Consider the following 54,798-nt stretch of genomic DNA (forward strand, 5'->3'; position numbering starts at 1 on the left):
CGGGAGGCGTATGTCGTCCCCGAGGGAGGCAGCAACGCGGCGGCCGTACGAGGATGCGTCGCGCTCGGGGCGGAGCTGCGGGGGCGGGCCGATGTGGTCGCGCTCGCCTGCGGCACCGGCGGCACGCTGGCCGGGCTGGCCGCCGGGCTGGACCCCGGGCAGCGCGCGGTGGGCGTCCCCGTCCTCAAGGGGGGCTTCCTGCTCGACGACGTGCGGGCGCTGCAGGAGCGGGCCTTCGGCGGTCCGCGCGGCGACTGGCTGCTGGACGACCGGTTCCACTTCGGCGGCTACGCGCGCGTGCCCCCCGCGCTCGACGCCTTCGCCGACGACTTCGAAGACCGCCACGGGCTGCCCGTCGAACGTCTCTATGTCGCCAAGATGCTGTACGGACTCCTCACCCTCACCGAGGAGGGCGCGTTCCCGAGGGGCACCACCCTCGCGGCGGTGATCACCGGCCGCCCCTTTCCCGAGTGACGAGCCCGGCCACGACCACCGCGCCTCCGGGCGACTAGGTCGCCTCCCGGTACGCCGCCGCCTCCTCCAGGTCCAGCCGGCGCAGCAGGGCGCGCAGCATCTCGTCGTCGATGTAGCGGCCGTCGCGCAGTTTCACGAAGACCTCGCGCTCGGCGCCGATCATCTCGCCGGACAGCCGCCGGTAGGTGTCGTCGGCGGTCTCGCCGGTGATCGGGTTGACCTGGCCGAGGCGTTCCCACACGGCGTTGCGGCGGCGCTCCAGGACGCTGCGCAGCCGGTCGGCGAGCGGTCCCGGCAGCGCGTTGCGCTCGTCGGCCAACAGATCGTCGAGGCGCCGTTCGGCGGCGCGGGATGCCTGCGCCTGGGCGTTGGCCTCGGCGAGGGTCTCGGCCTGCGCGTCGCGGCCGGGGAACTTCAGCAGCCGGATCAGCGGCGGCAGGGACAGGCCCTGCACCACGAGGGTGCCGATGACCGTGGTGAAGGTCAGGAAGAGGACGAGGTTGCGGTGCGGGAAGGGCTGCTCGCCGTCGTGCAGGTGGAGCGGGATGGAGAAGGCGATGGCCAGCGAGACCACGCCCCGCATCCCGGCCCAGGCGATGACCACGGGGGCGCGCCAGGTCGGGTTCTCCTCGCGGGCGCGGATGCGCGCCGACAGCAGCCGGGGCAGGAAGGTCGCCGGGTACACCCACAGGAAGCGGACCGCGACGACCACGAGGAAGAGGGCGACGGCGTACCAGACGGCGTCGACGCCCTTGTACTCCCCGAGGCCCTGCAGGACGACCGGCAGTTGCAGGCCGATGAGCGCGAACACGGCCGACTCCAGGACGAAGGCGACCATCTTCCACACCGCCTCCTCCTGCAGCCGGGTGGCGAAGTCGACCTCCCAGTTCCGGTGGCCGAGGTAGAGGGCGACGACGACCACGGCGAGCACGCCCGACGCGTGCACCTGCTCGGCCGCCGCGTACGCGACGAACGGGATCAGCAGGGAGAGCGTGTTCTGCAGCAGGGGTTCCTTGAGGTGGGTGCGCAGCCAGTGGATCGGCGCCATCAGGATCAGGCCCACCACCACGCCGCCGACCGCCGCGAGCAGGAACTCGCCGATCCCGCCGGCCCAGGAGGCGCCCTCGCCGACGGCGGCGGCGAGGGCCACCTTGTAGGCGGTGATCGCGGTGGCGTCGTTCAGCAGGGACTCGCCCTGGAGGATGGTCGTGATCCGGGAGGGCAGCCCGACCCGGCGGGCCACCGCCGTCGCGGCCACCGCGTCCGGCGGCGCGACGACCGCGCCGAGCACCAGCGCCGCGGTCAGCGGCAGGCCGGGCACCAGGACGTACGCGGCCCAGCCGACGACGACGGTCGCGAACAGGACGTATCCGACCGACAGCAGCGCCACGGGCCGCATCTGCGCCCTGAGGTCGAGGTAGGAGCTGTCGACGGCGGAGGTGTAGAGCAACGGCGGCAGCAGCAGGGGCAGGACGACGTCGGGGGCGAGCCGGTAGTCGGGGACGCCGGGGACGTACGCCACCGCGAGGCCGACCGCGACCAGCAGCAGTGGCGCCGGCACCGGGGTGCGCCGGGCGGCCGCGGCCACCGCCGCACTCCCCGCCACCAGCAACAGCAGTGGCATCACGTCCATCGTCCTCGCCCACCCTCGTTCTCGGCGCCGCTCGCCGCACGCCCGTCGTAACCTGGCAATCATGAAACAGTGCACGCACGCCGACGCGCTGCCCCGTCCGGAACCGACTCCGCTCAGCGAGACGTGTCCGGAGTGCCTGCGGGACGGCACCCACCCGGTGCAGCTGCGGCTGTGTCTGACGTGCGGCCACGTGGGCTGCTGCGACTCCTCGCCGAACCGGCACGCCACCGGACACCACAAGGAAACCGGTCATCCGGTGATGCGCACCTTCGAACCCGGCGAGGACTGGCGCTGGTGCTTCGTCGACCACGTGCTGGTATGAGCGGTCGGTCACCGGTGGAAGCCGCCGTGAACGGCCCGGTACCGGCGGAAAACGGGCTGCGGGAGGAGACCGGAAGGGACCGTACCGGGTACGGTTCGAGCGTCTGACGCCTGGGTACGTCAATCCGGCGCGCGCTGTTCCCAATTGGACCCGCCCACCCTCTAGCCACGGAGCGTATCCGGAGCTTTACTATGAGTGACGGCAAGGGGTTGGGGTCCCGGGACAGGAAACTTCTGGGCGCGATAGCGTCACCGCAGTACCACACTTCGCGTTGACCCGGGGGGCGACCCTCGGCCCCGAACAGCTCGTACCACCTTGGAGGTGAGGGTGTCCCAGATCGCAGGCGAGCCCGTGGTGAACCAGGACTTCGTGGAGGTCCGGCTGCCGGCTGCGGGTGCCTACCTGTCGGTGCTGCGGACGGCCACGGCCGGTCTCGCGGCCCGTTTGGACTTCACCCTGGACGAGATCGAGGACCTGCGCATCGCCGTGGACGAGGCCTGCGCGATCCTGCTGCAGCAGGCCGTGCCGGGCTCGGTGCTCTCCTGCGTCTTCCGGCTCGTCGACGACTCACTCGAGGTCACCGTCTCGGCGCCGACCACGGACGGGCACGCCCCCTCGCGGGACACGTTCGCCTGGACCGTCCTGTCCGCCCTCGCGGGCAAGGTCTCCTCCGCCGTGGACGAGGACAAGACCGTTTCGATCAGCCTCTACAAACAGCGCGGCGCGGGACCCGGGCCGGCGTGAGGAACGGGGACGGGCCGGTGCGGGACGAAGAGCGCGACACCAGGGAACTGCCGCCCGAGAACGCCCTGGGCGCTCAGGGTGCTTCCCGGCGTACGGCGGACGGCATCGACGGCATCCCCGAGCAGGCCCGGCCGCATCCGGAGGACGAGTCCTCCCGGGCCGGGGCCGTGGACGCCGGTCCGCGGGGCACCGCCGACGGCGGCCCGCGGCAGAGGGAAGGCGCCGGACGGGGCAATCCCCGGGGCCGGCGGAACGGGGGCACCCCTGTCCCAGCGGAAGCCGGGGCTCGGGGCAGGGCAACGGGCGGGACGATGAGCGAGCACGAGCGAGACGCCGAGGAACAGGCGCCGGACGGGCAGGCCGTGCGCGAGGTGCGGGTCACGCCGCACGGCCCGCAGGACCGCAGCGGGGCGCGGGCGATGTTCATCGAGCTGCGCGCGCTGAATCAGGGCAGCCCGGAGTACGCCGAGCTGCGCAACAGGCTGGTCCGGATGCACCTGCCGCTCGTCGAGCACCTCGCGCGCCGCTTCCGCAACCGCGGCGAGCCGCTCGACGACCTCACCCAGGTCGCCACCATCGGGCTGATCAAGTCCGTCGACCGCTTCGATCCGGACCGCGGCGTGGAGTTCTCCACGTATGCGACCCCGACGGTCGTCGGCGAGATCAAGCGGCACTTCCGCGACAAGGGCTGGGCGGTGCGCGTGCCGCGCCGGCTGCAGGAGCTGCGGCTGTCGCTGACGACGGCCACGGCGGAGCTGTCGCAGCTGCACGGCCGCTCGCCCACGGTCCACGAGCTCGCCGAGAAGCTGGCGATCTCGGAGGAGGAGGTCCTGGAGGGCCTGGAGTCGGCCAACGCCTACTCCACGCTGTCGCTCGACGTCCCGGACACCGACGACGAGTCCCCGGCGGTCGCCGACACCCTGGGCGCCGAGGACGAGGCGCTGGAGGGCGTGGAGTACCGGGAGTCGCTCAAACCGCTGCTGGAGGGCCTCCCGCCGCGCGAGAAGCGGATCCTGCTGCTGCGCTTCTTCGGCAACATGACCCAGTCGCAGATCGCGCAGGAGGTCGGCATCTCCCAGATGCATGTGTCCCGGCTCCTGGCGAGGACCCTGGCGCAGCTGCGGGAGAAGCTGCTCGTGGAGGAGTGACGAGCGGTTCGCTGTCGGTGACGGCTCCCGGTGCGGGCGTGAGCGCCCACGGGGGCCGTCGCCGTTACTTCTGCGCGCCCGGTCCCCGGATGCCAAGGGCCCGGGTCGTCTCGCCGTTGACCAGGAGGACCAGCGCGGCGACGGCGACGGCGGTGAGCGCGATGCCCGCCGGGATGGCGGCGCCGTCGGCGTGGATCAGGTTGTAGGCCACCGGCAGCGCGATGATCTGCGTGATGACGGCAGGACCGCGGCTCCAGCTGCGGCGGGCCAGCAGTCCGCGCGCGGCCAGCAGCGGCAGCAGCGCGAGGACGACGATGGTCACCCCGCCGGTCACGGCCTGCTGCCGGTCGTCCGGGGCACCGGTCATCGCGAGGACGAGCATCCACACCCCGCCGACGAGCAGCGCGAGCCCTTCGAGGCCGGCGAGCACCGCGGCGTACGTCAGACGCCGCGGGCGCGGGCCGGCGGTGTCCTGGGTCTGCGTGGGGGTGGGGGTCTGCTCACTGCTCACCCCTGAAGGGTAGCCCTCACCCGACGCACCCCCGGGGCGAGCCTCACCCGCGGGCGGCGCATCGAGGACTGCCCCGCGTGCGGTGCGTCGAGGCGCGCCCCCTCTTACCTGTTCCCTACCTCGCCCTCGTCCGAGTACCGCTCAGTAGGTACGCTGCACGTCATGCGTGCACTTCTCGTGGTCAACCCGGCGGCAACCACTACCAGTGCGCGCACACGTGACGTGCTCATCCACGCACTCGCCAGTGAGATGAAGCTGGAGGCGGTCACCACCCAGTACCGCGGGCACGCGCGCGACCTGGGCCGGCAGGCCGCTGTCGGGGACGACATCGACCTGGTCGTGGCGCTCGGCGGCGACGGCACGGTCAACGAGGTGGTCAACGGTCTGCTGCACGCCGGCCCCGATCCGGCGCGGCTGCCCGGCCTCGCGGTGGTGCCCGGCGGTTCCACGAACGTCTTCGCCCGCGCGCTGGGCCTGCCCAACGACGCCGTCGAGGCGACCGGCGCCCTGCTGGACGCGCTGCGCGAGGGCAGCGAGCGCACGGTCGGCCTCGGTCTGGCCTCGGGAACGCCGGGCACGGAGGACGAGGCGGTGCCGCAGCGCTGGTTCACCTTCAACGCGGGGCTCGGCTTCGACGCGGGTGTGGTCGGCCGGGTGGAGCAGCACCGCGAGCGCGGCAAGAAGTCGACGCACGCGCTGTACGTGCGTCAGGTGGTGCGGCAGCTCCTGGGCGAGCCGAATCGCCGGCACGGTGCGATCACGCTGGAGCGGGAGGGTGAGGAGCCGCTCACGGATCTCGTCCTTTCCATAGTCTCGAACACCTCGCCGTGGACGTTTCTCGGCAACCGCCCGATCTACGCCTCCCCGCAGGCCTCGTTCGACACGGGGCTCGATGTGTTCGGTCTCAGCCGTCTGTCCACGGCCGCGGTTGCCCGGTATGGCACCCAGTTGCTCACTTCGTCCCCGGAGCGCGGACCACGCGGCAAGCACGCCGTCGCACTGCACGATCTGGACCGCTTCACCTTGCATTCGAAGGTGCCGTTGCCCCTCCAGATGGACGGTGACCATCTGGGGCTGCGTACCAGCGTGACGTTCACAGGTGTACGCCGTGCACTGCGTGTGATTGTGTGAGCAGAAGGGGCTAAAGTCCTTTCACTCGAACGTTTAGGCCAGGATCCACCCCATGGAAGTACGGCTGTGACCTAGTCGACACCGAAGAATCAAAAAAAACTTTCCTGAAGGGGTTGTATCCGCCGCTGAGGTTTGCGAGTCTCTACGTGGCGATCGGGACGGCCCGCAAGACCGGCCTCCACTGATCACCAGAACCCCTCTCCAAAACACAGGACCACGCCGGGGAAGACTCGGCGGTCGGCCCTTCACTTGTTGAGGGATTCGTGAAAGCGTTCACATTCACAAGCAACTTGCACAGTCATACCAAGGAGAGGTAGCAGCCATGGACTGGCGTCACAACGCCGTTTGCCGCGAGGAAGACCCCGAGCTCTTCTTCCCCATCGGCAACACCGGTCCTGCGCTGCTGCAGATCGAGGAAGCCAAGGCCGTCTGCCGTCGCTGCCCGGTGATCGAGCAGTGTCTGCAGTGGGCGCTCGAGTCCGGTCAGGACTCCGGCGTCTGGGGTGGTCTCAGCGAGGACGAGCGCCGTGCCATGAAGCGCCGCGCCGCCCGCAACCGGGCCCGTCAGGCCTCCGCCTGACGACCCACCCCTGCTGACAGCCTGAGCTTGGCGGCGCGCACATCGCGTGCGCATCTCCCGCCCCCGAGCCGCAGCGCGCAGTGAACGAAGAAGTCGAGCACTAGCCTCGGACCAATGGCGGTCCGGGGCTTTTTGCTGTCCGCCTTGTGACGCGGCCCTCAACTGCCGGGTGGCGCGGGCCACTGCCCTGCATGATCAGGGCCACTTACTCTCTGTGACGTCGGTCGCTCGCGCCCGTACCGCTGCCGTCCGGTACTACTTCTGCGCCCGCACCGGGATGTCGAGGATCACCTGGGTGCCGCCCTCGGGCGCCGGGACCATGTCGAAGGTGCCGCCCAGCTCGCCCTCGACCAGGGTGCGGACGATCTGCAGCCCGAGGTTTCCGGCGGTGCGCGGATCGAAGCCCTCGGGCAGGCCGATGCCGTCGTCCTGGACCGTGACCAGCAGGCGCGCCTCCTTCGTCGTACCGCCGCGCACCGCCGAGACCTCGACCGTGCCGGTGTCGCCCTGGTGGAAGCCGTGTTCCAGGGCGTTCTGCAGGACCTCGGTGAGCACCATCGACAGGGGCGTGGCGACCTCGGCGTCCAGGATGCCGAAGCGGCCGGTGCGCCGGCCGGTGACCTTGCCCGGGGAGATCTCCGCGACCATGGCCAGCACGCGGTCGGCGATCTCGTCGAACTCCACCCGCTCGTCCAGGTTCTGGGACAGCGTCTCGTGCACGATGGCGATGGAGCCGACCCGGCGGACCGCCTCCTCCAGCGCCTCCCTGCCCCGATCGGAGTCGATGCGCCGGGCCTGCAGCCGCAGCAGGGCCGCGACCGTCTGGAGGTTGTTCTTCACCCGGTGGTGGATCTCCCGGATGGTGGCGTCCTTGGTGATCAACTCACGCTCGCGGCGCCGCAGTTCCGTCACGTCCCGCAGCAGCACCAGCGACCCGATGCGCGTGCCCTTCGGCTTGAGCGGGATCGCCCGGAACTGGATGACCCCGTCGCTGGCCTCGATCTCGAACTCGCGCGGGGCCCAGCCGCTGGCGACCTTGGCGAGCGCCTCGTCCACCGGCCCCCGGGTCGGGGCGAGTTCCGCGGTGGTCAGGCCCAGGTGCTGGCCGACGAGGTCGGAGGCGAGGCCCATGCGGTGGTAGGCGGAGAGCGCGTTCGGGGAGGCGTACTGGACGATGCCGTCCGCGTCGAGCCGGATCAGGCCGTCGCCGACGCGGGGCGAGGCGTCCATGTCGACCTGCTGGTTCGGGAACGGGAAGGAGCCGGCCGCGATCATCTGCGCGAGGTCGGAGGCGCTCTGCAGATAGGTCAGCTCCAGCCGGCTCGGGGTGCGCACGGTGAGCAGATTGGTGTTGCGGGCGATCACGCCGAGGACGCGGCCCTCCCGCCGTACGGGGATCGACTCGACCCGGACGGGGACCTCCTCGCGCCACTCCGGGTCGCCCTCGCGCACGATCCGGCCCTCGTCGAGCGCCGCGTCCAGCAGGGGCCGGCGGCCACGCGGGACGAGGTGGCCGACCATGTCGTCCTGGTAGGAGGTGGGGCCGGTGTTGGGCCGCATCTGGGCGACCGAGACGTACCGCGTGCCGTCGCGGGTGGGCACCCACAGGACCAGGTCGGCGAAGGAGAGATCGGAGAGCAGCTGCCACTCCGACACCAGCAGATGCAGCCACTCGAGGTCGGAGTCGTCGAGGGCGGTGTGCTGGCGGACCAGTTCGTTCATGGAGGGCACGGGTGCGAGCGTACCTGGCGGTTTGTACGGCCCTGAAATGTACGGCGCGGACCTGCGGCCGTGGGACGGGCGGGCCCGGGAACACCCGCGGGCCGCGGCGCCTGGGAGGGACCCTCAACCCTCCCGGCACCGCAGCCCGGAGCAATATCGGCCGTGGGGTGTGCGGTCCCGGTCGGCCGAAGGTGAGGAGCCGGGGCAGTCAGGGCAGAGAGCTCCGGTTCCTCGATCCGTCTTCCTGTGCGGGGAAGACGGAGGCTGTGATCGCTGCGCTCGGTCGTGCTCGCGCCGTCCTGACGCATTCTGGACTAGACCACTAGGCCTGTCCATGCGCCGGGGCGAATCGTTCGCGCAGCCTGTGTGAAGTTGATGCACCGCAGCCTAGCCCGCCCTGGTCAGCAACGGGGCCACACGGTCATGGCAAATTCCGCGAGCGCTTCCAGTTCCTCCCGGCTCGCCCCGTCCCGTGCCTGCTGCGACATGCCCTGGAACACGGCGGCGGCATGGCGCGCGAGGACGCCCGCCTCGGTGTCCGGCGGCAGCCGGCCGGCGGCGACATCGGCCCGGATGCGGTCCTCGATGGCGACCACATTGGCCTCGCGCTGCCGGCGCAGGGCCTCCTCGACCTCGGGGGTCGAGCAGTTGGTGGCCGCGTGGATGACGAGGCAGCCGTGCGGGTGGCCCGGGCCGGTGAACTCGGCCGCGGCCTCGCGCAGCAGCCGCGCCACGGCCGCCTCGGCGGTCGGCTCATCCTCCAGCGCGCGCCGCGCGAAGGAGCCGTGCGTGGCGCCGTAGACCTGCACGACCTCCTCGAAGAGCGCGCGCTTGTCGCCGAAGGCGGCGTACAGGCTGGGGGCACCGATGCCCATCACCCGGGTCAGGTCGGCGACCGAGGTCGCCTCGTAGCCCCGCTCCCAGAAGGCCATGACCGCCTTCTCCAGTGCGGTCGCGCGGTCGAAGGCGCGCGGGCGGCCGCGGGGACGGGGGGTGCGGGCCGCGGTACCGCTGCTGCCGGAGCTCGCCTTGTCTGTTCGCTGGTCACCCATGGGTGGGATTTTATAGCGGGCACTAGAGAAATGTCAGCGGACCGGTGTACCGTCTTTTTTGTATCGACCGCTAGACAAATGCGGCGACAGAGCGAAGGGGGCGCCGGCATGGGCGTACTGGCAGGCAGGACGGCTCTGGTGACGGGGGCCGGCAGGGGCATCGGACGCGGGGTCGCGGAGCGGCTGGCGCGCGACGGGGCACGGGTGGCGGTGCACTACGGCAGCAACGAGACGGCGGCCGAGGATGCGGTCGCCGCGATCGAGGCGGCGGGCGGCTCGGCCTTCGCCATCCGGGCGGAGCTGGGGGTGCCGGGGGACGCCGAGCGCTTGTGGGCCGAATTCGACCGGCATGCGGACGGGGTGGACATCCTGGTGAACAACGCCGGGATCGGGACCTCCCGCCCGTTCGAGGAGATCGACGAAGAGGAGTACGACCGTCTCTTCGCGGTGAACGTGAAGGCGCCGCACTTCATCACCCGGCTCGGGCTGCCCCGGCTCAGGGACGGCGGGCGGGTGATCAACATATCCTCGGGCCTCGCCCGGACCGCCGCGATGCCGCAGCTGATGGCCTACTCGATGACGAAGGGCGCCCTCGACGTCTTCACCCGGGACCTGTCCAAGGTGCTCGGCGCGCGCGGGATCACGGTCAATTCGGTCGCCCCTGGCATCGTCGACACCGACGTCAACGCCGCGTGGCTGCGGACGAGCGACGAGGCGTGGCAGGGCGCCGCCGCCTACTCGGCGCTCGGCCGGGTGGGCACGCCGGCGGACATCGCCGACGCGGTGGCCTTCCTGGCCTCGGACGACGGCCGCTGGGTGACGGGCCACTGGCTCGACGCGACGGGAGGCTCCCTGACCTGACGTGACCTGACCGGCACCCGAGCCTCGGAGCCCCGGGCCCCGAGGGCGCGTCTCGGAAGGGCGGCGAGGGTGCGCGCGGGGGTCGCGCGACGGGCGGGCGTGCCCCGTACAGCCGGGCGGTGGCGGACAGGGAATGGTGCGGAGACCCTGGGAGAGGGGTGCCCGCCTCTGTTAGATTGGTCTAAACCACATTGCCCGATTCCGGGCACCGGGCCCCCGGCGGGTCACCCAGTGCCTCCCCGATGCCGGCCACCCCGGTCCCTCCCCGAGTCCCCTCTTCGAAACGGCAGGCCAGCGTGGAAGTTGTCATCGTTCCGGACGCCGAGGCGGGCGGCGAGCTCATAGCCGAGGCCATGGCACAGCTGCTGCGGCGCAAGCCCGACGCCCTGCTGGGCGTCGCCACGGGCTCGACCCCGCTGCCCATCTACCGGGCGCTGGAGGCCAAGGTGCGCTCCGGTGCCGTGGACACCGGCCGGGCCCGGGTCGCCCAGCTCGACGAGTATGTGGGACTGCCCGCAGAGCACCCCGAGTCCTACCGCTCGGTGCTGCGCCGTGAGGTGCTGGAGCCGCTCGGGATCGGCATGGAGCGGTTCCTCGGCCCGGACGGCACCGCCGAGGACGTGCAGGCGGCGTGCGAGGCGTACGACAGGGCGCTGCCCGAGGCCGGCGGGGTGGACCTCCAGCTCCTCGGGATCGGCACCGACGGGCACATCGGGTTCAACGAGCCGTGCTCCTCGCTCGCCTCCCGTACGCGGATCAAGACGCTGACCGAGCAGACCCGGGTGGACAACGCCCGCTTCTTCGACGGTGACATCGACCAGGTACCTCACCACGTGATCACGCAGGGCATCGGCACCATCCTGGAGGCCCGCCACCTGGTCCTGCTGGCCACGGGCGAGGGCAAGGCGGACGCGGTGGCCGCGACCGTCGAGGGCCCGGTCGCGGCCATCTGCCCGGCCTCGGCGTTGCAGCTGCACCCGCACGCGACGGTGGTCGTGGACGAGGCGGCGGCGTCCAAGCTGAAGCTGGCGGACTACTTCCGGCACACCTACGCGAACAAGCCGGAGTGGCAGGGCATCTGAAAGGAGCGGGCGCACGAGCGTCCTCGCTGGACTAGACCAGCGAGGGTGTCAACGGTATACAGAGGAGATCACGGAGCGTGCGGAGGCGCCCACCGAGGTCACACCGCACGAAGCCGTGCCACGATGTGAGCCCGCGGCCGATGGCGAGTCGGCCGCTTCGGCACCGGAGCCGGGAAGGCAGAGCATGAGCACCGACGTCAGCAGTGCGGAGAACGACAGTGGCGCCACCGTCCGTACCGCGCGCGTGCCCAAGTACTACCGCCTGAAGAAGCACCTGCTCGACATGACCGAGACGATGCCGCCCGGCACCCCGGTCCCGCCGGAGCGGACGCTGGCGGCGGAGTTCGACACCTCGCGCACGACCGTCCGCCAGGCGCTGCAGGAGCTGGTGGTCGAGGGCCGGCTGGAGCGCATCCAGGGCAAGGGCACGTTCGTCGCCAAGCCGAAGGTCTCGCAGGCGCTGCAGCTGACGTCGTACACCGAGGACATGCGCGCCCAGGGCCTGGAGCCCACCTCCCAGCTGCTGGACATCGGCTACATCACCGCCGACGACCATCTCGCCGGCCTGCTCGACATCACCGCCGGCGGCCGGGTGCTGCGCATCGAGCGGCTGCGCATGGCCAACGGCGAACCGATGGCCATAGAGACCACCCACCTCTCGGCCAAGCGCTTCCCGGCCCTGCGCCGTTCCCTGGTGAAGTACACGTCCCTGTACACCGCGCTGGCCGAGGTCTACGACGTCCATCTCGCCGAGGCCGAGGAGACCATCGAGACCTCGCTGGCCACCCCTCGCGAGGCCGGTCTGCTCGGCACCGACGTCGGCCTGCCGATGCTGATGCTCTCGCGGCACTCCTTCGACCGGCAGGGCGAGCCGGTGGAGTGGGTGCGGTCGGTCTACCGCGGGGACCGCTACAAGTTCGTGGCGCGCCTGAAGCGGCCGTAAAAGGCTCCGTCACATTCCGCCGGAGTCGCGGTCGGATAACGGTCCAGACCGTCAACGCCCGTTATGCGGACGAGGGGTTCCGTTCCTGCTGCACCTGACCTAGATTTCCTGCGCATTGCACAGGTGATCAGTGAGGGGACGGAACCGCGCGATGACGAATGCGCCAGATGTGTCCAGACCGGCGACGGTGACGCCCGTGCGCGTCGTCATCGCCCTCTGCCTTGTCGCGCCCTTCGTGGCGATGCTGTGGGTCGGAAGTTACGCGAAGGTGGACCCGGCGTTCATCGGGATCCCCTTCTTCTACTGGTACCAGATGCTGTGGGTGATCATCTCCACGGCGCTGACGGTGATCGCCTACCAGCTGTGGCGGCGTGACCAGCGCGCCCGTGCTTCCCAGAAGGGCGGTGCGGACAAGTGAATGACGGCGTGAACGGCGTCGCACTCGGCGTCTTCATCTTCTTCTTCCTGCTCGTCACCGTGCTCGGTTTCCTGGCCGCGCGCTGGCGCAAGGCCGAGAACGAGCACAGTCTCGACGAATGGGGCCTGGGCGGGCGGTCGTTCGGCACCTGGATCACCTGGTTCCTGCTCGGCGGTGACCTGTACACGGCGTACACGTTCGTCGCCGTGCCCGCGGCGATCTACGCGGCGGGCGCGTCCGGCTTCTTCGCGGTGCCGTACACGATCCTCGTCTACCCGCTGATCTTCACGTTCCTGCCCCGGCTGTGGTCGGTGTCGCACAAGCACGGGTACGTGACGACCTCGGACTTCGTGCGCGGCCGCTTCGGCTCCAAGGGGCTGTCGCTGGCGGTGGCGCTGACCGGCATCCTCGCGACGATGCCGTACATCGCGCTCCAGCTCGTCGGCATCCAGGCCGTGCTGGACGTGCTGGGTGTCGGCGGCGGCGAGAACACCAACTGGTTCGTCAAGGACCTGCCGTTGCTGATCGCGTTCGGCGTGCTGGCGGCGTACACCTACTCGTCGGGTCTGCGCGCCCCCGCGCTGATCGCGTTCGTGAAGGACGCGCTGATCTACATCGTCATCGCCGTGGCGATCATCTACATCCCGATCAAACTCGGCGGGTTCGACGACATCTTCGCCAAGGCGGCCCACGCGTTCAGCCAGGTCAACCCGAAGACCGGCAAGCCGCGCGGCGCGCTGGTGTCGGGTGAGGCTCAGCAGTGGACGTACGCCACCCTGGCTCTGGGCTCCGCGCTCGCGCTGTTCATGTACCCGCACTCGATCACCGCGACGCTGTCGTCCAAGAGCCGTGAGGTGATCCGGCGCAACACCACGATCCTGCCGCTGTACTCCCTGATGCTGGGCCTGCTCGCGCTGCTCGGTTTCATGGCGATCGCGGCCGGCATCAAGGTGCAGAACGGCCAGCTGGCCATCCCGCAGCTGTTCGAGGACATGTTCCCGGACTGGTTCACGGGCATCGCGTTCGCGGCGATCGGCATCGGCGCGCTGGTCCCGGCGGCCATCATGTCCATCGCGGCGGCGAACCTGTTCACGCGCAACATCTACAAGGACTTCATCAAGCCGGACGCCACGCCGAAGCAGGAGGCACAGGTCTCCAAGATCGTCTCCCTGCTGGTGAAGGTGGGCGCGCTGGTCTTCGTCCTCACGATGGACAAGACGGTCGCCATCAACTTCCAGCTGCTGGGCGGCATCTGGATCCTGCAGACCTTCCCGGCCCTGGTCGGCGGCCTGTTCACGCGCTGGTTCCACCGCTGGGCTCTGCTGGCGGGCTGGGCGGTCGGCATGGTCTACGGCACCCTCGTCGCCTACGGGGTACCGTCGCCCACCAACCCGGGCCAGAAGCACTTCGGCGGCTCCGCGAAGGAGATCCCCGGCATCGGCGAGATCGGCTACATCGGCCTCACGGCGTTCGTGCTGAACGTGGTGGTGACCGTGGTCCTCACCTTCGTCCTGAAGGCCGTGAAGGCCCCCGAGGGCGTCGACGAGACCAGCCCGGAGGACTACACGGCGGACGCCGGCGACCCGGGCGTCCAGACCGAACTCCCCCCGGCCACGGCGGGCGCCGCAGGTCACTGAGAGCGGCATCGACGACGGGCCGCCGGAGAAATCCGGCGGCCCGCCGTCGTACCCGTGGGGCACACTCGCCGTCATGGACATCGTGATCCGGCCCGTCGCACCCCGCGAACACGCCGCCCTCGGTGAGATCACCGCCCAGGCCTATCTCCAGGACGGACTCCTGGACTTCGCCGCGAGCGACCCCTACCTCGGCGAGCTGCGCGACGTCGCCAAGCGCGCCGCCGCGGCCGAGGTCCTGGTCGCCACGGCGGACGACACCGTCCTCGGCGGCGTCACCTTCGTTCCGGCCGGCGGGCCCATGGCCGACGTCGCGCGTCCCGGCGAGGCCGAGATGCGCATGCTGGCCGTCGCCCACGCGGCCCGCGGCCGGGGTGTCGGCGAGGCGCTCGTACGGGCCTGCGTCGAGCGGGCCCGGGCCGTCGACGGCTGCGGGCGGCTCGTCCTGTCGACCCAGCGGACCATGCACACCGCCCACCGCCTCTACGAACGGCTGGGCTTCGTCCGTACGCCGGAGCGGGACTGGAATCCCCTGCCGGAACTCGACGACATCACCCTTCTCACCTACGAGCTGACGCTGTGAAGCCACCGGGACACAACATCTGGGGGTGACACGACAGCCCGGCACTAGATGTATGCTCATGCTCGCTGTCGCCGCAGGGGAATCCGGTGCGAATCCGGAACTGTCCCGCAACGGTGTACATGCGTGCTTCGCGCACGCTGGTTCAGTCCGAGGACCTGCCGACAGTGCACCCGGCCACCCGGCCGGTGTGCCCTGACGTCCGGGCCTCGTGGGATGGGCCGGTGGACGCGACGCCGCGTGCGCTCGTGTGCTGCCCCCTGCCCTCCGCAAGGCCCCGTGCCGAGCGAGGGAGAGCCCCACGTGACCATCGCGCCAGCCGATCCGGCCTCAGCCAGCCAGCGGGAGCACGACGGCCCCGGTGCCGCGCTGCTGCGCACCCTGACCGAGCTGACCGCCGACCTCCCCGACGCCGACCCCGGCCGGGTCGCCGCCGCCGCGCTGCGCGGCCGCTCGGCGCACGCCGACGAGGCGGAGCTGCGGGAGCTGGCCACGGAGGCCGCCGCCGGACTCATCTCCGAGGACCCCGCCTACTCCCGGCTCGCCGCCCGCCTGCTCACCCTCACCATCCGCGCGGAGGCGGCCTCCCAGGACGTCACGTCGTTCACCGGGTCGGTCGCCGTCGGCCACCGCGAGGGGCTCATCGCGGACCGGACCGCCGACTTCGTCCGGCTGCACGCCGAGCGGCTGGACGCGCTGATCGACACCCACGCCGACGACCGCTTCGGCTACTTCGGCCTGCGCACCCTGCACAGCCGCTATCTGCTGCGGCACCCGATCACCCGCAAGGTGATCGAGACGCCGCAGCACTTCCTGCTGCGGGTGGCCAGCGGGCTCGCCGAGGACGACACCCTCCGCTCCGCCGACGAGGTCGCGGCGCTCTACGGGCTCATGAGCCGCCTCGACTACCTGCCGTCCTCCCCCACCCTCTTCAACTCCGGCACCCGGCACCCCCAGATGTCGTCCTGCTACCTGCTCGACTCACCGCTGGACGAGCTGGACTCCATCTACGACCGCTACCACCAGGTCGCCCGGCTCTCCAAGCACGCCGGCGGCATCGGGCTGTCGTACTCCCGTATCCGCAGCCGCGGTTCGCTGATCCGCGGCACCAACGGGCACTCCAACGGCATCGTGCCGTTCCTGAAGACGCTGGACGCCTCGGTCGCCGCGGTGAACCAGGGCGGGCGGCGCAAGGGCGCGGCCGCGGTGTACCTGGAGACCTGGCACTCCGACATCGAGGAGTTCCTGGAGCTGCGGGACAACACCGGTGAGGACGCCCGCCGTACGCACAACCTGAACCTCGCGCACTGGGTCCCGGACGAGTTCATGCGCCGGGTGGGCGCCGACGCGCAGTGGTCGCTGTTCTCTCCGGCCGACGTGCCGGAGCTGGTGGATCTGTGGGGCGAGGAGTTCGACGCCGCGTACCGCAAGGCGGAGGACGCGGGGCTGGCGAAGAAGACGCTTCCGGCCCGTGAGCTGTACGGCCGCATGATGCGCACCCTCGCGCAGACCGGCAACGGCTGGATGACCTTCAAGGACGCCGCCAACCGCACCGCCAACCAGACCGCGCTGCCGGGCCACGTCGTCCACTCCTCCAACCTCTGCACGGAGATCCTGGAGGTCACCGACGACGGTGAGACGGCCGTGTGCAACCTCGGCTCGGTCAACCTCGGCGCGTTCGTGGCCGACGGGGACATCGACTGGGAGCGGCTGGACGCCACCGTCCGCACCGCCGTCACCTTCCTCGACCGCGTCGTCGACATCAACTTCTACCCGACCGAGCAGGCGGGCCGCTCCAACGCCAAGTGGCGCCCGGTGGGCCTGGGCGCGATGGGTTTGCAGGACGTCTTCTTCAAGCTGCGGCTGCCGTTCGACTCCCCCGAGGCCAAGGCGCTGTCCACCCGGATCGCGGAGCGGGTCATGCTCGCCGCGTACGAGGCCTCCGCCGACCTCGCCGAGCGCAACGGCCCGCTGCCGGCCTGGGAGAAGACCCGCACCGCACGGGGGGTGCTGCACCCCGACCACTACGACGTGGAGCTGACCTGGCCGGAGCGCTGGGCGGCGCTGCGGGAGCGGATCGCCGGGACCGGCATGCGCAACAGCCTGCTGCTGGCCATCGCGCCGACCGCCACCATCGCCTCCATCGCGGGCGTGTACGAGTGCATCGAGCCGCAAGTGTCGAACCTGTTCAAGCGCGAGACGCTGTCCGGCGAGTTCCTCCAGGTGAACTCCTACCTGGTCGCCGAGCTGAAGAAGCTCGGCGTGTGGGACGCCCGCACCCGTGAGGCGCTGCGCGAGTCGAGCGGCTCGGTGCAGGACTTCGCCTGGATCCCCGAGGACGTGCGGCGGCTGTACCGCACCGCGTGGGAGATCCCGCAGCGCGGTCTGATCGACATGGCGGCGGCGCGGACCCCGTTCCTCGACCAGGCGCAGTCCCTCAACCTGTTCCTGGAGACGCCGACGATCGGCAAGCTCTCCTCGATGTACGCCTACGCCTGGAAGTCCGGGCTGAAGACGACGTACTACCTGCGCTCGCGCCCGGCGACGCGCATCGCTCGCGCCGCCCGGGCGCAGGCCACCGTCCCCGTTCCCGTCCAGCAGGTGACCTCCGAAGAGGCCGTCGCCTGCTCCCTGGAAAACCCCGAGTCCTGCGAGGCCTGCCAGTAATGACCACCCGTAACACGAACCTCCTCGACCCGGGCTTCGAGCTGACCCTGCGCCCCATGCGCTACCCGGACTTCTACGAGCGCTACCGGGACGCCATCAAGAACACCTGGACCGTGGAGGAGGTCGACCTCCACTCGGACGTCGCCGACCTCGCGAAGCTGACGCCGGCGGAGCAGCACCTCATCGGCCGGCTGGTGGCGTTCTTCGCGACGGGCGACTCGATCGTCGCGAACAATCTGGTGCTGACGCTGTACAAGCACATCAACTCCCCCGAGGCGCGCCTGTACCTGTCGCGGCAGCTCTTCGAGGAGGCCGTGCACGTCCAGTTCTATCTGACGCTGCTGGACACCTATCTGCCCGACCCGGACGACCGGGCGGCCGCCTTCGACGCGGTGGAGAACATCCCGTCCATCCGGGAGAAGGCCGGGTTCTGCTTCAAGTGGATCAACGAGGTGGAGAAGCTGGAGCGCCTGGAGACGAGGGCCGACCGGCGCCGCTTCCTGCTGAACCTGATCTGCTTCGCCGCATGCATCGAGGGCCTGTTCTTCTACGGCGCCTTCGCGTACGTCTACTGGTTCCGCAGCAGGGGCCTGCTGCACGGTCTCGCCACCGGCACCAACTGGGTGTTCCGCGACGAGACCATGCACATGTCGTTCGCGTTCGACGTGGTCGACACCGTCCGCAAGGAGGAGCCTGACCTCTTCGACGAGGAGCTCGGGCAGCAGGTCACCGACATGCTCGAGGAGGCCGTGGAGGCCGAGCTGCAGTTCGCGCGCGACCTGTGCGGCGACGGCCTCCCCGGCATGAACACCGACTCGATGCGCCAGTACCTGGAGTGCGTCGCCGACCAGCGCCTCACCCGCCTCGGCTTCGCTCCCGTCTACGGTTCGGAGAACCCCTTCTCCTTCATGGAGTTGCAGGGCGTTCAGGAGCTGACCAACTTCTTCGAGCGCCGCCCCTCGGCGTATCAGGTGGCGGTGGAGGGCACCGTCGACCTGGACGAGGACTTCTGAGGCGCGGTTACTTCAGGGTCACGGTGTCCCCGGCCGACACGGCGAGCATGGTGGTCGACGTGCCGGGGTAGTACCAGCGCCAGTCGCCGGCCGCGGAGGCGGTGACGGTGGTGCTGAGCCGGCCGGTGCTGCCCGTTGTGACGGTCTTGACCGTGGTGTAGCGGGTGGTGCCGGCCTTGCGGAACTGGAGCTGGACCGGCTGCCCGGCGTAGCCTTGGTACCTCAGGCTCTCCCAGTTCGCCCGGCTGAGCGTTCCGGTGACGGTCAGCTGTCCGCCCTTGCGCACGGGCTCGGGCGCTGCGTCGGCGGTGAGTGTCGTGGCCCGCTTGACGGAGTACCGGGCGATGTTGTCGGAGATCCAGTAGTCGCCGTCGTTCGCTTTGACGGTGGCGTTGACCTGCCAGAGGCCGGCGACCCGGTTGGTGTCGATGTCGTCGCTCGCCGGCATCCAGGCGGGCGTGGCCTTCATGGTGGCCGTGCACACCGAGGTGATTGCCGACTTCTTCGCGCAGGTCGTGCCGGACCACTCGATGAAGCCGTAGGCGTTCGACACGTTCATCGTGCTGACGCGGCCGACGCCCTTCACCCCGGAGTCGTCCCGGATGGTGAGGACGACCGGGAACGTGATCTCCTTGACGGTCCCGATGCCCACGGGGTGACCGCCGTTGACGACGGCCCCCACCACCCGGATGTCTCCACGGCCCTCGGCGTGCGCGCCGGTCGCGGTGAGGAGCACGAGGGCCGCGGCGCCGCTCGCCGTGGCCCAGACCGCTCTTCGCGGGATGCCGTTGCTCATGTTTCCCTCCCCGGCGCTCGATCACCGTGATCGATTGCGTCAGCGGGAGGTTACATGCGGGGTCGGACAGTGCGGTGCGCCTGGATGCGCGGGCTGGTCCGGCGCGGGGTCTGGATGCGGGGAGCGGGGTGCGCGGCCTCCCGGATCTGCCGGTCCATGCGGCGGTCGCGCACGACGCCGAGCGCGGACGGCAGGACGAGGAGGACCAGGATCCCGAGGGTGAAGAGCATTCCGATCAGGCCTTCGATCTGGTTTCCGTTCATGGACACCACTCTCGCGCGGAACGCTCCTTACCGTGAGTGGCAGGACTGCCGCAGACCCTCGAATTACTGCCACCGGCGAGGCACACTGGCAGCATGCTGAAAAACGTGGCCGCCGTCCTGCTCGACGGTGTGCATCCCTTCGAACTCGGGGTCGTGTGCGAGGTCTTCGGGCTCGACCGCAGCGACGACGGACTGCCGGTGTACGACTTCGCGGTCGTCTCCGCCGAGGGCCCGGCGCTGGGCACGCACGTCGGCGGGCTGACCTTGTCCACGCCGTACGGCCTGGACCGGCTGGAGGAGGCGGATCTGATCGCCGTTCCGGCCGGCGACGACTTCACGCACCGCATCTATCCGCCGGCGCTGCTGGACGCCCTGGTACGGGCGGTGGAGCGCGGGTCGCGGGTGCTGAGCGTGTGCTCCGGCGTGTTCGTGCTGGGCGCCGCCGGGCTGCTGCACGGGCGGCGCTGCGCGGTGCACTGGCACCACGTCGAGGAGCTGCGCCGGCAGTACCCGCGGGCGGTCGTCGAACCGGACGTGCTCTACGTCGACGAGGACCCCGTGATCACCTCGGCGGGCACCGCCGCCGGCATCGACGCCTGTCTGCACCTGGTGCGCAAGGAGCAGGGGCCGGAGGTCGCCAACAAGATCGCCCGGCGCATGGTCGTGCCGCCGCACCGGGACGGCGGGCAGGCGCAGTACATCGAGCGCCCGCTGCCGAAGGACTCCTGTGACACCGTCGGCGAGGTGCTGGCGTGGATGGAGCAGCACCTCGACCAGGAGGTGACCGTCGAACAGCTCGCCGCGCGGGCCCACATGGCGCCGCGCACCTTCGCCCGGCGCTTCCAGCAGGAGACCGGCACGACGCCGTACCGGTGGATCCTGCGCCAGCGGGTGCTGCTGGCACAGCGGCTGCTGGAGGCGACGGACGAGACGATGGACGCGATCGCCTGGCGTACCGGGTTCGGTACGGCGGCGGCGCTGCGCCACCAGTTCACGCGGGCGCTGGGGACCACCCCGAACGCCTACCGCCGTACCTTCCGCGGCCCGCAGGCCGCCTGAGCGCTCAGCGCGGCACCGCCCGCACCAGCAGCCGGTGCGGGCGCAGGGTGATCCCGACCCGGACGGCGTCGTTCGAGCCGGGCACCTGCTCGAAGCGGTACCGCGCGGCGAGCGCGGCGGTGACGAGCGTCAGCTGCGCCATCGAGAAGTGGTCGCTGGGGCACTTGCGGTTGCCGGTGCTGAACGGGCTCATGGCGTGTTTCGGCACGTCCTTGGCCCGCTCCGGAAGCCAGCGGTCCGGGTCGAACTCCAGGTTGCGGGCGTACGACTTGGGGTCGCGCTGGATGGCGTACGGGCTGTAGATGATGTCGGCCCCGGCCGGAATGCGATAGCCACCGAGTTCCGTGTCGACGACCGCCCGCCGGGTCAATATCCATACAGCCGGCCGCAAACGCATGGCCTCGATGACGACATTGTTGGTGTGCCGCAGCTTGCGCACGTCCTCGAATGCGACAGGCCGTCCGCCGGTGACGGATTCGACTTCGTCGCGCACCTTGTCGGCGTGTTCGGAGTGCTCGGCAAGTGCCTGAAGCAACCACATGATGGTGGATGCCACAGTTTCGCTGCCGGGGGTGAGGATGGCGACCACCTGGTCGTGGATCTCCCGCTCCCCGATGGGCTCACCGTTTTCGTCCTTCGCGTCCAGCAATGCCGTCAGCAAATCGTCCGGCTTTTGACCAGATGCGCGTCGCTCGGCGATGATCTCGTCGACCAGGAGATGCAAATCGGCCAGCGCCCGATTGAATTCGCGGTTGCCCGGTGTCGGCAGCCGGTACAGCGGCCCGAGCGGGACCACCATCCGCCGGTACATGCCGCGGAAGACGACCGCGAGGGCGGTGCACAGCCGCTCGGCGCGCTCGTCCATGTAGTCGCCGCGCAACAGGCAGCGGGCGGCGATGCGCACCGCGACCCGGAAGGACTCACCGGTGCAGTCGATGGTCCCGGCGTCCCGCCAGCGCTCGACGAGCGCGTGCGCCTCCTCCTCCATGACCGGCCCGTAGGCGGGGATCGCGTCGAGCCGGAACGCGGGCTGGATGGTGCGCCGCTGCCGGCGGTGCTGGGGGCCGTTGGCGGTGGCCACACCCTCCTTGCCGAGCAGCCCTTCCAGGGACTCCCACAGGGGACCGGCGATGTGATAGTCGGGGCTGAGCGCGAGGGCGCCGGTCAGTTCCGGCGTGGTGACGGCGTAGAGCGTCTTGGGGCCCAGCCTGAGGCGGACGACGTCGCCGTGGTCGCCCAGGGCGGACATGAACTGCAGCGGGTCACGGGCCAGCTTCCAGCCGTGGCCGAGGACGGGGACACCGCCGCCCGCCAGGGGTGGCTCGCCCGGTTCGGGGGCCGTTGACACCGAGGGGTTCACCGACTCGACGGTCATTTCTCACCTGCCGCTTCGTTGTTGACGTACGGGGGCGTGGACCGGTCGTCCCAGCTGTCGACCATGTACCGGCCGGACTCGTGGTGGAACCAGTAGACGGAACTGAACCAGTTCCGCATGTTCCCGACGCAGGCCCGCACGACGGCGCTCAGTTCTTTTCCGCGCACCGTTCCGTCGTCGAGTCCGTCGGCGAACCGTAAAGCGTCCTGTTCCGCGTCGAGGAATTCCGTGATGCATTCCTCCACACGGCGCCGGACTTCGCGTACCGCCTCTTCCAGAGTCAGTCCCTCGTGGGCGATGAGACTGATTCCGAGATTGTGCACCTCGTCGCCCGCTATTTCCTTCGGCAGCGAGCACAGATCGTTGTACCAGGCGGCGAACTCCTGACTCAGCAGGGCCGGACGCGAAAATGCTTTGTTCTTTCGTATGGCGTCGGGGAGTTCACAGCCGGCGCTCGGTTCGAGCAGATCGACCCATATCCGGTGCGCGAAGGTGAGCCGGCGCAGGGCCAGGTACTCCGCGACCGTCGGAACGATGCCCTCGGTGCGGTTGTGGAACTCGCGGTCGTAGGCCTCGATCACCGCGTGGAAGTGCCGGGCGAAGCGGGCGTTCCAGCCGCCCGGGAGGAAGGAGTACAGCCGTCCCACGCTGTCCGCCAGCCCCGCGACCAGCGGATCGTCGTCGTCCAGATGGTCCTGGGGCGCGTCCAGGGCGGCGTGCAGCCGGCTCTTCAGGCGGTGCCAGGCGACGGGCCTGCGGTGCACGATGTCGCGGTCGTGACGGTCGTCCCAGACGAAGAACCAGGCGCTGTAGTCGGCGATGGCCTGGAGGACCTCGTCGGGGGCGCCCAGGTAGTACCCCGCCATGAGGTCGGTGTAGCACAGGCCGTCGGCATATTCCTCGACCTTGTCCGCCGGCATGAGCCGCATTTCCAGCAACCAGGTTCGGGTCTTCTCCTGGAGTTTCGGCCAATACGGGTGCATCCGCCGGGGAAACGCCGCCTCGATCACCGGAAGAGTAAGCGATGGCGGCACTGTCACCGCCTTCGGCGCCGCACCGGCGCCGCGTGTGGTGCTGTACGGGAGAGCGTGCACGAACTACCCCTCTCAGCCGCCGTTCGCGCACACCCCTCCTGTCGTACCGGGCGTGCGCCGTCGCGTATCCCCGCACTCTCCATTCAGCACCACAACTGACTCTCCTGGGAGCGGGTTTGCCTCATTCACTACCCCAACGTGCCGAGAATCTCCCCCATGTGACTGCTTATCGATCAAGAGATGCGCAATGAGGATCGAACGTGCGACGATCAGACGAACGGCGTCCGTGCGGGCAGTGAGGCCCGAACGGACGCCGTTGGTGGGGCTGGTGCGCCGCGTCAGTCGTTCGCGACGACCGGGTAGCGCGGCTCGTTCTCGGCCATCTGCCGCAGCACGTCCTTGCGTTCACGCTTGGAGAGCCGGTCGATGTACAGGTAGCCGTACAGGTGGTCGGTCTCGTGCTGCAAACAGCGCGCGAAGTAGCCGGTGCCGCGCACCTTGATCGGGTTGCCCCGCTCGTCCTGCCCGGTGACCTCGGCGTAGTCGGGGCGCGCGAGCGGCGCGTACGCCGTCGGCACGGACAGGCAGCCCTCGTTGCTGTCGTCCAGGCTGCGCCGGTCGGCGGGCAGCTCGACCAGCTTGGGGTTGCAGACCACGCCGACGTGCCGCACGCCGTTGTCGTCCTGGCAGTCGTAGACGAAGACCTTCAGGTCCACGCCGATCTGGTTGGCGGCCAGGCCCACGCCCTCGGCTGTGCGCTGCGAGGCGAACATGTCCGCGACCAGCTGCTGGAGCTCGTCACCGAAGTCGGTGACGTCCTTGCACTCCTTGTGCAGGACCGGGTTGCCGACGACCGTGATCGGCCGCGAGGTGCCGCGCTCACGCCAGGCCGTCTCGCGCTCCTCACAGTCCTCCGAGTCGACGACGAACCCCTCGTCGTCGACGGGGAGCACGCCCACGTGCTGCTGATCGGTGTCCTGCTGCGCCATGACCGACGTAAGCCTTCCTCAACAAAAACAGGGAGTGGTGCTTGATACAGGGTACGGGGAGGCGCACGGGTACGGGCGCGGGCGGTGTCCGATATGCGGCTCCGCCGCGCGGGCGCGACCAGCCACCACGGCGCCGCAGCCGGACGACGGCTTAACAGACCTCCTCGAGATCCCGCCAATCACGGGAGTCCGGACTGTCGGCAACCCATCCGTCCAAGAGCCCCCGCACCAGGGAAGCCGGCGCAGCCACGCCGCACTCCCGCTCCGGCACCCACAGCTGCCCGTCCGTGCGGTGGCCGAGCGGGCCGGGGTGACCCGGCTCGCTGTGGTCGTGGGGGTCGAGGTGGACACCGTCGCCCTCGTCCGACGGCATCCGCGACTCCGAGCACATCCGGCACAGCAGCCGCACCGACGACGACCAGTCCTCCGCGGCGAACCCGGCGTCCGCGGCGAGTTGCTCCAGCGCGTCGCGGTCGGCCTCGGTGGCCGCCTCGATCAGGACGACCCAGGTCGGCACCGGCGAGGGCGCCCACAGCTCGATCTCGTCGAACACCGGGAAGGCATGTCCGGTGGAGGTGGTCCGCTCGCCGTGCGGGACCCCGTCGTGCAGCACGACCTCGCCCCAGCGCCGCCCGGACGACGGCAGCGGAATGGACAGCACCTCGATCCGCGCCGGATCGAGCCGCCGGCCCCACACCACCTCGGCCTCGCCCTCCGGAGAGAGCCGTACGGCCGCGCTGCCCAGGTCCATGCCGAGGGGCTCGCCGGCCGCGGTCGCGCCGCCGGGCACGTGCAGCCCGTACGCCTGCCAGGCCCGGCGGGCCAGCGGCCAGTCCTGCAGCGCGGTGGCGGCGATGCCGACGTTCCACCAGTCGGGCGCGCCGGTCTCCTTCTCCAGCAGCGCCACGGCCCGCAGACCCGCGGCCCGGGCCTGCTCCCAGTCGTGCCGGAACTTGTGCAGCAGGGCGAGGTTGAACCAGGACTCGGCCAGCCAGGGCTCCAGATCCGCCGCGCGTGTCAGCAGCGCGCCCGCGTCCTCGTACCGGCCGTCACCGATCAGCGTGAACGCGCGGTCCGTGGCCTGCCGCCAGGAGGCGGAGGGCCGGTGCCGTCCCTTGCCGAAGATCCTCACGATTCCCGCCTGCCAGTTCCAGTTCCGGAAAGTGGGCTGGCTCACGCCCCCGGACACCCTCTCCCTCGCATCCAACCACGTACGCCGGGAGGGGCGCTCATTACCCATGGGTTACCCAGCTCGGGGCAGGGTCAGACCGGTGTCGGGACAACACCCGGGCCAGCGCTTCCACCACGTCCGGCGCGTAGTCCCCGGCCGTCCCGAGCCGCAGTTCCTCCAGGGCGGCCAGCGCCCCGCCCGGTCCGGCGCCCCGTGCCTTCTCCTCGTAGGCGTTGACCGCCCGCACGATCCGCGCGGCGAGCGGCTGCTCGCAGCAGGGGTCGGCCTGCCGCTCCACGACCGTGGCGACCTGCCGGCTCACCCCGGTCTGCCGTACGACGGCGCCGCCGAGCAGGGCGATCCGCCGCTGCTCCTCGGCCGGCAGGTGGGCGGTGGCCCCGTCCGGGACCGGGTCGAGCAGGCTCAGCTGCCCGATGTCGTGCATGAGCGCCGCGTACTCCAGCACCGTCAGCTCCGGCTCGCTCAGCCCGAGGTCCCGCCCGACCGCCTCGCTGAGTGCGGCGACGCGGCGGGCGTGCCCGGCGGGCGTGTACCCGGCGATCTCCGTGGCCCGGGCCAGCGAGGCGATGGTCTGCCGGTAGGTGGCGCGCACCTCCGCATACCGGCGGAAGGCCAGCTGGGTCAGCAGCAGCGGCAGACAGAACACCGGCAGCGCCCACAGGCCCGCGACGGCCACCGCCAGGGCCATCACCGCCCCGGTGGCGCACACCGCCGAGCCGACGCCGGGCAGCGCGCGCAACTGGTCGCGCAGCAGCGGCCCGAACGGCCAGCGGGTGCGCGCGTGGGCCAGGGCGGCGGCGAGCACCGCGTCGCACAGCGCTGTCAGCGCCAGCAGGGCGAGCAGCAGCAGGGCGTAGGCGGGGCCGATCCAGGCGTCGAAGACGCCCCGGTTGTACAGCGGCTGGAAACAGGCGGCGGCGAAGCCGGCGGTCAGGGTGCGCCGGGCCAGGTCGTCGAGCGTCGGCCCGTGCCCGCGCGCGATGTGCGGCACCGCGCCGAGCAGGGCGGCCGCGCAGACGACGGCGACGACCTGGGCGACCCCGTGCCCGGTCGGCCGCCCGGCGCACTGCCCGAGCAGGGCGTACGACAGCGCTCCGGCGGCACCGAGCGGCGCGGGCTCCCGAAGACGGTGGCCGCTCCAGCGGGTGAGTTCACCGACGGCGACGAGAGAGCCGAAGGCGAGCGCGATGGGCCGGTCGACGAGACCGGCGTGCAGCGTGCCGGCGAGACAGAGGACCGCCAGCAGCCCGGCACCGGCGTGCACACAGAGCAGCGTCACCGGGGCCGGCCGCCCGCTCACCGGCGCGTTCCCGCCCGGCGGCCCCGCCGGGCCACCGCCCCGCCCACGCCCGACACACCGGTGCACCGCCGGGCCACCGCCCCGCCCACGCCCGACAGACCGGGTCCCCTCACCGGTGCACCCCTCGGTTCGACCCGGAACGCGGGACGGGCAGCGTGCCCGCGGCGGCGGTCTCCTCGGCCGTGACCGTCGGGTGCCAGCCCTGGCGGGCCACCGCCCGGACCAGGGCCTCGACCATCTGCGGATCGAAGTGGGTGCCCGCGCACCGCCGCAGTTCCGTCAGCGCCGTCGGGACCGGCCGGGCCCTGCTGTAGGAGCGGGTGGACGTCATCGCGTCGAAGGCGTCGGCGACCGCCACCACACGGGCCGGCTCGGGGATCTGGCAGCCGCTGAGGCCGTAGGGGTACCCGCTGCCGTCGAGGCGTTCGTGGTGGTGCAGCACGGCCGAGCGGGCCTCGCCGAGGAAGGAGATGCCGCGCACGATGTCATGGCCGTACTCGGGGTGCAGTTCGATGATCCGGCGTTCCTCGGCGGTGAGCGGGCCGTCCTTGCGCAGCAGCCGGGTGGGGACGCCGAGTTTGCCGACGTCGTGCAGGATCCCGGCGAAGCGCAGCACCTCCACGCGTTCGTCGCTCATGCCCAGTTCACGGGCGATCATCATGGACGCCTGGCCGACGCGCTCGCTGTGGCCGCGGGTGTAGCCGTCCTTGATGTCCACGGCCTGCACCAGCGCGCGGATCGTGGCCTGATGGGCGGCGCGCTGGCGGTGGTACTGCGCGAAGACCCACCACGACACGCCCATCGGCAGCAGGACGAGGAGGGCGGCGACCGGACCGTAGGGGCTGCGCCAGAGGACGGCCATCATCAGCCCGGCGAGCCCGTGCACGGCGAGCGGGCCGAGGGAGCGCAGGAACAGGCCGCGCCAGGCGCGGCGCAGCGGCCTGCGTTCGGCGAGGGCGCGGATGCCCCCGTCGAGCAGGACGAGGACCAGGCAGAAGGCGAGCACGGCCGCGCCGGCGGGCAGCAGGACGTACGGGAAGTGGCAGTCGGCGACGGCGTCGAGGCCGCCGAGCGCGCCGTGCACCCGGGCCGCCGCCCAGGCCCCGACGGCGAGCTGGGCGGCGCGCCAGAGCCGGCGCAGCAGCACGGGGCGCCGCTCGACCGGTGCCAGCAGGGCGCCGGGCAGCGGCACGAGCGCCGCCGCGGGCGCCGGCAGCAGGAGGGCCCCGGCGAGCAGGACCGGGTAGAACGTTCCGGCGAAGCGACGGCGGGCGACGCGCTCTCCGACGGCGTACACGGCCGCGAGCGGCACGACCGCGGGCCAGGGCACTGTCAGGGACGCCGGGGGAAGCAGGCAGAGCAGCGCGCAGACCACGACACCGGCCACGTACACGCGCGCCCGTGCCGGAACCGTCTCCATGAACGCCCCTCCCCCCGACCGTGCCACCTCAGGTCTTCGGAGCCTAGGGCGGTGTCAGGGGGCTCCGCGGGCGTATGACGCGCGGATTAGCACATTCGGGTGACGGCGAGGCGGTCAGGACTCCTGCGGCGTGGCCGTGACGTCGTGCTCGGGCACGGCCTGTCCGGAGCGGATCAGATCCAGTCGGCCCAGGACCTTGGCGCGCAGGTCGATCGGTACGTCGTCGTGCCCGCAGCACCGCTTGACCAGCTTCTTCACGGCCTCTTCCAGGCCGTACTTCTCCAGGCACGGCGAGCACTCCTTGAAGTGCTGCTTGAACTTGTCGCGATCGACGTCCGGCATCTCACTGTCGAGGAACTCGTACAGGTGGTCCAGGACCTCACTGCAGTCCGTCTCGTGCGGCTCTCCGCAGCTCATGAGCCCGAGCCTTTCGCTTCGTTCGACTCTCCGGCGCCGGCCGGGACCAGTCCGCGCTCGCGGGCGTAGTCCTCGAGCATGCCGCGCAGTTGACGGCGCCCCCGGTGCAGCCGGGACATCACCGTACCGATGGGTGTCCCCATGATGTCCGCGATCTCCTTGTACGCAAAGCCCTCGACGTCCGCGAGGTAGACGGCGATGCGGAACTCCTCGGGGATCGCCTGCAACGCTTCCTTGACGTCCGAGTCGGGCAGGTGGTCGAGCGCCTGCGACTCCGCGGAGCGCAGACCCGTCGACATGTGCGACTCGGCACGCGCGAGCTGCCAGTCCTCGATCTCCTCCGCCGCGGAGCGCTGGGGCTCCCGCTGCTTCTTGCGGTAGGAGTTGATGAAGGTGTTGGTGAGGATCCGGTACAGCCACGCCTTGAGGTTGGTGCCCTCGCGGAACTGGTGGAAGGACGCGTACGCCTTGGCATACGTCTCCTGCACCAGGTCCTCGGCGTCGGCCGGGTTGCGCGTCATGCGCAGCGCCGCCGAGTACATCTGGTCGAGGAATTCGAGGGCGTCACGCTCGAAGCGCGCGGTGCGCTCCGCGGTCGTCTCCGTGCTCACGTCCGCGCCGGCGCCCTGGCCCTCGGGCAGCCCCGTCTGGCCGTTGTCGGTCCCTGCGTCGGTACCGGGAACCGGACCCACCTCCTCAAACGTTGTCGGGCGGCCGAAACCGGTCCCACCCGAATCGGAGGATAGACGACGACCCGTGCCTGCCGCCGCTCGAATAGGAGCGGTCTTGGCCGCGTGCAGCACCGTCCAGTCCAAGTCGGCACGGCTGCTGCGGCTCGAATCGAGCTCTGCCGGGCGCAGCCCGTCCACCGGCTGGTGGTGGGTGGCGAGCGGGCATGCGGTCGAACCCATGCGGCGGACTTCCTCTCCCACGACGTCGGCGCTGGTTCCCCAGCACTTCTGTCCGCCACAACAGCGCCCCTGCGTTCCGCATTCCCGAGCGTTTCAGGCCAGTGACGCGCACCACCGCACGACACCGTCGGTGATGATCTCCAGCACCTGCTCCTGGGTGATCTCCGCCCGCTTGGGCACCGCGAAGCCGTGATCGCCGTGGGGCACCTCGATGAGGTCGTACGACCCGTTCGGGAACTCCTCCGGCCTGCCGAACGGGTCGTTGCCGCCCTGCACCACCAGGGTGGGCACCCCGGCGCCGAGCAGTTCCGCGGCGCGGGACTTCTCCGGCTTGCCCGGCGGGTGCAGCGGGAAGCTCAGCGCGAGCACGGCGTGCGCGCCCAGCTCGGTGGCGGTACGGCAGGCCACGCGCGCCCCCGCGCTGCGGCCGCCGGAGATCACCGGCAGGCCAGGCGCGGTGAGCGCCGGCCACAGGCCGCGCCAGCCGGTGTCCAGCGTCTTCGGCGCGGGCGCGACCTTCTTCCCGGCCACCCGCCAGGGCTGCTCGACGAGCGCGACGCTCACCCCGTGCCCGGGCAGCACCCGGGCCAGCGCCCGCAGGTCGCGCGCTTCGATGCCGCCGCCGGCGCCGTGGCCGACGGCCAGGACCAGCCGTGCCTTGCGCGCCGTGTGCCAGGTGATACGGGCGTCCCCCGCGTCGGTGCTGATGATCTCGGTCGTCACGTCAGAAGAGTGTGCCCTCTTCCGGCGCCGCCAGCTCCTTCAGCAGCTCCTCGCCGTTGTTGCGCACATTGCTCACGGCGGTGGAGACCGGATAGGCGCGCATCAGTCCGGCGGGCGGCGGCGCGAGCAGCTCACGCAGCTCGTCGGGGTCGGTGCGGGCGGGGTCCAGCCAGGCGTCCCAGCGGTCCGGGGTGAGCATCAGCGGCATCCGCGGGTGGATGTCGGCGAGCGAGCCCGGGCCCTCGGCCGGCGCGACGGCGAGCGGGGTCTGCTCGGCCTCCGTGGTGATCACCGAACACGTCGCCCACCAGGCCTGCGGGTGGTCGTCGGGCAGCGTGCGGTCCCGCCAGAACTCGTACAGCCCGGCCATCGCGAACACCGAACCGTCGGCCGGCAGCACGAAGTACGGCTGCTTGCGCGGCCGCTTCCGCCTCCCCTCGACCTCCAGCTCCCGCTCCTGCTCGCCGGTGACCCACTCGTAGTAGCCGTCGGCGGGCAGGATGCAGCGGCGGGAGGTGAAGGCACGGCGGTAGGACGGCTTCTCGTGCACGGTCTCGGCGCGCGCGTTGATCATGCGGGCGCCGCCCTCGGGCGTCTTGGCCCAGGAGGGCACGAGCCCCCACTTCAGCTTGCGCAGCTGCCGAACCGGACGCGGGTCCGGGACGTCTTTGAGGGGGCGGTCCAGGACGGCGTACACCTCTTTGGTCGGGGCCACGTTGTAGTCGGGCGCCAGGGTCTCCTCCGGCTCCCACTTCTCGATCTCAAAGACTCCTGCGAGATCCTCTGGCCTACGACTCGATGCAAACCGTCCGCACATACGTGCCACCCTGCCAGACTCCGCACAAGCACAGGAGCACTCCGAGACAATGGACGACCTCGCCGCCACCGCGCTGCCCGACCTCTGGGACCGGCTCACCGGCACCCAGCCCGACCCGGACCTGTGGGTGGTGCTGGCCACCATGGTCGCGGCGCTGGCCGTGGTCGTCCCGCACACCCTGTGGCGGATATCGCGCAACGCCATCACCATCGCCCACGAGGGCGGCCACGGTCTGGTCGCGCTGCTCACCGGCCGGCAGCTCACCGGGATCCGGCTGCACTCCGACACCAGCGGGCTGACGGTGAGCCGGGGCAAGCCGTACGGCCTCGGCATGATCCTCACCGCGGCCGCCGGGTACACCGCTCCCCCGCTGCTCGGCCTCGGCGGCGCGGCCCTGCTCGCCACGGGCCGGATCACGCTGCTGCTGTGGGTGGCGACGGCTCTGCTGGTGGCGATGCTGGTGATGATCCGCAATGCGTACGGCGCGTTGACGGTCCTCCTTACGGGTGGCACGTTCGTGCTCGTCTCCTGGCTCGCGGGGCCGCAGGTGCAGGCGGCGTTCGCGTACGTGGTGGTGTGGTTCCTGCTGCTGGGCGGTGTGCGCCCGGCCTTCGAGCTGCAGGCGAAGCGGGCCCGGGCAAGCGCCGGGGACTCGGACGCCGACCAGCTGCACCGGCTGACGCACGCGCCGGCGGGGCTGTGGCTGTTCCTGTTCCACGCGGTGTCGCTGTGCTCGCTGATCGGCGGGGGGCGCTGGCTGCTGGGGTGGTGACGGCCCGGCAGCCGGGCCGCCGGCCGACGGGCGCTCGCGACGACCTCCACCTCGGGCTCCTTATAAAGTGGCCTCATGGCCCCGAACCCCGCACACACCGCCCTCTGGCCCGCCCCGCACGCGAGCGGAGCCGTCGACGCGACGGTCCACGTGCCCGGGTCCAAGTCGGTCACCAACCGTGCCCTGGTGCTCGCCGCCCTCGCCTCCGAACCGGGCTGGCTGCGCCGCCCGCTGCGCTCGCGCGACACCCTGCTGATGGCCGGGGCCCTGCGCACGATGGGCGTGGAGATCGAGGAGGGCGTGGGCCCGGACGGCACCGGCGAGGCCTGGCGTGTGCTGCCCACCGGGCTGCGCGGCCCGGCCACGGTCGACGTCGGCAACGCCGGCACGGTGATGCGTTTCCTGCCGCCGGTGGCCGCGCTCGCCGACGGCCCCATCCGCTTCGACGGCGACCCGCGCTCGTACGAGCGACCGCTGCACGGTGTCATCGACGCGCTGCGCGCGCTCGGCGCGCGGATCGACGACGACGGCCGGGGCGCGCTGCCGATGACTGTGCACGGCGGGGGCGCTCTGGACGGCGGCCCGGTGGAGATCGACGCGTCCTCCTCCTCGCAGTTCGTCTCGGCGCTGCTGCTGTCGGGGCCGCGCTTCAACCAGGGCGTGGAGGTCCGGCACATCGGCACCACCCTGCCGTCCATGCCGCACATCCAGATGACCGTGGACATGCTGCGCGCGGTCGGCGCCCAGGTGGACACCCCGGAGTCGGGGGGCGAGCCGAACGTGTGGCGGGTGACGCCGGGCGCCCTGCTCGGCCGGGACCTGACCATCGAGCCGGACCTGTCCAACGCGCAGCCGTTCCTGGCGGCGGCGCTGGTCACCGGCGGCCGGGTCGTCGTCCCGGACTGGCCGGAGCGCACCACCCAGCCCGGTGACCGGCTGCGGGAGATCTTCACCGAGATGGGCGGCTCCTGCGAGCTGACCGACTACGGCCTCGTCTTCACCGGTTCCGGTTCCGTGCACGGCATCGACGTCGACCTCGGCGAGGTCGGCGAGCTGACCCCCGGCATCGCCGCGGTCGCCGCGCTCGCCGACTCCCCCTCCACGCTGCGCGGTGTGGCCCACCTGCGGCTGCACGAGACGGACCGGCTGGCCGCGCTCACCAAGGAGATCAACGAGCTGGGCGGTGATGTCACCGAGACCGCCGACGGCCTGCACATCCGCCCGCGCACGCTGCACGGCGGCATCTTCCACACCTACGAGGACCACCGCATGGCGACGGCCGGTGCGATCATCGGCCTGGCGGTTCCGGGCGTGGAGATCGAGAACGTGGCGACGACGGCGAAGACCATGCCGGAATTCCCCGAACTGTGGACCGGGATGCTCGGGGCGTAGGGGTTCACCATGCGCCGCTACGGCAAGCACACCGACGAGGACGACATCCGCACCCGCCCCGGACGCCGGGGCAGCAGGCCGCGCACCAGCATCCGGCCCAAGCACGAGGACGCCACCGAGGGCATGGTCCTCACCGTCGACCGGGGCCGGCTGACCTGCCTCGTCGACGGCCGCACGATCATGGCGATGAAGGCGCGCGAGCTGGGCCGCAAGGCCGCCGTGGTCGGGGACCGGGTGGCGATCGTCGGCGACCTGTCCGGCGAGAAGGACACGCTCGCCCGGATCGTGCGCATCGAGGAACGCACGTCGGTGCTGCGCCGTACTGCGGACGACGACGATCCGTTCGAGCGGGTGGTCGTCGCCAACGCCGACCAGCTGGCCATCGTCACCGCCCTCGCCGACCCCGAGCCCCGCCCGCGCCTGATCGACCGCTGCCTCGTCGCGGCGTTCGACGGCGGCCTGGAGCCGCTGCTGGTGCTGACCAAGTCGGACCTGGCCCCGCCGGACGAACTCCTCGAGCTGTACGGCGACCTGGACATCCCCTACGTCGTCACCAGCCGCGAGGAACTGGAGAACGGCGAAGCCGCGGACCGGGTGCGCGCGGAGCTGGACGGACGGATCACGGCGTTCGTCGGCCACTCGGGTGTCGGCAAGACGACGCTGGTCAACGCGCTGGTGCCGCAGGAGCGGCGGCGGCTGACGGGGCATGTGAACGCCGTGACCGGCCGCGGCCGGCACACCACCACCTCGGCGCTGGCGCTGCCGCTGGCCGGTGGGGACGGCTGGGTGATCGACACCCCGGGCGTGCGCTCCTTCGGTCTCGCCCACGTCGACCCCTCCCGGGTGATCCACGCCTTCCCCGACCTGGCGGCCGGCACGGAGGGCTGTCCGCGCGCGTGCAGCCACGACGAGCCGGACTGCGCGCTGGACGCGTGGGTCGCCGAGGGCCACTCCGACCCGGCCCGGCTGTACTCGCTGCGCCGGCTGCTGTCCACGCGGGAGCGCACGGAGGGCGACTGAGCGGGACGGGAGGCCGCCGCGTTGTCCGCCGGTGCCGGTTCGGTGTCGCGTTGTCCCCAGGTGCCGGTCCGGTGTCGCGTTGTTTGCCGGGGCTCGCGCTCGGTAAGTGCATAATCGCACCGAGCCGGAGATCCGGATCAACGGGAGGACAGCACATGGCGTGGCTGCTGGTCATAGTGGCCGGGTTTCTGGAGACCGGTTTCGCCGTGTGCCTGAAGCTCTCGCACGGGTTCACCCGCCTCTGGCCGACGATCGCGTTCGCCTGCTTCGCGCTCGGCAGCTTCGGCCTGCTGACCCTCTCCCTGAAGAAGCTCGACGTGGGCCCCGCGTACGCGGTGTGGACCGGCATCGGCGCGGCCGGCACCGCGATCTACGGCATGGTCTTCCTCGGCGACCTCGTGTCCACGCTGAAGATCGTCTCCATCAGCCTGGTCATCCTGGGCGTGATCGGCCTGCAGCTGTCCGGCTCCGCGCACTGACCGCCGCTCAGGCCCCCTGCCGGGGCAGCACCGCGTGCACCAGCTCGGTGAGACCGCCCTCGCCGGGCGGGGCGGCTATGCAGGACAGCGCGAGCCGGACCACCAGCTCACAGGAGCGGGCCGACTCGGCACCGTCCGTCTTCGCCGGGCCGGGCCCGGACAGCGCGGCGACGGCCCGGTCGCGCACCTGGGCCACGAACTCGCCGGGCGAGGGCAGCGGCCCGTCGGCGCGGCGCTGCGCCGGTACGGCCGAGGTGGACGGCACCGCGTGCAGGGGCGGCGCGGGCAGCCGCTCGCTCCAGCAGCCGGTGAGCAGGGCACGCAGCAGGGGGTTGTCGCGGGCCGCCGACGCCGTCCACTCGGCGACCGCCGCCAGCCGCTCCCCCGCGTCACCGCTCCCGGCGAGCACCCGCTCGACGCCGGCGAGGTAGGCGTCCGCCTCCCTTCTGACCAGCGCCCGCGCGAGCCCCTCCTTGCTGCCGAACTCGTTGTACAGCGTCTGCCGGGACACTCCCGCCGCCGCGGCCACGTCCACCATCCGCACCGCCGGCCACGGCCGACGCGTCACCGCCGCGAACGCGGCCTCCAGCAGGGATTCCCTCGCAGCAGGCATCATCGCTCCCTAGGGCGACCGACTCTGCGCCCAGGTTTGACGCGGTCGTATGCACTGTCAAGGGTGTGTACGCGGTGTGTGCCCGGCTCGCGGGTCACCGTGCCTTCCAGCTGACGGACCCAGGTAGTCCCACCCTCACCACGACGACTACCGTTCCTCACATGCCCGACTACCTCGACGACCTCCGCTTCGCCCACGTCCTCGCCGACGCGGCCGACGCCACCACCATGGACCGCTTCAAGGCCCTCGACCTCAAGGTCGAGACGAAGCCGGACATGACCCCGGTCAGCGAAGCGGACAAGGCCGCGGAGGAGATAATCCGTGGCCACCTCGCCCGCTCGCGCCCCCGCGACGCGGTCCTCGGCGAGGAGTACGGCATCGAGGGCACCGGCCCCCGCCGCTGGGTGATCGACCCGATCGACGGCACCAAGAACTACGTCCGCGGCGTCCCCGTCTGGGCCACGCTCATCTCGCTGATGGAGGCCGGTGAGGGCGGCTACCAGCCCGTCGTCGGCGTGGTCTCCGCCCCCGCCCTCGGCCGCCGCTGGTGGGCGGCGAAGGGCCACGGCGCCTACACCGGCCGCAGCCTCTCCCGGGCGAGCCGCCTCCAGGTCTCCCGCGTCTCGCGGCTCGCGGACGCCTCCTTCGCCTACTCCTCCCTCACCGGCTGGGAGGAGCGGGGCCATCTGGACGGCTTCCTGGACCTGTCCCGCACGGTGTGGCGCACGCGCGCGTACGGCGACTTCTGGCCGTACATGCTGGTCGCCGAGGGTGCGGTCGACCTGTGCGCCGAGCCGGAGCTGTCGCTGTGGGACATGGCCGCCAACGCGATCGTCGTGACGGAGGCCGGCGGCACCTTCACCGGCCTCGACGGCCGCCCCGGCCCGCACAGCGGCAACGCGGCGGCGTCCAACGGCCTGCTGCACGACGAGCTGCTGGGGTATCTGAACGGGCGCTACTGAGAAACCCGAGGTGAGCGTGCGCGCCCCCAACGGGCCGCACGCGCCCTCTTGTTGACCCCCGCTTTACCTGCCACTCTGAGAGTCCCCCCGCTTGTGAACTTGTGAATGAAGGAACAAGCAGCCGGGGACGACTCCAGGAGGTGGCTCTAGACCATGCTCGTCCGCGACGCCATGAGCACGGTGGTCCTCACCATCGGCCCGCACCACACCCTCCGTCAGGCAGCCGCTCTGATGTCCGCCCGCCGGGTCGGCGCGGCCGTCGTGTACGACCCCGACGCCGGCGGCATCGGCATCCTCACCGAACGCGACATCCTCAACTCGGTCGGCCTGGGCCAGGACCCGGACACCGAGCTGACCGACGACCACACCACGACCGACGTCGTGTTCGCGACCCCCGCCTGGACCTTGGAAGAGGCGGCCCGCGCCATGGCGCACGGCGGCTTCCGGCACCTGATCGTCCTGGACGGCGACGAGCCGGCCGGCGTCGTCTCGGTCCGCGACATCATCCGCTGCTGGGCACCGGCCCGCGAACGCATCCCCGCGTGAGTCACGGCGGCGGGCCGGGCCCCGCGAGGGTACCCGGCCCGTCGGCCGCACACTCGATCCGGCAGGTCAGCCGCGCAGCGCCTGCACCGCGACCTCCAGCCGCTTGCCGAAGTCGGCGTCGGCCTGACGGAAGTTGCCGATCGCGCGCTCGACGATGTCCTCGCGCGAGACCTGCGAGAGGGCGCCGGCCAGGTTGCCCACCAAGCGCTCCTTCTCGTCCTCGGTCATCAGCCGGTAGAGGTTGCCGGCCTGCACGAAGTCGTCGTCCTCGGCATGCCGAGGCGTCGGGTGGTTGCCGGTGCCGCCGGCGAGGGAGCCGAGCGGCTCCCACAGCGGGCGTCCGGTCTCCTGCGGGCCGCCGAAGCTGTTCGGCTCGTAGTTCTTCGCCCCGCCGTGGCGGCCGTCGTAGAGGTGGCCGTCCCGGGAGTTGGTGCGCGCCTCGGTGGCGTGCGGGCGGTTCACCGGCAGATGATCGGCGTTGATACCGACCCGGTAGCGGTGCGCGTCGCCGTACGCGAAGAGGCGGCCCTGGAGCATCTTGTCGGGCGACGGGCCGATGCCCGGCACGAAGTGGGCCGGCGAGAAGATCGACTGCTCGACCTCGGCGAAGACGTTCCGCGGGTTGCGGTTGAGCTCCAGCTTGCCGATCTCGATGAGCGGGTAGTCGCCGTGCGGCCACACCTTGGTCAGGTCGAACGGGTTGAAGCGGTAGGCCGCCGCCTCGGCCACCGGCATGACCTGGACGTACACCGTCCAGCTCGGGAACTCGCCGCGCTCGATCGCCTCACGCAGGTCGCGCTGGTGGGAGTCGGGGTCCTTGCCCGCGAGGACGTCGGCCTCCTCGGCGGTGAGGTTCTTGATCCCCTGGTCGGTCTTGAAGTGGTACTTGACCCAGAAGGCCTCGCCGGCCTCGTTGCTCCACTGGAAGGTGTGCGAGCCGAAGCCGTCCATGTGGCGGTAGGAGGCGGGAATGCCGCGGTCACCGAAGAGCCAGGTCACCTGGTGGGTGCTCTCCGGACTCAGGCTCCAGAAGTCCCAGACGTTGTCGGCTTCCGTGGACCCGGTGTACGGGTCGCGCTTCTGGGTGTGGATGAAGTCCGGGAACTTGATCGCGTCCCGGATGAAGAACACCGGGGTGTTGTTGCCGACGAGGTCGTAGTTGCCCTCCTCGGTGTAGAACTTCAGCGCGAAACCGCGCGGGTCGCGGACCGCGTCGGCGGCGCCGAGGTTGCCGGCCACCGTGGAGAAGCGCAGGAAGACCTCGGTCTCCTTGCCCACCTCGGAGAGGAACTTCGCCCGCGTGTACGGCGTGACGTCCGCGGTCACCGTGAAGGTGCCGTAGGCGCCGGCACCGCGGGCGTGCACCACGCGCTCCGGGATGCGCTCGCGGTTGAAGTGGGCCAGCTTCTCGAGCAGGAGCTGGTCCTGGACGAGCACCGGGCCGCCGATGCCCGCGGTCTCGCTGTGGTTGTTGTCGGCTACCGGAGCACCGGCCTCCGTCGTGAGCGGTCCCGTGGTCATGAGCGCCTCCTGCGTAACTTCCGTCTGTACCTGCCCCGTGGCCAAAGCCGTTGCCGATCCTACATTGGACTATGTCTAAGTCAAGTCGAGATCCAACTTCACACCTATTCGGAACCTGGTCTCCTTGCTGTTAGGCTGGTCTCCATGAGCGACCTTCTGGAACGCCTGCGCGGCCGCGGCTGGCGGATGACCGCGCAGCGGCGTGTCGTGGCCGAGGTCCTGGACGGCGAGCACGTCCACCTCACCGCCGACGAGGTGCACGCCAGGGCCGTCGCCAAGCTGCCGGAGATCTCCCGGGCGACCGTGTACAACACGCTCGGCGAACTGGTCTCCCTGGGCGAGGTGCTCGAGGTCAGCACCGACAAGCGCGCCAAGCGATACGACCCGAACGCGCACCGGCCGCACCATCACCTGGTCTGCGCGAACTGCGGCGCGATCAAGGATGTGCACCCGACGGGCAACCCCCTGTCCGACCTGCCCGACACGGAGCGCTTCGGCTTCACCGTCTCGGACGTCGAGGTGACGTACCGGGGCCTGTGCCCGAACTGCGCGAGCGCGTAGCAGTACGCCGAAAACCCCGATACGGATCCCGTACCGGGGTTTTTCTCTGCCGCGAACCGACGTCCGCCCGGGAACGCACCGAGGGCGGAAGCGAAAAAAACCGAGGGCCGGAAACCTTTCGGCTTCCGGCCCTCGGCCTTCAGTAGCGGGGACAGGATTTGAACCTGCGACCTCTGGGTTATGAGCCCAGCGAGCTACCGAGCTGCTCCACCCCGCGTCGATGAATGGAACACTACGTCAAGGGAGCCGACAGAAGCAAATCGCTTCCGTGCGGGGTGCCGCGGCACTCGCTCGTCCGCGGGTCCGCCGTGGCTGGTCGCGCAGTTCCCCGCGCCCCTGGGCCGGCTGGAGCCCCCCGTCGGCACGCCGGCCGGCGTCAGCCTCACGCCGACAGTTCCTCTCGCAGGGCGTCCCGTAGCCGCGCCGCGCGCTTCGCGACCTCCCCCGGTCCCAGCGTCACCGCCCGGTCGGCCCACCGCTGCCCCTCGGCCAGCTCACCCCGACGCGCGTAGACCAGGGCCAGCCGCAACGCCGCCCGACCGTGCCCGGCGTCGGCCGCCCGCGTCCACCACACCGCCGCCTCCGGCTCGCTGCCCTCCCGCGCCAGCAGCAGCCCCAGATTGAACGCCCCGTTCCGCGACCCGGCCTCGGCCGCCTCCCGGTACCACCGCGCCGCCTCGACGACATCGCCCCGCGCCGCGGCGAGCATGCCCACCCGGACCTGCGCCCGCCGGTGCCCCTGGGACGCCGCGCGCTCGTACCACTCCTCGCACTCGGTCTTCTCGTGCAGCGACTGCAGCGACTCGCCCAGCTCGTGCGTGGGCACCGGCGGCCGCCGCGCGTCCAGCACCGCGGCCAGCCGGTACGCCGCCTCCGCGCTGCCGCCACCCGCCGCGCACCGCAGATACCGCTCGGCCTCCGGCTCGTCGCCCTCCCTGAGGCGCGCGATCCCGACCTGCAGCGCCGCCTCGGTGTGCCCGGCGGCCGCCGCCCGCTCGTACCACCTGAGCGCGGCCGCGTCCTCGCCCCGCCCGGCGTACAGGATCCCCAGATTGAACGCGGCGTCCACGCTCCCGGCCTCCGCCGCCTTGGAGAACCACGGCTCGGCCCCGGTCTCGTCCCCGCCCCGCAGCAGCAGGATGGCCAGCGCGTTGGCCGCCTCCCGGTGCCCGGCGTAGGCGGCGCGCCGGTACCACTGCTCGGCCTGCGCGGTCCGCCCCTGCTCGGCACAGAGCAGCCCGAGGTTGTAGGCGCCATTGACGTCCCCGGCGTCCATCGCCTCCCGGTACCACCGCTCGGCGGTCTGCGTCTCCCCGCGCTCGGCGTGCAGCGCGCCCAGGGCGTTGGCGGCGTTGCCGTCGCCCTCCTGCGCGGCCTTGAGCCACCACGCGGCGGCGCTGTCGGAGTCGCCGGCGTCGCGCAGCAGGAAGCCCAGCGCGCACGCGGCGCGCGGCTCGCCGTCCTTCGCGGACGTGAGGTACCAGCGGCCGGCCTCCTGCAGCTCGCCCCGCTTCTCCAGGATCGCCCCGAGGTGCAGCGCGGCCCGCCGGTGGCCGCGCGCGGCGGCCTGCCGGTACCACTGCTCGGCCTCGGCGACGAGGCCGACACCGTTGTCTCCGCCGGACTCCCGTGCGCCTCTCGCGTCGAGCGCCCTGGCCAGCCGGTACGCCGCCTCCCGGTGCCCGCGCTCGGCCGCGGCCCGCAGCCACCGCTCGAACTCGGCGTCCGCGCGGTGCTCCAGCAGATCGGCGAGCGCGTAGGCGCCCAGCACGTGTCCCTGCTCGGCGGACTGGCGCAGCCAGTACTCGGCGGCGGGCTCGTCGCCGCGCTCGCGGTGGTGCCGGCCGAGCGCGTGCGCGGCGGCCGCGGAACCGGCGACGGCCGCGATCCGCCACCATCCGGCGGCCTCGTCGGCATATCCCCGCTGGTGCAGCAGGACACCGAGGTTGTTGGCGGCCGCGCGGTCGCCCTCGGCGGTGGCGGCACGCAGATGGGGTTCGGCTCCGTCGAGGTCGCCCCGGCGCAGCAGCATGGCCCCGAGGACGCTCATCGCCTCGACGTCGCCGGCCTCCGCGGCGAGGCGCTGGCGCAGTTCCTCCGCGGCGTCGCCCTCGTCCTCATCGCCCGAAGGCTGAACAAATCGCCCTGTCTCGAACAGAGTTGCCTTGTCCCCCATAACGTCCATCGTCGCACCACCTGCAACCTGGGTACACCCGGTATACCGCAGTCCGTGAGGTCACTTCAGCGTTTTGTCGACATGCCCACAGAGAGACAAGTCAAACACAGTTCCCCCAACTCCCCACGGCGGCACGGCGCTCCTACCCGTCGGCACATGCGTTCGCACACACGAAGGCCCGGATCCCTGTGAGGATCCGGGCCTTCACTGTCGTACGACCACGTCGTCGACTTCAGTAGCGGGGACAGGATTTGAACCTGCGACCTCTGGGTTATGAGCCCAGCGAGCTACCGAGCTGCTCCACCCCGCGCCGTTGTGTGTACAACCGTACCACGGCGCGGGGCGGGCCATGATCAGCCGCTGCTCGGAGAGGGCGTCGGCTTGGAACCCGCGCTCGGAGCGGTCGTCGGCTTGGGACTGGGGCTCGCGCCCTGGGCCTTGCCGCCCTGCGCCCCCTGGCTCGCCTTGGACTGGGCGTCCTCGGCCCGCTTCAGGGCTTCCTCCAGGTCCTTCTGCGCCTGGCCGTACGCCTGCCAGTCACCCTTCTTCAGGGCCTCCTGGCCGGCGTCGAACGCCTTCTGCGCGTCGTTCAGCGCCTGCTGGACCGTCGGGTTGCCCGTCGCCGGCGGCTTGGTGGTGCCGGTGCCCTGGTCCGGTGGCTGCGTGGCGGAACCGTTCGCGCCGAACACCTTGTTCAGGGCCTCGTCCAGGGTGTTCTCGAAGGCCGTGTTGCCGCCGTAGGTGACGAGCACCTTGCGCAGCAGCGGGTACTTGAGGTCACCGCCGCGGACGTAGACGGGTTCCACGTAGAGCAGGCCCCCGTCCAGCGGGACGGTCAGCAGGTTGCCGTACTCCACCTTGGAGTCGCCGCGTTGCAGCAGGCTGATCGACTCGGCGATGGAGGGTTCGGAGTTGAACTGGCTCTGCACCCGTTTCGGGCCGTCGATGGTCTTGCCGGTCGGCAGTTTCAGGATGCTGATCTTGCCGTAGTCGCCCGACTGCGGTTCGGCGCTGACGGACATGAACGCGCTGAGGTTGTCCCGGCCGTTCGGCGTCATCGTCGTCGTCAGCGAGAACGCCTGGGACTTCTGCCCCGGCAGCTTCATGCTCAGGTAGTACGGCGGCACCGCGTCGCCCGACTTGTTGGTCGGGTCGTCCGGGATCTGCCACACCTCGCTGCCGCTGAGGAAGGTCTGCGCGTCCTCGACGTGGTAGCGGGTCAGCAGCTCGCGCTGCACCTTGAACAGGTCCTGCGGGTAGCGCAGATGCTCCATCAGCGAGGCGGAGATGTCGCTCTTGGGCTGGACCGTGCCCGGGAACGCCTTCATCCACGTCTTCAGGACGGGGTCCTTGGTGTCCCACTGGTAGAGCTTGACCTCGCCGGTGTACGCGTCGACGGTCGCCTTCACCGAGTTGCGGATGTAGTTGACCTGGTTCTGCTGGGCCACCACCCGCTGGTTGTTCGCGGCCGTCAGCGAGTCGGTCGTGGTGTCACCCAGGGTGGTGCGCGAGGCGTACGGGTAGCCGTTGGTGGTGGTGTAGGCGTCGACGATCCACTGGATCCGGCCGTCGACCACCGCCGGGTACGTCACGCCGTCGATGGTCAGCCACGGAGCGACCGCCTCGACGCGCTCCTTGGGCGTGCGGTTGTACAGGATGCGCGAACCGTCGCCGATCGCACCGGAGTACAGGATCTGCGGCTCGCCGAACGCCACCGCGTACGCGGCCCGGTTGAGCGGATTGGCGAGGTTCACACCGCTCTTGCCCTGGTAGCGGGTGGTCTTCTCGCCGCTGTCGTCGGAGTAGTCGATCTCGTCCTGGGGACCGCCGACGATGGAGTAGGCGGTGGTCTTCTCGCCGTAGTAGACCCGCTGCTGGTAGGCGCCGAGGTCGCCCTTGGACGGCAGGTCGTACTCGGTGAAGACCGGGCGGCCCTCGGAGTCGGCCTCGGTGCCCTTGGCCGCGACCACGCCGAAGCCGTGCGTGTAACGGAAGTGGTCGTTGATCCAGTTGTGCTTCGGAATGCCGTTGAGGTTCAGCTCACGCAGACCGATGACCGTGTCCTGGACCTTGCCGTCCTTCGTCTTGTACCGGTCGACGGCCAGGTTGGACGGGAAGCCGTAGTAGTTGCGCACCTGCTGGAGCTGCTGGAACGTCGGGCCGACGACATTGGGGTCCATCAGCCGGATGCTGGCGACGCTCTCGGCGTCGTCGCGCAGCTTCGTGGTGTCCTTGGTGGTGCTGGTGCCCGGGTACTCGCTGACCTGGGTGTCGTCGATGCCGTACGCCTCACGCGTCGCCTTGAGGTTCTTCTGGACGTACGGAGCTTCCTTGGCCTGCTCGTTGGGCTGGACCTGGAACTTCTGCACGATCGCCGGGTAGAGCCCGCCGATGAGGATCGCGGAGAGCACCATCAGGCCGAAACCGATCACCGGCAGCTGCCAGGTGCGCCGCCACAGGGTCGCGAAGAACAGCAGCGCGCAGATGACGGCGATGCAGAACAGGATGGTCTTCGCGGGCAGGTACGCGTTGGCGTCGACGTACCTCAGGCCCGTCCAGTTGTCGGTCGCCTTGAAGTCGCTGGACTTCACCGCGAGTCCGTACCGGTCGAGCCAGTAGGCGACCGCCTTCAGCGTGACGAACACGCCCAGCAGCACCGACAGATGACCGGTCGCCGCGGCCGTTGCACGCGCGCCGGGGCTGGTGACGCGCAGCCCGCCGTACAGGTAGTGGGTGAGCGCGGCGGCGATCAGCGACAGGATCGTGGCGGCGAAGCCGAAGCCGAGCAGGAAGCGGTACCAGGGCAGGTCGAAGGCGTAGAAGGAGACGTCGAGATGGAACTGCGGGTCCTTCTGCCCGAAGGACACGCCGTTGACCCACATCAGCCAGGTGCGCCACTGGCCGGCGGCCGACGCTCCGGCGATCAGACCCACCAGGGCCGTGATCCCGAGCAGCAGCCACTTCTTGTACGGCGCGATGCCCATCCGGTAGCGGTCGAGGCTCTGCTGCTCCATCGACATCGCGCTCAGCGGCGGGCGCAGCCGGTGGGCCAGCCAGATGTTGAGGCCGACGGCGACGGCCATCAGCAGGCCGAAGACGAAGAACAGCCCGATCTTGGTCCACAGGGTGGTGGTGAAGACCGAGGAGTACTTCACCGACCGGTACCACAGCCAGTCCGTCCAGAAGCCCGCGAACATGGTGAACGCCATGCCGAGTACGGCAAGGACGCCCAGCGTCGCGAGCAGGGTCCGGACACGCCGGGACGGGCGTCCCACTCTGATCCGCGGCCCCGTGGGGCCTCCGCCGCGGTCCGGCATCTGGAAAGCCAAGGTGCGCACCTCGAAGTTCGCTGTCGTCTCGTCAGACCCGCGTTTTCGCCGGCCCGCCGTGGCCCCCCGTGATCGCGGGCCCACACCTATGCAACTTACTCACGGTTTACTCGGTTCCCGATTTCGGCCGGGAACGAGGCAGGATTGTGACCATGTCCAACACTCCCATGGCAGCGAACCCCCTCACCCGGGCCGTACTCGAGATCGACGAGTACGCCTCCGGGCTCGGCTGGGACCAGCCCGCACGCCTTTTCGCCCTCGTCGACACCCAGCAGCTGCGCGCTCAGGAACCCTCGCTCGCCGACCAGCTCGGCCTCGGCCAGGACGAGACTCCCGGCCTCACCCCGATCGAGCAGGACGAGATTGCAACGGACCGGCCGCTCGACGAGTTCCTGGCCACCATCGCCTGGCCCGACGCGGTGGCCGGCTGTGCGCTGACCGTGGAGCGGCTGATGCTGCCGCCGTCCGCCGAGGCCCAGGTTCCGCAGGGCCTGGACGGCCCCAAGCTGGCGCAGTGGGTCGCCGAGCACCCCGAGCGTCAGGAGGTCCGGATGACGGTGGCGGTGCTGCGCGACGGCGCCCGTGAGTCGGCGCTGCGGCTGCGCGAGAAGGACTCCCCGACGGAGGTCCTCACCGGTCCGGACCTGATCCCGGGCCTGGCGGACGCCCTCGCGGCGACGTTCGAGGGCTGAGAACCCGCTACTTGGTGCACTTCGGCAGGTCGGCGGTCCGGCCGCTGCCGATGTCCTTGAGGGCGTCGAGGGCGTCGCCGATGGTCTTGACCTTGACCAGGGTGAGGCCCTCGGGGGTCTCCTTGGCCGCGGACGCGCAGTTGTCTGCGGGCGTGAGGAAGTACTGGGCGCCCTTGTTGCGCGCGCCGACGGTCTTCATCTCGATGCCGCCGATCGGGCCGACCTTGCCGTCGTCGTCGATGGTGCCGGTGCCCGCGACGAACCTGCCGCCGGTCAGGGCGCCCGGGGTCAGCTTGTCGTAGATGCCGAGCGCGAACATCAGACCGGCGCTCGGGCCGCCCACGTCGGCGAGCTTGATGTCGACGGTGAACGGGAACGTGTGGTCGGTGCCGGCCGAGATCCCGACGATGGCCCGCTTGCGGCCCTGGTCGTCGGACGTCGCGGTGGTGATCGTCACGTCCTTGGCCGCGGTCGCCGTCCGGTGCTCCTTCTCGGCGGCCGCCTGCTCCTTGGCGGGCACGATCCGGAAGACCACCTTCTCGCCGGGCTTGTGCTCGGTCACCAGCTTGGCCACGTCGGCGGGCTGCTTCACCGCGGTGCCGTCGACGGCCTTGATCACGTCACCGGCGTGCAGCCTGCCCTCCGCCGGGGAGCCCTTGACCACCGTGGAGACGATCACCCAGGACTGCACCGGGACGTGCAGCTCCTTCAGGGCGGCGACCTTGGCGCTCTCCTGGGACTGGCTGAACTCCTCGGCGTTCTCCTGGCTGGACTGCTCCTCCGTCTTGCCGTCCGGGTACAGCGTGTCGTGCGGCACGATCTTCATGTCGTGCGCCAGCCAGCCGTAGACCGCCTCCACCAGGTTCATCCGGTAGTCGGCGCTGGTGACCCGCACGGTGGTCATGTTGAGGTGACCGTCCGTGGGATACGTCTTGCGCCCGGAGATCTGCAGCACCGGCTCACCGTCGTGGTCGCCGAGCGTGTTCACCGTCGGTCCCGGGGACATCTCCGAGTACGGCACGTCGATCAGCACTCCGGCGCACAGGAGTGCGATCAGCATCAAGGTGGAGGCGAGCATCGTCGCGGTGCGGCGTGGCATGGCACGACAGTACGGGACGTGTCTGTCGGAGCACCGTCAGGGCCGCCGACTTGATCACACCCGCGCCCGCTTCAGGTGCCGGAGTGCGACTTCTCCATCGCCTCGCGGAAGCGCGCGTAGCCGTCCAGCTCGGGGCCGTCATTGCGGACCTTGCGGGTCCGGTTCGCCCAACCGCCCCACAGGCCGGCCGCGACCGCAGCCACGAGCGGAATCAGCAACCAGACGAGCGCCCCCATGGCGACCTCCCGACCCCGACTGAGTGACCGCTACCGACTGATCAGCAGATTAACCGCCTGCCGTGACAACGCTCACGCCAGGGGGTCGGTTACGCAACCGGAAATCCACCGCACGGCGGCTCGGTGGCAGCCGGCTCGACAGGCGGCCGGTTCAGCAGGCGCCGACCCACTCCTCCGTACCGTCGGAGAACCTCTGGTGCTTCCAGATGGGCACCTCGTGCTTGAGGTCGTCGATCAGCTTCCGGCAGGCGTCGAATGCCTCGCCGCGGTGCGGGCACGACACGGCGACCACGACGGCGAGATCGCCGACGGCCAGCTCCCCCACACGGTGGACGGCGGCCAGCGCCCGTACGGGGTACTCGGCGCAGACCTTCTCCGCGACGCGCCGCATCTCGGCCTCGGCGGAGGGGTGGCAGGAATACCCGAGCGCGTCCACGTCGGTGCCCCCGTCGTGGTTGCGCACGGTTCCCACGAACAGCGCGGTCCCGCCGGCGGCGTCGTCCCCGACGGCCCGGAAGACCTCGTCCACGGACAGCGCCGTGTCCCGCACACCGATCAACTTGATGGGATCCGCCGCGGCCTGCTCACCGGGATGGTCGTACGTGGGTGCCATGCCCCCATCGTGCCGCACCGCACGCCCATCCGAAATAGACGTTTCACCATGCACGCACGCGTGAAGGCTTGGAGATACGTACGGACACGCGGCCACGGACGGCCGCGGTGCGGGGTTCGGTCAGCCGGGGAGAGCGCTGACCGGCGCCGGCGAGTGCCGGCCCGGCTCAGACCCTCCGCCGCGCCTTCCGGGCCCGCCGTACCACCGCGGCCGCGCCCAGCAGGGCCACCGTCGCGCCCGCCGCACCGGCCGCGGTCGCGTCCTTGCGCCCCAGCCGCCGCCCGGCCACGGTGTGCCGCCCGGACGCCTCGTCCAGCAGCTCGGCCAGCACCTCCTCGTTGGTCCACTTCGGCCGCCATCCGGCGTCGTGCAGCCGGCTGCCGCTGACCACCCACGGGTACATCGTGTACGCGAGGTCGCCCGCCGGCGACGGCGTCAGCCCGATCCGGTGCAGCCGCGCCGCCGCGCCCAAGGCCACCGCGGACGGCAGCTCCATCCGCCGGATCCCGCTGAGCTCCTCGACCTCCTCCTGCTCCAGCCACCCGTCGCAGCCGACCGCCAGCTCCCCGTCGACCTTCTCGAGCACGGCGTACTCCAGCGCGCTGCACAGGTCCTCGACGTGGCAGAACTGCCACGCGGGCCGCGACCCGGCCACCACCAGCAGCCGCGGCGACTCGAAGTACCTGGTCAGCGCGGTGTCCGTGCCCCCGACCAGCACCGCCGGCCGCACCACGGTGACGTTCAGCCCCGGATGCGCCCGCGGCGCGCGCCGCGCAAGCCGTTCGATCTCCAGCAGGTCCCCGACCGCGGTGGCCTCCGCCGTCGCCCGCAGCTCCGCGTCCTCCGCCAGCGGCAGCTCGTTGTCCGGCAACGCTCCGTAGACCATCGCGGAGGTGCACAGCACCACCCGGTGCACACCGGCCGCCGCCGCGGCGGTCAGCACGGTCTGGGTCCCCCGCACGTTGTAGGCCGTTCGGGCGGCGGCGTCCGAACCCAGGTCGAGGTCGAGCGCCAGATGGACGACGACGTCGGCGCCGCGGAGCTTGTCGGCGATGGCGGGATCCCGGACGTCCAGGATCTGCCACTGCGCCGCCTCGCACTCGCCGCGCCGCTCGTCGATGGCGATGACCTGCTTGATCTCCTCCGAGGCGGCGAGCCGCTCGGTGAGCAGCGCGCCGACGCCGGACGCGGCACCGGTGACCGCGACGACGGGCCCGCGCGGGGCGGATGTGGTTGAGTGGTTTCGCGCTGCGCGAACCTGCGGATCTGGGGAACTCACCGGGCGTCTCCAGCGGTTGTCTTCATACGAGCGCAAATGACGCGTACGTACCAGGTGGCATCCATCCTGCCGCAGGCGTTCACTCGGCGAAGCACCGAGGCCCGAACCGCTCGCGGTGTCTACGCTGGGTGGTGTTGTCGGGCAGTCGTGCCGTCGGAGAGAGACCGGCGGCCTTACCAGCCGAGGAATCCCGTGAGTGACACCCCATTCGGATTCGGCCTTCCGCCGGAGGAGCCGGAGAACGGCGACGAGGGCAAGGAGAAGGACCAGCAGAGCGGTGGTGGTCAGGGACCGTCCAACCCCTTCGGTTTCGGGCTGCCCGGTGCCGGAGGCCTGGGAGGCGGCGCGGACAATCCGCTCGCTGCCATGTTCGGTTCACTGAACCCCACCGACCTGGGCGCCGCGTTCCAGCAGCTGGGTCAGATGCTCTCCTACGAGGGCGGCCCGGTGAACTGGGACATGGCCAAGCAGATCGCCCGCCAGACGGTCTCGCAGGGCACCCCGGACGGCACCAAGGACGCCAGCGTCGGCCCCGCCGAGCGCAAGGCCGTGGAGGACGCCGTCCGCCTGGCCGACCTGTGGCTCGACGACGCGACGTCGCTGCCGTCCGGCTCGGCCTCCGCCGTCGCGTGGAGCCGCGCGGAGTGGGTCGAGGCGACCCTGCCCGCGTGGAAGGAGCTCGTCGACCCGGTCGCCGAGCGGGTCGGCGGCGCCATGGGCGACATCCTGCCGGAAGAGATGCAGGCCATGGCCGGCCCGCTGATCGGCATGATGCGCTCCATGGGCGGCGCCATGTTCGGCACGCAGATCGGGCAGGCCGTCGGCGTCCTCGCCGGCGAGGTCGTCGGCTCCACCGATGTCGGCCTGCCGCTGGGCCCGGCCGGCAAGGCGGCCCTCCTGCCGCTGAACGTCGAGGCCTTCGGCAAGGACCTGAGCGTCCCGCAGGACGAGGTGCGGCTGTACCTCGCCCTGCGCGAAGCCGCCCACCAGCGTCTCTTCGCGCACGTGCCGTGGCTGCGCTCGCACCTGTTCGGCGCGGTGGAGGGCTACGCGCGCGGGATCAAGGTCGACACGGCCAAGCTGGAGGACGTGGTCGGCCAGTTCGACCCGCAGAACCCGGAGGAGCTGCAGCAGGCTCTTCAGCAGGGCATGTTCCAGCCGGAGGACACCCCGGAGCAGAAGGCCGCCCTGGCCCGTCTGGAGACCGCTCTGGCCCTCGTGGAGGGCTGGGTGGACGCGGTGGTCCACGCGGCCGCCAAGCCACGCCTGGGGTCCGCTGACGCGCTGCGCGAGACGCTGCGCCGCCGCCGCGCCTCGGGCGGGCCGGCGGAGCAGACGTTCGCCACGCTGATCGGCCTGGAGCTGCGGCCGCGCCGCCTGCGGGACGCCTCCCGCCTGTGGGCCTCGCTCACGGACGCGCGCGGGGTCGACGGCCGGGACGCCCTGTGGGCGCACCCGGACATGCTGCCGACGGCCACCGACCTGGACGACCCGGACGGCTTCGTGCACCGCGAGCAGATCGACTTCTCCGAGCTCGACAAGATGCTCGGCGAGGCGGCCGGCCGCGCGAAGCCCGACCTGCGCAAGAAGGACGAGAGCGCCGAGGGCGACAAGCCCGGGACCGACGAGCCCGAGGACGACGACACCGAGTGAGCCTCCACGACGACGCGGTCCTCGTGCTCAAGGGGTACGAGGACCAGGAATTGCTGCGCCAGGTCTACCTGGACCATCTGGCCGCCCACCCGGACGGCATGTGGAAGGCCTGCGCGGACGGCCACATCACGGCGAGCGCCCTGGTCGTCGACCCCGAGCGTGGGCGTGTGCTGCTGACCCTGCACAAGAAGCTGCGCATGTGGCTGCAGATGGGCGGCCACTGCGAGCCCGGCGACACCACCCTGACCGCCGCCGCCCTGCGGGAGGCCACCGAGGAGTCAGGTGTCGAGGGGCTGCGCCTGCTGCCCGGCGGCCCGGTCCGCCTGGACCGGCACCTCACGCCGTGCGCCTGGCACCTCGACGTCCAGTACGCGGCGCTGGCTCCCGCCGGGGCCGTGGAACAGATCAGCGACGAGTCGCTCGACCTGCGCTGGTTCGCCTACGACGAGGTCGCCGACGTAGCGGACGATTCGGTCGTACGGCTGCTGGAGGCGACCCGCGCCCGGCTGTGAACGGCCGCGCCGGGCTCCTGCACGTGTAAGGGGCGTCCGCAGTGGGCGGGCGCCCCTTACCTTTGGCCTTGCGGAAGCGTCAGCTCCAGACGTTGCCCTGGTTCTGTCCGCGCGCCCCCTGCTGCCCCATGCCGAACTGTGCGGCGAGACCCTGCCCGATCTGGGCGTTCTGCGGCGGCAGCAGCTCACTGGGCTGCACCAGCGCGAAGCCGTTGCCCATGAAGCTGAGCTCCCAGCCCTCGCCCGTGCTGCCGCGCCGCCGCCACACGCCCGAGGAGTGCGTCTGGGCCTGCATCTGCACCCGCAGCCCGGTGGACCAGGCGACGATGGCGTCGGCGTCGCAGTTGACGTACTTGTCCGGGGTGACCTGCATCAGCAGCGGTGCCCCGGACGTCATCAGGGCGACCTTGCCGCGCCCCGTGATGTTGAGCTGGTACTTCCCCGAGCCGGAGATGCCGTAGAGGCTGTCCACGGCGATGACCTCGTGGTGCAGCGAGGAATCCATGGCGAGGACGTAGGAGCTGTCGACGGTCAGCCCGTCCTGCTCGACGTCCATGACGTGGACGTGCTGGGCGAGGTTGGCGAGGTACACCGTGCCCTGCCCGTGGCAGCGCATCAGGTCCAGGCCCTCGCCGGTGTACGCACGCGCGCGTGCCTGGTTGTTGCTGCGGTACTCGGCGTCGAACTCGACGAGCCCCTGGTAGGCGACCATCGTGCCCTTGCGGGCCAGGATGTCGTCGTGGCCCTCCAGGGTGACGCGCAGCATCTGCTTGTTCTGCAGGCCCCAGCGTTCGGAGGACTGCAGGTCGTTGTGGGCGAAAAGCGGGCTCTGCATGGCTTTCTGGCTCCCCCTCAGCCCCGGAACCGGAGACGGTCGGTGCTGTCTTCGCTGGGCTGGACGACGACGATGCCCTGGCCGGAGAAGGCCATCTGGTAGGCCTCGCCACTGCCGCGGCCGATGAGCGACTGCGCCTTGAAGCTGCGCTTGCCCTTCACCTTCAGGTTCGGGGACCAGGCGACCAGCGCGTCCGGGTCGACGTACGTCTCGTCCTCGCCGCCGCCGCAGTCGACGACGATGGGCTTGCCCCGGGACGTCAGCGCGACCCAGCCCTGCCCGGAGATCTTCGTGTTCCACAGGCCCTGCCCGGCGAACTTCGCCAGCCCCTTCACCCGCTCCACACCCCACGTCAGATGGGCGTCGAAGGCGAGCAGATTGGTGGCGTTGACGGAGATGCCGTCGCCGTTGAGCTGGATGACGACGACGTTCGCGCCGTAGTCGGCGAGGTAGAGCAGGCCGTCGCCGGAGCACTTCATCAGCGGGGCGCCCTCGCCGGTGATCCAGTCCCGGGCGATCTGGCGCACGGCCGGCGGGTTGGGCTCGTACTGGATGAAGCCCTCGTAGGCGACCATCGAGCCCACGCGCGCGAGGAGGTCGTGCCCGCTCTGCAGAGCGACCTTCAGCATGTGGTTGCCGTGGTTCTCCATGCGGGCGGTGACGGGTGCGGGGGCGAAGCCCGCGAGCGGCTGGTTCATGTCGGGCTCCCTTAGACCTCGTACGGCTGGACGACGATGAAGTTGCCGGGCGCGCCCCGGAACTGGAGGTTGACGCTCTCGCCGGTGTCGCCCGGGTAGGCGTTGCGGCGCATCCGCACCTGGCTGGAGACGATCACCTGGGAGGCGGCGGACCAGGCGACGACGGCGTTGCAGTCGGCGAACGTGGTCGGGGTGACCGGCAGGACGACGGGAGTGCCGTGCGTCTTCACGACGATCGTGCCGGTGCCCTGGAACTGCATGGTGAACAGGGCGCCGCCGGGAATGCCGTGGCCCTCGATGCGGCGTACCTCGTGCTGCAGCGTCTCGTCGAAGGCGAGAACGTTCTCGGCGGAGACGCAGATCGCGTCGCCCTGCAGCTCGATGGGGTGCAGGTGGGTGGAGTTCTCGGCGAGGAACACCTGGCCCTGGCCGGTGCAGCGCATCAGCTGCATCTCCTGGCCGGTGGCGTTGCCGACGATCCGCCCGGCGAAGCCGGCGCCCTTGTAGCTGAAGTCCACCTTGCCCTGATAGAGCACCATGCTGCCCTGCCGGGCGAGCACGGGCTGCCCGCCGATGCCGAGGTCGACGCGGACCAGCTTCTTGTTCTGCTGCGTCCAGCGCTGGCCGGTCGGCGTCTCCTTGAACTGCTGGAGCGCAGCGGTGACACCGGCACCCTGGGGCGCACCCTGGGGGGCGCCGTACGCCTGCTGGCCCGGGATCTGGCCGTAGGAGGGCTGCTGACCATATCCGGGGGGCGTCGGCTGCTGGCCGTAACCGGGGGGCCCGGGCGGCTGCTGGCCGTAACCGGGCGGCGGGGGCGGGGAGTGCGGGGCCTGGGGCTGGGCGTAGCCGGGCGGCAGGGGCATGGTCGCCTGCCCGGGGTGCGGGCCGTGGGGCACGTTCGGTCCCGGGTAGGGGGCCGGCGGGGGCGGCGGCGGGGGTGTGTGCGGGGTGCTGCCGTGCGGCGTCAGGGGCGCGACGATGGTGGGCTGCGCGTGCACGGACGGGGCGGGCGCCGGGGCGGGGGCCGGGGGCGGCGTGGCTCCCGGCGGCGGCGCGAAGCCCTGCGGGGCAGGGGCGGGAGCCGGGGTCGCGGCGGGGCCGGAGGGCACGCCGAACGCGGGCGCGGCGAAGCCGGGAGCGACACCGGGCTGCGGATGCGACTGCGGCTCGGCGGGCGTCTCCTCCTCGAGCACCTCGCCGCCGAAGTTCTTCAGCAGCGCCTCCAGACCGCCGTCGAAGCCCTGCCCGACGGCGGCGAACCGCCACACGTCCTTCAGGTACAGGTCGCCCAGCATCACGGCGCGTTCGGTGGAGAACTCGGCGCCGGTGAAGGAGTAGCGGGCCACCTCCTCGCCGCCGGCGACGATCCGCAGATATCCGGGGTTGATGTGCGCCATCTGCCCGGCGCCGTCGATGGTCGCCGTGAAGGACAGCTTCTGGATGTGCGGGGGGATCCTGTCGAGCGTGACACGGAAGGACTCCGTGTCGCCCGCCTGGGAGCCCAGCAGCTGGATGGCCTCCTCCGGGGACTTCGGCTGGTTGAAGAAGACGAAGTACCGGTCGTCGGAGAGCCGTTCGGTGGCGTCCAGGCCGAAGCAGCTGATGTCGAAGCTCAGCCCGGGGGCGGAGATCTGCACACCGACGTACAGATCTGTGCCCGCGGTGAGGTCACTGATCCTGGCCTTGTGGCCACGTTGGAATTCCCTGGGCATGCGTTACGACCGTCCCCCATCCCGAATGCGAGTGCGTCGCGCCAGGCTAACGGCAAACCCGGACATCGACGCAGGCCGGTACAGACCCGCTACACAACGACCGCCGGGCTGCAGCACAGACGGTCGGCGTGATCACTCTCCGCGCGCACCGGGCACGTGCGGCAGCCGCTCGGCGGCGACCACGCCCTCGAGGTAGCCGCGGGCCCGCTCGGTGCGCGGATAGGCCTCGAGCAGCCGCCAGAAGTCCGGGCCGTGGCCCGGCACCAGCAAATGGGCCAGCTCGTGCAGCAGGACGTAGTCGACGACGTACTCCGGCATGCCCTGCAGCCGGTGCGACAGGCGGATGCTGCCCTCGGAGGGGGTGCAGGAGCCCCAGCGGGTGTTCTGGTTGGTGACCCAGCGCACGGAGGCGGGGCGGGCGCGCCCGCCGAAGTACTGCGCCGACAGGTGCTCGGCGCGCTCGGCCAGCTCGGTGTCACCCAGCTTCCGCTTGCTCTCCTGGGCGGCCAGCTTGTCGAGCATGACGGTGACCCAGCGCCGCTCCTCGGCCTCGGACATGCGGGCGGGGATGAGCACGATGGTGCGGTCGCCCTCGCGGTAGGCGGAGACCGTACGGCGTCGGCGACTGCTTCTGCGCACCTCGATCGCGCTCGTCCCCGAGCCGGCGGTCGGCGGGCTCGTAGTGCTGCGCTGAGGTGCTCCGGCGCGGTGGAGGGGGTCGGCGGACACGCCCCGACGTTACCCGCTGCACACGGTGGAAGTCCCGGCTCCCGAACGGTTGTGTTCCGATGCCCCACCGAGCGCCGGATTTGTACGACCGACGTGTACGACGATGTGATGGATTGATCCGTACGACCAGTACGACGAATACCTTCGCCTGTGGATAACTTTCGGCGCCGGGCCGCGGGGCCGGGCATGCTGGCATGCGTCGGCGGGGCGTGGACGCCCCCACGCCCCCGCCCCGCCGGCACCAGGACCTTGCTTTGTGACCTTGCCGACCTTCTCGGGCTACGGGGGCCTGTCATGCATCCAGTGGTGAAACCCGCGCTGCGGCGCGGCTGGCGCGATCTGAACACCGTGCAGTTCGGGATGACACCGGCGCACGCGATGACACTGGGCCCGGTGGACACGGCGACGGGCAGCTTCCTCGAACTGCTCGACGGCACCCGCGGGCTGCCTCTGCTGCGGGAGCAGGCACCCCGCGTGGATCTGCCCGACGGCCATGTCGACCGGCTGGTGGAGCGGCTGACGCGGGCCGGTCTGCTCGACGACGCGCGCGGCGGC

General features: G+C 71.0%; 54 protein-coding genes, 2 tRNA genes and 1 riboswitch (2 of these 57 only partly in view). Of the genes, 26 read left to right on the top strand and 30 right to left on the bottom strand.

Annotation, left to right across the window (positions count from 1 at the left end; all coding sequences use genetic code 11):
- Positions 1–474, top strand: partial view of a 1-aminocyclopropane-1-carboxylate deaminase/D-cysteine desulfhydrase gene (locus tag ACF1GV_RS22015; RefSeq protein ID WP_391683438.1) — the 3' portion only. The gene continues 423 nt to the left of window position 1, outside the view; the window shows 474 of its 897 coding nt (coding positions 424–897); its start codon lies off the left edge, out of view; its stop codon occupies positions 472–474.
- A gap of 34 nt (positions 475–508) precedes the next feature.
- Here ACF1GV_RS22015 and ACF1GV_RS22020 read toward each other — a convergent pair whose 3' ends face one another.
- On the bottom strand, positions 509–2,107 hold the full coding sequence (locus ACF1GV_RS22020) for a Na+/H+ antiporter (protein ID WP_391683441.1): 1,599 nt from the start codon (positions 2,105–2,107) through the stop codon (positions 509–511).
- Between the two features lie 61 nt (positions 2,108–2,168).
- Here ACF1GV_RS22020 and ACF1GV_RS22025 point away from each other — a divergent pair, with 61 nt between their 5' ends.
- The 3 genes from ACF1GV_RS22025 (at position 2,169) to ACF1GV_RS22035 (ending at position 4,321) form a co-directional block, all read left to right on the top strand.
- On the top strand, positions 2,169–2,429 hold the full coding sequence (locus tag ACF1GV_RS22025; protein WP_361631102.1) for a UBP-type zinc finger domain-containing protein: 261 nt from the start codon (positions 2,169–2,171) through the stop codon (positions 2,427–2,429).
- Positions 2,430–2,756: 327 nt separating this feature from the next.
- Entirely contained in the window at positions 2,757–3,173 is a 417-nt protein-coding gene (locus ACF1GV_RS22030; RefSeq protein WP_363262600.1) for an anti-sigma regulatory factor, read from the top strand.
- On the top strand, positions 3,170–4,321 hold the full coding sequence (locus tag ACF1GV_RS22035; protein WP_391683444.1) for a SigB/SigF/SigG family RNA polymerase sigma factor: 1,152 nt from the start codon (positions 3,170–3,172) through the stop codon (positions 4,319–4,321). Before ACF1GV_RS22030 ends, ACF1GV_RS22035 begins: the two co-directional genes overlap by 4 nt.
- A gap of 64 nt (positions 4,322–4,385) precedes the next feature.
- Here ACF1GV_RS22035 and ACF1GV_RS22040 read toward each other — a convergent pair whose 3' ends face one another.
- The gene (locus tag ACF1GV_RS22040) at positions 4,386–4,832 is read right to left on the bottom strand and encodes a hypothetical protein (RefSeq protein WP_391683446.1); all 447 of its coding nucleotides are present in this window, start codon (positions 4,830–4,832) and stop codon (positions 4,386–4,388) included.
- A 162-nt stretch (positions 4,833–4,994) separates the two neighbouring features.
- Here ACF1GV_RS22040 and ACF1GV_RS22045 point away from each other — a divergent pair, with 162 nt between their 5' ends.
- Positions 4,995–5,963, top strand: a complete 969-nt coding sequence (locus tag ACF1GV_RS22045) for a diacylglycerol/lipid kinase family protein (protein ID WP_391683449.1) — start codon at positions 4,995–4,997, stop codon at positions 5,961–5,963.
- Positions 5,964–6,285: 322 nt separating this feature from the next.
- Complete coding sequence (locus tag ACF1GV_RS22050) at positions 6,286–6,543, top strand: WhiB family transcriptional regulator (protein WP_003992873.1); 258 nt, start codon at positions 6,286–6,288, stop codon at positions 6,541–6,543.
- A gap of 255 nt (positions 6,544–6,798) precedes the next feature.
- On the opposite strand, the gene ACF1GV_RS22055 is transcribed toward ACF1GV_RS22050, so the two are convergent.
- Complete coding sequence (locus ACF1GV_RS22055) at positions 6,799–8,265, bottom strand: sensor histidine kinase (RefSeq protein WP_391684032.1); 1,467 nt, start codon at positions 8,263–8,265, stop codon at positions 6,799–6,801.
- Between the two features lie 401 nt (positions 8,266–8,666).
- On the bottom strand, positions 8,667–9,317 hold the full coding sequence (locus tag ACF1GV_RS22060) for a TetR/AcrR family transcriptional regulator (RefSeq protein ID WP_391683452.1): 651 nt from the start codon (positions 9,315–9,317) through the stop codon (positions 8,667–8,669).
- A 108-nt stretch (positions 9,318–9,425) separates the two neighbouring features.
- On the opposite strand from ACF1GV_RS22060, the gene ACF1GV_RS22065 reads away from it, so the two are divergent.
- From ACF1GV_RS22065 to ACF1GV_RS22100, 8 genes are all read left to right on the top strand, one after another.
- On the top strand, positions 9,426–10,178 hold the full coding sequence (locus ACF1GV_RS22065) for an SDR family oxidoreductase (protein WP_391683455.1): 753 nt from the start codon (positions 9,426–9,428) through the stop codon (positions 10,176–10,178).
- 296 nt (positions 10,179–10,474) lie between these two features.
- Positions 10,475–11,260 carry a glucosamine-6-phosphate deaminase gene (gene nagB / locus ACF1GV_RS22070; protein WP_391683458.1) on the top strand — a complete coding sequence of 262 codons (786 nt, stop codon included), beginning with the start codon at positions 10,475–10,477 and terminating at the stop codon, positions 11,258–11,260.
- Positions 11,261–11,444: 184 nt separating this feature from the next.
- The gene (locus ACF1GV_RS22075) at positions 11,445–12,203 is read left to right on the top strand and encodes a GntR family transcriptional regulator (RefSeq protein ID WP_391683460.1); all 759 of its coding nucleotides are present in this window, start codon (positions 11,445–11,447) and stop codon (positions 12,201–12,203) included.
- A 151-nt stretch (positions 12,204–12,354) separates the two neighbouring features.
- On the top strand, positions 12,355–12,621 hold the full coding sequence (locus ACF1GV_RS22080) for a DUF3311 domain-containing protein (protein WP_363262609.1): 267 nt from the start codon (positions 12,355–12,357) through the stop codon (positions 12,619–12,621).
- Positions 12,618–14,258, top strand: coding sequence for a monocarboxylate uptake permease MctP (gene mctP, locus ACF1GV_RS22085; RefSeq protein WP_391683463.1), 1,641 nt, complete (start codon positions 12,618–12,620; stop codon positions 14,256–14,258). Before ACF1GV_RS22080 ends, mctP begins: the two co-directional genes overlap by 4 nt.
- A 73-nt stretch (positions 14,259–14,331) precedes the next feature.
- Positions 14,332–14,838: a GNAT family N-acetyltransferase gene (locus ACF1GV_RS22090; RefSeq protein ID WP_391683466.1), complete on the top strand. Its 507-nt coding sequence runs from the start codon at positions 14,332–14,334 to the stop codon at positions 14,836–14,838.
- A gap of 45 nt (positions 14,839–14,883) precedes the next feature.
- Positions 14,884–15,016: riboswitch (cobalamin riboswitch) on the top strand.
- A gap of 122 nt (positions 15,017–15,138) precedes the next feature.
- On the top strand, positions 15,139–17,502 hold the full coding sequence (locus ACF1GV_RS22095; protein ID WP_391683468.1) for a ribonucleoside-diphosphate reductase subunit alpha: 2,364 nt from the start codon (positions 15,139–15,141) through the stop codon (positions 17,500–17,502).
- Positions 17,502–18,515 carry a ribonucleotide-diphosphate reductase subunit beta gene (locus ACF1GV_RS22100; RefSeq protein WP_391683471.1) on the top strand — a complete coding sequence of 338 codons (1,014 nt, stop codon included), beginning with the start codon at positions 17,502–17,504 and terminating at the stop codon, positions 18,513–18,515. The genes ACF1GV_RS22095 and ACF1GV_RS22100 overlap by 1 nt, the downstream gene beginning before the upstream one ends.
- A 7-nt stretch (positions 18,516–18,522) precedes the next feature.
- Here ACF1GV_RS22100 and ACF1GV_RS22105 read toward each other — a convergent pair whose 3' ends face one another.
- Together ACF1GV_RS22105 and ACF1GV_RS22110 are read right to left on the bottom strand one after the other, a co-directional pair.
- Positions 18,523–19,311 carry a hypothetical protein gene (locus tag ACF1GV_RS22105; protein ID WP_391683473.1) on the bottom strand — a complete coding sequence of 263 codons (789 nt, stop codon included), beginning with the start codon at positions 19,309–19,311 and terminating at the stop codon, positions 18,523–18,525.
- A gap of 50 nt (positions 19,312–19,361) precedes the next feature.
- Positions 19,362–19,574, bottom strand: coding sequence for a hypothetical protein (locus ACF1GV_RS22110; RefSeq protein ID WP_391683476.1), 213 nt, complete (start codon positions 19,572–19,574; stop codon positions 19,362–19,364).
- 93 nt (positions 19,575–19,667) lie between these two features.
- Between ACF1GV_RS22110 and ACF1GV_RS22115 the strand changes: the two genes are divergently transcribed.
- A complete protein-coding gene (locus tag ACF1GV_RS22115; protein WP_363262616.1) occupies positions 19,668–20,633 on the top strand; it encodes a helix-turn-helix domain-containing protein in 966 nt (321 codons plus the stop codon).
- 4 nt (positions 20,634–20,637) lie between these two features.
- Here the strand turns inward: ACF1GV_RS22115 and ACF1GV_RS22120 are convergent, their stop codons facing one another.
- The 10 genes from ACF1GV_RS22120 to ACF1GV_RS22165 all read right to left on the bottom strand — a co-directional run bounded on the left by ACF1GV_RS22120 (position 20,638) and on the right by ACF1GV_RS22165 (position 30,811).
- Entirely contained in the window at positions 20,638–22,008 is a 1,371-nt protein-coding gene (locus ACF1GV_RS22120) for a cytochrome P450 (protein ID WP_391683480.1), read from the bottom strand.
- Entirely contained in the window at positions 22,005–23,102 is a 1,098-nt protein-coding gene (cyc1, locus tag ACF1GV_RS22125; protein ID WP_391683483.1) for an epi-isozizaene synthase, read from the bottom strand. The genes ACF1GV_RS22120 and cyc1 overlap by 4 nt, the downstream gene beginning before the upstream one ends.
- 278 nt (positions 23,103–23,380) lie before the next feature.
- Positions 23,381–24,031 (bottom strand): peptide deformylase, encoded by a 651-nt coding sequence (gene def, locus ACF1GV_RS22130; RefSeq protein ID WP_363262619.1) that lies wholly within the window; start codon positions 24,029–24,031, stop codon positions 23,381–23,383.
- Positions 24,032–24,182: 151 nt separating this feature from the next.
- The gene (locus tag ACF1GV_RS22135) at positions 24,183–25,163 is read right to left on the bottom strand and encodes a hypothetical protein (RefSeq protein ID WP_363262749.1); all 981 of its coding nucleotides are present in this window, start codon (positions 25,161–25,163) and stop codon (positions 24,183–24,185) included.
- A 100-nt stretch (positions 25,164–25,263) separates the two neighbouring features.
- On the bottom strand, positions 25,264–26,523 hold the full coding sequence (locus ACF1GV_RS22140) for an HD-GYP domain-containing protein (protein ID WP_391683488.1): 1,260 nt from the start codon (positions 26,521–26,523) through the stop codon (positions 25,264–25,266).
- A 109-nt stretch (positions 26,524–26,632) separates the two neighbouring features.
- Complete coding sequence (locus ACF1GV_RS22145; protein ID WP_391683491.1) at positions 26,633–27,943, bottom strand: HD-GYP domain-containing protein; 1,311 nt, start codon at positions 27,941–27,943, stop codon at positions 26,633–26,635.
- 114 nt (positions 27,944–28,057) lie between these two features.
- The gene (rsrA, locus tag ACF1GV_RS22150; protein ID WP_363262621.1) at positions 28,058–28,360 is read right to left on the bottom strand and encodes a mycothiol system anti-sigma-R factor; all 303 of its coding nucleotides are present in this window, start codon (positions 28,358–28,360) and stop codon (positions 28,058–28,060) included.
- On the bottom strand, positions 28,357–29,052 hold the full coding sequence (locus tag ACF1GV_RS22155; protein WP_363262751.1) for a sigma-70 family RNA polymerase sigma factor: 696 nt from the start codon (positions 29,050–29,052) through the stop codon (positions 28,357–28,359). Before ACF1GV_RS22155 ends, rsrA begins: the two co-directional genes overlap by 4 nt.
- Before the next feature lie 312 nt (positions 29,053–29,364).
- A complete protein-coding gene (locus ACF1GV_RS22160; protein WP_391683494.1) occupies positions 29,365–29,994 on the bottom strand; it encodes an alpha/beta family hydrolase in 630 nt (209 codons plus the stop codon).
- A gap of 1 nt (position 29,995) precedes the next feature.
- Positions 29,996–30,811 (bottom strand): SOS response-associated peptidase, encoded by an 816-nt coding sequence (locus ACF1GV_RS22165; RefSeq protein WP_391683497.1) that lies wholly within the window; start codon positions 30,809–30,811, stop codon positions 29,996–29,998.
- Positions 30,812–30,860: 49 nt separating this feature from the next.
- Here ACF1GV_RS22165 and ACF1GV_RS22170 point away from each other — a divergent pair, with 49 nt between their 5' ends.
- From ACF1GV_RS22170 to ACF1GV_RS22185, 4 genes are all read left to right on the top strand, one after another.
- Positions 30,861–31,583 carry a M50 family metallopeptidase gene (locus ACF1GV_RS22170; protein WP_391683499.1) on the top strand — a complete coding sequence of 241 codons (723 nt, stop codon included), beginning with the start codon at positions 30,861–30,863 and terminating at the stop codon, positions 31,581–31,583.
- Positions 31,584–31,658: 75 nt separating this feature from the next.
- The gene (gene aroA / locus ACF1GV_RS22175; RefSeq protein ID WP_391683502.1) at positions 31,659–32,975 is read left to right on the top strand and encodes a 3-phosphoshikimate 1-carboxyvinyltransferase; all 1,317 of its coding nucleotides are present in this window, start codon (positions 31,659–31,661) and stop codon (positions 32,973–32,975) included.
- A 9-nt stretch (positions 32,976–32,984) separates the two neighbouring features.
- Positions 32,985–33,995, top strand: coding sequence for a ribosome small subunit-dependent GTPase A (rsgA, locus tag ACF1GV_RS22180; protein ID WP_391683505.1), 1,011 nt, complete (start codon positions 32,985–32,987; stop codon positions 33,993–33,995).
- Positions 33,996–34,150: 155 nt separating this feature from the next.
- Positions 34,151–34,474, top strand: a complete 324-nt coding sequence (locus ACF1GV_RS22185; RefSeq protein ID WP_363262627.1) for a multidrug efflux SMR transporter — start codon at positions 34,151–34,153, stop codon at positions 34,472–34,474.
- A 7-nt stretch (positions 34,475–34,481) separates the two neighbouring features.
- Here the strand turns inward: ACF1GV_RS22185 and ACF1GV_RS22190 are convergent, their stop codons facing one another.
- The gene (locus ACF1GV_RS22190; RefSeq protein WP_391684034.1) at positions 34,482–35,087 is read right to left on the bottom strand and encodes a TetR/AcrR family transcriptional regulator; all 606 of its coding nucleotides are present in this window, start codon (positions 35,085–35,087) and stop codon (positions 34,482–34,484) included.
- Between the two features lie 161 nt (positions 35,088–35,248).
- Between ACF1GV_RS22190 and hisN the strand changes: the two genes are divergently transcribed.
- Both hisN and ACF1GV_RS22200 read left to right on the top strand, forming a co-directional pair.
- A complete protein-coding gene (gene hisN / locus ACF1GV_RS22195) occupies positions 35,249–36,049 on the top strand; it encodes a histidinol-phosphatase (protein WP_391683507.1) in 801 nt (266 codons plus the stop codon).
- A gap of 153 nt (positions 36,050–36,202) precedes the next feature.
- Positions 36,203–36,595, top strand: a complete 393-nt coding sequence (locus tag ACF1GV_RS22200) for a cyclic nucleotide-binding/CBS domain-containing protein (RefSeq protein WP_391683510.1) — start codon at positions 36,203–36,205, stop codon at positions 36,593–36,595.
- Positions 36,596–36,661: 66 nt separating this feature from the next.
- Here the strand turns inward: ACF1GV_RS22200 and ACF1GV_RS22205 are convergent, their stop codons facing one another.
- A complete protein-coding gene (locus ACF1GV_RS22205) occupies positions 36,662–38,116 on the bottom strand; it encodes a catalase (RefSeq protein WP_391683512.1) in 1,455 nt (484 codons plus the stop codon).
- Positions 38,117–38,260: 144 nt separating this feature from the next.
- On the opposite strand from ACF1GV_RS22205, the gene ACF1GV_RS22210 reads away from it, so the two are divergent.
- On the top strand, positions 38,261–38,677 hold the full coding sequence (locus ACF1GV_RS22210; RefSeq protein WP_361631193.1) for a Fur family transcriptional regulator: 417 nt from the start codon (positions 38,261–38,263) through the stop codon (positions 38,675–38,677).
- Between the two features lie 143 nt (positions 38,678–38,820).
- Here ACF1GV_RS22210 and ACF1GV_RS22215 read toward each other — a convergent pair.
- The 4 genes from ACF1GV_RS22215 to ACF1GV_RS22230 all read right to left on the bottom strand — a co-directional run bounded on the left by ACF1GV_RS22215 (position 38,821) and on the right by ACF1GV_RS22230 (position 44,170).
- Positions 38,821–38,894: transfer RNA gene (locus ACF1GV_RS22215), tRNA-Met, on the bottom strand.
- Positions 38,895–39,059: 165 nt separating this feature from the next.
- Positions 39,060–40,862 (bottom strand): tetratricopeptide repeat protein, encoded by a 1,803-nt coding sequence (locus tag ACF1GV_RS22220; RefSeq protein WP_391683514.1) that lies wholly within the window; start codon positions 40,860–40,862, stop codon positions 39,060–39,062.
- Between the two features lie 227 nt (positions 40,863–41,089).
- Positions 41,090–41,163: transfer RNA gene (locus ACF1GV_RS22225), tRNA-Met, on the bottom strand.
- A gap of 43 nt (positions 41,164–41,206) precedes the next feature.
- Positions 41,207–44,170, bottom strand: coding sequence for a UPF0182 family protein (locus ACF1GV_RS22230; RefSeq protein WP_391684037.1), 2,964 nt, complete (start codon positions 44,168–44,170; stop codon positions 41,207–41,209).
- A gap of 164 nt (positions 44,171–44,334) precedes the next feature.
- On the opposite strand from ACF1GV_RS22230, the gene ACF1GV_RS22235 reads away from it, so the two are divergent.
- Entirely contained in the window at positions 44,335–44,874 is a 540-nt protein-coding gene (locus ACF1GV_RS22235; RefSeq protein WP_391683517.1) for a PPA1309 family protein, read from the top strand.
- Positions 44,875–44,881: 7 nt separating this feature from the next.
- Here ACF1GV_RS22235 and ACF1GV_RS22240 read toward each other — a convergent pair whose 3' ends face one another.
- From ACF1GV_RS22240 to ACF1GV_RS22255, 4 genes are all read right to left on the bottom strand, one after another.
- The gene (locus tag ACF1GV_RS22240; RefSeq protein WP_391683519.1) at positions 44,882–45,973 is read right to left on the bottom strand and encodes a PDZ domain-containing protein; all 1,092 of its coding nucleotides are present in this window, start codon (positions 45,971–45,973) and stop codon (positions 44,882–44,884) included.
- A gap of 71 nt (positions 45,974–46,044) precedes the next feature.
- Entirely contained in the window at positions 46,045–46,209 is a 165-nt protein-coding gene (locus ACF1GV_RS22245; RefSeq protein ID WP_391683522.1) for a hypothetical protein, read from the bottom strand.
- Positions 46,210–46,360: 151 nt separating this feature from the next.
- Positions 46,361–46,822 carry a molybdenum cofactor biosynthesis protein MoaE gene (locus ACF1GV_RS22250; protein WP_391683524.1) on the bottom strand — a complete coding sequence of 154 codons (462 nt, stop codon included), beginning with the start codon at positions 46,820–46,822 and terminating at the stop codon, positions 46,361–46,363.
- Between the two features lie 166 nt (positions 46,823–46,988).
- The gene (locus tag ACF1GV_RS22255) at positions 46,989–48,101 is read right to left on the bottom strand and encodes an SDR family oxidoreductase (RefSeq protein ID WP_391683527.1); all 1,113 of its coding nucleotides are present in this window, start codon (positions 48,099–48,101) and stop codon (positions 46,989–46,991) included.
- Positions 48,102–48,293: 192 nt separating this feature from the next.
- Here ACF1GV_RS22255 and ACF1GV_RS22260 point away from each other — a divergent pair, with 192 nt between their 5' ends.
- Both ACF1GV_RS22260 and ACF1GV_RS22265 read left to right on the top strand, forming a co-directional pair.
- Positions 48,294–49,754: a zinc-dependent metalloprotease gene (locus tag ACF1GV_RS22260; protein WP_391683529.1), complete on the top strand. Its 1,461-nt coding sequence runs from the start codon at positions 48,294–48,296 to the stop codon at positions 49,752–49,754.
- Positions 49,751–50,266 carry an NUDIX hydrolase gene (locus tag ACF1GV_RS22265; RefSeq protein WP_391683531.1) on the top strand — a complete coding sequence of 172 codons (516 nt, stop codon included), beginning with the start codon at positions 49,751–49,753 and terminating at the stop codon, positions 50,264–50,266. Before ACF1GV_RS22260 ends, ACF1GV_RS22265 begins: the two co-directional genes overlap by 4 nt.
- 79 nt (positions 50,267–50,345) lie before the next feature.
- On the opposite strand, the gene ACF1GV_RS22270 is transcribed toward ACF1GV_RS22265, so the two are convergent.
- From ACF1GV_RS22270 to ACF1GV_RS22285, 4 genes are all read right to left on the bottom strand, one after another.
- Positions 50,346–51,101 carry an AIM24 family protein gene (locus ACF1GV_RS22270; RefSeq protein ID WP_391683534.1) on the bottom strand — a complete coding sequence of 252 codons (756 nt, stop codon included), beginning with the start codon at positions 51,099–51,101 and terminating at the stop codon, positions 50,346–50,348.
- Between the two features lie 17 nt (positions 51,102–51,118).
- Complete coding sequence (locus ACF1GV_RS22275) at positions 51,119–51,799, bottom strand: AIM24 family protein (RefSeq protein ID WP_363262642.1); 681 nt, start codon at positions 51,797–51,799, stop codon at positions 51,119–51,121.
- Between the two features lie 11 nt (positions 51,800–51,810).
- Complete coding sequence (locus tag ACF1GV_RS22280; RefSeq protein WP_391683538.1) at positions 51,811–53,514, bottom strand: TerD family protein; 1,704 nt, start codon at positions 53,512–53,514, stop codon at positions 51,811–51,813.
- Positions 53,515–53,646: 132 nt separating this feature from the next.
- Positions 53,647–54,243 (bottom strand): M48 family metallopeptidase, encoded by a 597-nt coding sequence (locus tag ACF1GV_RS22285; RefSeq protein ID WP_391683541.1) that lies wholly within the window; start codon positions 54,241–54,243, stop codon positions 53,647–53,649.
- Between the two features lie 294 nt (positions 54,244–54,537).
- Between ACF1GV_RS22285 and ACF1GV_RS22290 the strand changes: the two genes are divergently transcribed.
- Positions 54,538–54,798, top strand: the 5' end (the start) of a protein-coding gene (locus ACF1GV_RS22290) for a TOMM precursor leader peptide-binding protein (RefSeq protein WP_391683544.1). The gene runs 966 nt beyond the window's last position; the window shows 261 of its 1,227 coding nt (coding positions 1–261); it begins with the start codon at positions 54,538–54,540; its stop codon lies beyond the right edge, outside the window.

The organism is Streptomyces sp. NPDC014006 (assembly GCF_043088925.1).
GTDB lineage: Bacteria > Actinomycetota > Actinomycetes > Streptomycetales > Streptomycetaceae > Streptomyces.

What these genes read in the sequence shown, in the direction of transcription:
- ACF1GV_RS22020 (WP_391683441.1), bottom strand. Translation starts at nt 2,107, where the DNA reads ATGGACGTGATGCCACTGCTGTTGCTGGTGGCGGGGAGTGCGGCGGTG.
- ACF1GV_RS22025 (WP_361631102.1), top strand. Translation starts at nt 2,169, where the DNA reads ATGAAACAGTGCACGCACGCCGACGCGCTGCCCCGTCCGGAACCGACT.
- ACF1GV_RS22045 (WP_391683449.1), top strand. Translation starts at nt 4,995, where the DNA reads ATGCGTGCACTTCTCGTGGTCAACCCGGCGGCAACCACTACCAGTGCG.
- ACF1GV_RS22050 (WP_003992873.1), top strand. Translation starts at nt 6,286, where the DNA reads ATGGACTGGCGTCACAACGCCGTTTGCCGCGAGGAAGACCCCGAGCTC.
- ACF1GV_RS22055 (WP_391684032.1), bottom strand. Translation starts at nt 8,265, where the DNA reads ATGAACGAACTGGTCCGCCAGCACACCGCCCTCGACGACTCCGACCTC.
- ACF1GV_RS22060 (WP_391683452.1), bottom strand. Translation starts at nt 9,317, where the DNA reads ATGGGTGACCAGCGAACAGACAAGGCGAGCTCCGGCAGCAGCGGTACC.
- ACF1GV_RS22065 (WP_391683455.1), top strand. Translation starts at nt 9,426, where the DNA reads ATGGGCGTACTGGCAGGCAGGACGGCTCTGGTGACGGGGGCCGGCAGG.
- ACF1GV_RS22075 (WP_391683460.1), top strand. Translation starts at nt 11,445, where the DNA reads ATGAGCACCGACGTCAGCAGTGCGGAGAACGACAGTGGCGCCACCGTC.
- ACF1GV_RS22080 (WP_363262609.1), top strand. Translation starts at nt 12,355, where the DNA reads ATGACGAATGCGCCAGATGTGTCCAGACCGGCGACGGTGACGCCCGTG.
- ACF1GV_RS22090 (WP_391683466.1), top strand. Translation starts at nt 14,332, where the DNA reads ATGGACATCGTGATCCGGCCCGTCGCACCCCGCGAACACGCCGCCCTC.
- ACF1GV_RS22100 (WP_391683471.1), top strand. Translation starts at nt 17,502, where the DNA reads ATGACCACCCGTAACACGAACCTCCTCGACCCGGGCTTCGAGCTGACC.
- ACF1GV_RS22105 (WP_391683473.1), bottom strand. Translation starts at nt 19,311, where the DNA reads ATGAGCAACGGCATCCCGCGAAGAGCGGTCTGGGCCACGGCGAGCGGC.
- ACF1GV_RS22110 (WP_391683476.1), bottom strand. Translation starts at nt 19,574, where the DNA reads ATGAACGGAAACCAGATCGAAGGCCTGATCGGAATGCTCTTCACCCTC.
- ACF1GV_RS22115 (WP_363262616.1), top strand. Translation starts at nt 19,668, where the DNA reads ATGCTGAAAAACGTGGCCGCCGTCCTGCTCGACGGTGTGCATCCCTTC.
- ACF1GV_RS22120 (WP_391683480.1), bottom strand. Translation starts at nt 22,008, where the DNA reads ATGACCGTCGAGTCGGTGAACCCCTCGGTGTCAACGGCCCCCGAACCG.
- def (WP_363262619.1), bottom strand. Translation starts at nt 24,031, where the DNA reads ATGGCGCAGCAGGACACCGATCAGCAGCACGTGGGCGTGCTCCCCGTC.
- ACF1GV_RS22145 (WP_391683491.1), bottom strand. Translation starts at nt 27,943, where the DNA reads ATGGAGACGGTTCCGGCACGGGCGCGCGTGTACGTGGCCGGTGTCGTG.
- rsrA (WP_363262621.1), bottom strand. Translation starts at nt 28,360, where the DNA reads ATGAGCTGCGGAGAGCCGCACGAGACGGACTGCAGTGAGGTCCTGGAC.
- ACF1GV_RS22165 (WP_391683497.1), bottom strand. Translation starts at nt 30,811, where the DNA reads ATGTGCGGACGGTTTGCATCGAGTCGTAGGCCAGAGGATCTCGCAGGA.
- ACF1GV_RS22170 (WP_391683499.1), top strand. Translation starts at nt 30,861, where the DNA reads ATGGACGACCTCGCCGCCACCGCGCTGCCCGACCTCTGGGACCGGCTC.
- aroA (WP_391683502.1), top strand. Translation starts at nt 31,659, where the DNA reads ATGGCCCCGAACCCCGCACACACCGCCCTCTGGCCCGCCCCGCACGCG.
- rsgA (WP_391683505.1), top strand. Translation starts at nt 32,985, where the DNA reads ATGCGCCGCTACGGCAAGCACACCGACGAGGACGACATCCGCACCCGC.
- ACF1GV_RS22185 (WP_363262627.1), top strand. Translation starts at nt 34,151, where the DNA reads ATGGCGTGGCTGCTGGTCATAGTGGCCGGGTTTCTGGAGACCGGTTTC.
- ACF1GV_RS22190 (WP_391684034.1), bottom strand. Translation starts at nt 35,087, where the DNA reads ATGCCTGCTGCGAGGGAATCCCTGCTGGAGGCCGCGTTCGCGGCGGTG.
- hisN (WP_391683507.1), top strand. Translation starts at nt 35,249, where the DNA reads ATGCCCGACTACCTCGACGACCTCCGCTTCGCCCACGTCCTCGCCGAC.
- ACF1GV_RS22200 (WP_391683510.1), top strand. Translation starts at nt 36,203, where the DNA reads ATGCTCGTCCGCGACGCCATGAGCACGGTGGTCCTCACCATCGGCCCG.
- ACF1GV_RS22205 (WP_391683512.1), bottom strand. Translation starts at nt 38,116, where the DNA reads ATGACCACGGGACCGCTCACGACGGAGGCCGGTGCTCCGGTAGCCGAC.
- ACF1GV_RS22210 (WP_361631193.1), top strand. Translation starts at nt 38,261, where the DNA reads ATGAGCGACCTTCTGGAACGCCTGCGCGGCCGCGGCTGGCGGATGACC.
- ACF1GV_RS22220 (WP_391683514.1), bottom strand. Translation starts at nt 40,862, where the DNA reads ATGGACGTTATGGGGGACAAGGCAACTCTGTTCGAGACAGGGCGATTT.
- ACF1GV_RS22230 (WP_391684037.1), bottom strand. Translation starts at nt 44,170, where the DNA reads ATGCCGGACCGCGGCGGAGGCCCCACGGGGCCGCGGATCAGAGTGGGA.
- ACF1GV_RS22235 (WP_391683517.1), top strand. Translation starts at nt 44,335, where the DNA reads ATGTCCAACACTCCCATGGCAGCGAACCCCCTCACCCGGGCCGTACTC.
- ACF1GV_RS22240 (WP_391683519.1), bottom strand. Translation starts at nt 45,973, where the DNA reads ATGCCACGCCGCACCGCGACGATGCTCGCCTCCACCTTGATGCTGATC.
- ACF1GV_RS22245 (WP_391683522.1), bottom strand. Translation starts at nt 46,209, where the DNA reads ATGGGGGCGCTCGTCTGGTTGCTGATTCCGCTCGTGGCTGCGGTCGCG.
- ACF1GV_RS22250 (WP_391683524.1), bottom strand. Translation starts at nt 46,822, where the DNA reads ATGGCACCCACGTACGACCATCCCGGTGAGCAGGCCGCGGCGGATCCC.
- ACF1GV_RS22270 (WP_391683534.1), bottom strand. Translation starts at nt 51,101, where the DNA reads ATGCAGAGCCCGCTTTTCGCCCACAACGACCTGCAGTCCTCCGAACGC.
- ACF1GV_RS22275 (WP_363262642.1), bottom strand. Translation starts at nt 51,799, where the DNA reads ATGAACCAGCCGCTCGCGGGCTTCGCCCCCGCACCCGTCACCGCCCGC.
- ACF1GV_RS22280 (WP_391683538.1), bottom strand. Translation starts at nt 53,514, where the DNA reads ATGCCCAGGGAATTCCAACGTGGCCACAAGGCCAGGATCAGTGACCTC.